The organism is Phyllobacterium bourgognense, assembly GCF_003337575.1.
In the GTDB taxonomy this organism is placed as follows: domain Bacteria; phylum Pseudomonadota; class Alphaproteobacteria; order Rhizobiales; family Rhizobiaceae; genus Phyllobacterium; species Phyllobacterium bourgognense.
Genome location: NZ_QPJM01000013.1, coordinates 57,672 through 112,953, shown reverse-complemented (window position 1 = coordinate 112,953; position 55,282 = coordinate 57,672). Strand labels below are relative to the sequence as shown.

Below are 55,282 nucleotides of genomic sequence, written 5' to 3'. Positions count from 1 at the left end.
TCATTGCGGGGTGCCTCATTCACGGGGCCTATCTCGGCGCCGCCTTCTGGGCCATTCACAATGGATTGCCCGCAGGCATGTCGGCACTCGTCGTCGGACTGCAGCCCTTGATCACAGCGCTGATCGCGGGGTTGGTACTCGGCGAAACCATCCAGCCGCGCCATTGGGCCGGGCTTGCCGTCGGCTGCATCGGCGTCGCCATGGTCCTTTGGCCGAAGCTCGTCATTTCCGCCGGCGGCATCACCCCGGCGACCGTTTCGGCAGCAATCTTTTCAGTTGTCGCCATCAGCATCGGCACCGTCTGGCAGAAACGCTTCGTCGGCACTATCGATCTGAAGGCGGGTACGACGCTGCAATATCTTGGCGCTGCCGTCCTCACCGGCATATTCTCGCTGTCCCTGGAGACCCACACGATAATCTGGTCGGGCGAATTGATATTCGCCATGTTCTGGCTGGTATTCGTCCTGTCGATCGGGGCCGTGCTTCTGCTGATGCTGCTCATCAATCAGGGCGCGGTGTCCAAGGTCGCATCGCTGTTCTATCTCGTCCCGGGTGTCACGGCACTGATGGCCTATGCGCTGTTCGGCGAGACACTGACACCATTTCAGTTGGTGGGAATGGTCATTGCCAGCCTAGGCGTGGCCCTCTCGACAGGTCAGAGACGCGTGGCTTCCTCGATTTCCCAGTAACGGATGATCGCGGCATTGATCTCCGCGCCAATAATGAAGATCGCCGCGACGATATAGAGGAAAACGATCGCCGCCATGATCGATGCGAGGCCCGCATATGTCGACACATAGGTTGCAAAGGTCTCGAGATAGCTTGCAAAGATCGTAGCGCCAACAGTCCAGGCAATTAGCGTCAGCAGGACGCCCGGTAGTATCTCCATGAAGGTCCGATGGCCCGCGGGGAGCCACAGGTGCACGACCAAAAGGCCAATGATGAGCACCGCCGAAGCAATGCAATAACGCCAGAAGCCGATCGTTCCTGACACAAGAACAAGTTCCGGGATATAGATCGTCGCGATACGCATGGCGAGCGGCGCAAGGATCAGCAGGAAGCTGATGGCCATGATACCTATCGTTGCGACAATGACATAGCCGAGGCTTTGCAGCCGGCAATAGACGATCGAACGCGTATCGATCACGCGATAGGCACGGTTGAGGGCCACCCGCAACGCTTCAATGCCGTTTGAGGCAAAATAGGCTGCCGCAATAACGCTGATCGTCAGAAGGCCTCCGCGCTGGATATTGAGAACATTGCGCACCTCCTGGGCAATCGGCTTGGCGATCACCTCCGGCCATGTATCGAAGATCACATGAACAGCAGTATCCGTGAAGGCGCTTGCGCCAAGGAAACTTGCAAGCGAAGTCGCAAAGATCAGAAACGGAAAAAGCGCGAGAATTGCCGAAAGGGCAACGTGGCTTGCGAGCGCCCACCCGTCATCGGTGCTGAAATGCCGCCATGTATCGGCGACAATACGCCAAAGAAAAGATCTTGCCCTACGCATCGATGATTGTTCGCCCCTTCAACTGAGCAGATTGCAAGGCGCCGGCGAATATGTGAAGTCTTTTCATTCAATCACTAAAAACATCCGGTAAACATGGCCCGTTCCAGAACGATTTTGATCACAGGATGTTCCAGCGGGATAGGTGCCCATTGTGCCCGGGCGCTGAAGGCAGATGGTTGGACTGTCTTTGCCACCGCCAGGCAGCCAATGGATATCGAAGCGTTGAAGGCGGATGGCCTGTCTGCCCACTATCTCGACTACCGCGAACCGGACTCCATCGCCGCCCTGGTCAAAGCAGTGCTCGGCGAAACCGGCGGCACGCTGGATGCCCTCTTCAACAATGGTGCCAACGCTTTGCCGGGGGCGGTCGAAGACTTGCCAATCGCCGGACTGCGGGAGCAGTTCGACGTCAATTTCTTCGGCTGGCATGAGCTGACGCAGCACATTGTTCCCGTCATGCGCAAGCAGGGCCATGGCAGGATCGTTCATTGCTCGTCCATCCTTGGCCTCGTACCGATGAAATGGCGCGGCGCCTATGTCGCATCCAAATTCGCGGTCGAAGGGCTGATGCTGGTGCAGCGCATGGAACTGGAAGGCTCCGGCATCCATGTGTCGCTGATCGAACCGGGCCCGATCGCGACAAGGTTGGATTACAATGCGCTCAAGCAGATGGAACGCCATATCGACATTGAAAACTCGGTTCATCGCGAGGTATACCACCGCCGCATGGCGCGCCTGGCGGCCGGCGGCTCCAAGTCGCGTTTCAAGCTCGGTCCGGATGCAGTCTATGACGTTCTGAAGCATGCGCTGGAAAGCCCACGTCCCAAACCCCATTATCTGGTGACACGCCCGGCAAAAATTACAAACTGTGCCCGCAGATTTCTATCCGCACGTGCGCTATATCGCGTGCTTGCGAGCCAGTCGTGACAGGAGCAGACTGCAGACAAGTCTGACGATCAAGGAATAGAGTATGGATGTCATTTTCAAATTTTTGGCGCTCGTGGCAATTGCCGCGGTGACCATCGTCCTCCTCATTGGCCTGCGCAACATGATGAAAGGCGGCGACGCCAACTTCTCCAACAAGATGATGCAGTTGCGCATCTTCCTGCAGTTGATCGCCATCATCCTGATCGTCGGTGCGATCTATTTCCACCGCGCGGCCGGCTAGAGCAATTCCAGGAAAAGTGTGAAGCGGTTTTCCGTCCGGAATTGCGTTAAAAACGAATGATAGACAGGTTGTCTCATGGTCAAGCTCAACAAGATCTACACGCGTACGGGCGACGACGGCACCACCGGCCTCGGCAGTGGCGAACGGCGTCTCAAACATGATCTTCGCGTCGAAGCCTATGGCACCGTGGACGAAGCAAATTCTTGTCTCGGGCTTGCGCGGCTCCATACGGAAAAAGCCTTCCCCGAACTCGACGCCATGCTTATGGGCATACAGAACGACCTCTTCGATCTCGGTGCCGATCTTGCAACGCCCGACAAGGGCCAGACGCTTCCTTACGAACCCTTGCGTATTATCGACAGCCAGGTTCTGCGGCTTGAAGCGGAGATTGACCGGTTGAACGCAAACCTTGCGCCATTGCGCTCCTTTGTGCTGCCGGGCGGCTCGCCCGCATCCGCCGCGCTGCACCTTGCCCGCACCGTGGCGCGCCGCGCCGAGCGGCACATGGTCGAACTCGCGCAGAAGCCTGACGAGACCGTCACACCGGCCGCCCTGAAATACATCAACCGCGTGTCGGATTTTCTCTTCGTCGCGGCCCGCGTGGTCAATGACAATGGCGCGAGGGACGTGTTATGGGTCCCCGGTCATAACCGCTAAATGTCGCAATCGCTGAGGCAGGGAACCGGCGCCGATGTTCATTCCATTGCATGACGCCAACAGTCTCAAATACATCAAGTTGCAATATGTGACGCTGTCGCTGATCGTCATCAACGTGCTTGTCTATCTGGTCATGGCTGTTGACGGCGAGACTGCCCATGTCGCCGCGATCGGCCTCGGTTACATACCTGCCATCATCCATGACATGGCGGTTCTGCCTGCCAGTTATTACTTCGTCCCGCCCGATTTCACCTACATCACCTACGCTTTCCTGCACGCCGACATCTTCCATCTCGGCGGCAATATGCTGTTCCTCTGGGTTTTCGGCGACAATGTCGAAGACGCGCTTGGCCACATCAAGTTTCTGATCTTCTATCTTCTGTGCGCCGCCGCCGGAGCGTTCCTGCATGGCGTGATCCTGCCCGATTCAGAAGCGCCGCTCATCGGCGCTTCTGGCGCCATCGCCGGCATTGTCTCCGCCTATCTGCTGCTGCATCCTCGCGTAAAGGTCTGGGTGCTGGCGTTTGGGCGCATTCCCTTGCGCATCCCGGCAATATATCCACTGGTGCTGTGGGTCGTGACACAATTCGCAATGCTTGTATGGGGCGGGCAGGAACAGGTGTCGTGGCCAGCCCATGTCGGCGGCATCATCGCCGGCGCTGTGCTTATCGTGATCATGAAGCGCCGAAGCGTGCCACTGTTTGACCGGGCTATCGTCTCGCCGCGCGCCGTGGTCGTGGATAAACAATCGGAGCCCGTCTCCCGTGAGGCCGAACCGGTCAAGTGGGGTCGCTGATCGTTTTCATTCAATCGGTTGAACTGACGTAAGCAGATTGACCTTTACGTCGCTCATATTTACGGTCCCGCGCAACTCAGACGCGGCAGTGTCGTTTTTCTCACCTCCATGTCGGCTTCCGGCAAGCGGGTAGCACCACCGGACAGTAAATCTGTCCTTCGTTTATTTGAGAGGGAATCCCTATGAAAGTCCTCGTACCGGTAAAGCGGGTAGTCGATTACAACGTGAAGATCAGGGTTAAAGGCGACGGCTCCGGCGTTGAACTTGCCAATGTGAAGATGTCGATGAACCCGTTCGACGAAATCGCGGTCGAGGAAGCGCTCCGTCTGAAGGAAGCCGGCAAGGTAGAGGAAGTCGTCGTCGTATCGATCGGACCGGCGCAGGCGCAGGAAACCATCCGCACCGCGCTCGCTATGGGTGCCGACCGCGGCATTCTGGTCAAGGTCGACGATATCGTCGAGCCGCTCGCCGTCGCCAAGATCCTGAAAAGCGTCGTCGATGCCGAACAGCCAAAGCTGGTCATCCTCGGCAAGCAGGCTATCGATGACGATGCCAACCAGACCGGTCAGATGCTTGCGGCGCTGCTCGGATGGAGCCAGGGCACCTTCGCCTCGAAGGTCGAGCTCGGTAGCGACAATGCCAAGGTCACCCGCGAAGTCGATGGCGGTCTGCAGACCATCGAAATCACGCTTCCGGCGATCGTCACCACCGACCTGCGCTTGAACCAGCCGCGTTATGCTTCGCTGCCCAACATCATGAAGGCCAAGAAGAAGCCGCTGGATGAAAAGTCCGCTGCCGATTACGGCGTCGATACCAAGCCGCGCCTCAAGGTCATCAAGACCGAAGAGCCGGGCGGCCGCAAGGCGGGCGTCAAGGTCAAGGATGTGGCTGAACTCATCAGCAAGCTGAAGAACGAAGCCGGCGTTCTGATTTAAAGGATAAGGAATTTCACCATGGCTATTCTTCTTTTTGCCGAACACGACAACGAGACCCTTTCCGACCAGACCGCCAAGGCACTGACGGCAGCGCTTGCCATCGGCCCGGACGTGCATGTGCTGGTCGCAGGCAAAGGCGCCAAGGGCGTCGCCGATCAGGCTGCCAAGCTTGCCGGTGTCAAAAAGGTTCTGCTGGCCGACAGTGACGATCTGGCCAACCGCCTCGCCGAGGCAAGTGCAGCGCTCATCGTTTCACTCGCTGGCAATTACGACACGATCATTGCGGCCGCCACCACCAACGGCAAGAACATCCTTCCGCGTGTTGCCGCCCTGCTCGACGTCATGCAGGTCTCGGACATCATCGAAGTGATCTCGGCCGATACCTTCAAGCGCCCGATCTACGCGGGCAACGCCATCCAGACCGTGCAGGCGACCGATGCCAAGAAGGTCATCACGGTCCGCACCGCAACCTTCGCGGCCGCTGGTGAAGGTGGTTCGGCTTCCGTCGAGAATGTCTCGGCTGCAGCCAATCCCGGCCTGTCGAAGTTTGTCGAGGCCAAGCTTTCCGGCGGCGACCGTCCAGAGCTGACTTCGGCGAGGATCATCATTTCCGGTGGCCGTGCCCTCGGCTCGAGCGAGAAGTTCAAGGAAGTCATCCTTCCTGTCGCCGACAAGCTCGGTGCCGCCGTTGGCGCCTCGCGCGCCGCAGTGGATGCCGGTTACGCGCCGAACGACTGGCAGGTTGGCCAGACCGGCAAGGTGGTGGCACCGGATCTCTATATTGCCGTCGGTATTTCCGGCGCGATCCAGCATCTGGCCGGCATGAAGGATTCGAAGGTCATCGTCGCCATCAACAAGGACGAGGAAGCGCCGATCTTCCAGGTCGCTGATTACGGTCTCGTCGGCGATCTCTTCGTCATCCTGCCGGAGCTCGAAAAGGCCCTTTGATTATTTAGTTCGAACTTTAAAATGAAATTGCTTGGCCGGGGTAGACGAACGCTACCCCGGCCATTTAGTTTGTGTGATATATTCATAATAAGACGGGATGGAAACATGGCTGGCACGATCAAGACCGTAGGCATTGTTGGCGCAGGGCAGATGGGTAGCGGCATCGCACATGTCTGCGCTTTGGCTGGATACGATGTTTTGATCCATGACCAGTCGGCCGAACAGATCGAAAAAGCCCTCGCGACCGTTAACGGCAACATGGCCCGCTCTGTTTCCCACGGCAAGCTCGAGGAAGCCGAGCGCGTCAAGGGAATGTCACGTATCCGTCCGGCATTGCGGATGGAGGACCTTTCCGGTGTTGATCTTGCCATTGAGGCAGCAACGGAAGACGAGACCGTAAAACGCAAGATTTTCGCGCAGCTGTGTCCAAACCTCAATCCGGAAGCCATCCTCGCCACCAACACCTCGTCGATATCGATCACACGCCTTGCTGCGACCACTGATCGTCCGGAACGATTCATCGGGATTCACTTCATGAACCCGGTTCCGGTGATGCATCTCGTCGAGCTTATTCGAGGCATTGCAACGGAAAACGTCACGTTCGAAAGTGCCCGCGAATTTGTCGCCAGCCTCGACAAGACCATTACCGTATCGGAGGATTTCCCGGCATTCATCGTCAATCGCATCCTTTTGCCGATGATCAACGAAGCGATCTATGTGCTCTATGAGGGCGTCGGCTCGGTCGATGCCATCGATACCGCGATGAAACTCGGCGCCAATCACCCGATGGGACCGTTGCAGCTGGCCGATTTCATCGGCCTCGATACCTGCCTGTCGATCATGCAGGTGCTGTATGACGGCCTGGCGGATTCCAAATATCGCCCCTGCCCGCTCCTGGTAAAATATGTCGAAGCCGGTTGGCTCGGACGCAAGGCCGGCCGCGGCTTCTATGATTATCGCGGCGAACATCCCGTTCCGACGCGCTGAATGTCCTCCACGCATGACTGTTGAGATTCATGCCATGACGCGACGAAAATGGTGGTTTTCAAGCACCGGAGCGCAGAAAAACGCCATTTGCAAGCCGTCAGAGCGTGGATATCGATGAGCGGCGACGATAGCGCGCCGTACGATCCGGATACGCGGCGCTTGTCCAAAGTACTTGTCGAGATCGGCGCGGATCCGGCGACGAGAATATCGTTCGACGACATTCTCGACGCCTTGTCTGAGCGCAGTTTCGGCGCGCTGATGATCCTTTTTGCGGCGCTCAATCTTGTGCCGCTTCCTCCGGGCACTTCCACGATCTTCGGCATTCCGCTGGTGCTGCTCTCGATCCAGATGCTGCTTGGCTTTGAAAAACCGTGGTTTCCGGCCTTCATGCGGCGCAAATCAATGCAGGTCGAAACGTATCGCCGGTTCATTGCAAGGCTGGAGCCAATGCTCGTTCGCTTTGAAAAGCTGGCACGCCCGCGCTATTGGTTCGTTCCGCAAATGATCGTCGAGCGTGTCGTCAGCATCGTCGCGCTGCTGATGTCGCTGATTGTCATCCTGCCGGTGCCGCTCATCAATCAGCTTCCGGCGCTTAGCATTGTTCTTTTGGCCATCGGCCTTGGCGAACAGGACGGCGTCTGGCTTGGAACAGGCCTTTTGGTGGCAGCGCTTGCCGCAGGCATCGCCATCGGGCTCGGTGCCTCAGTTGGGCTCGCGGCCCTGCATATTTTCGGTTGAACATGACACAAGAGAAAAAGATCACGATCTATGTCGACGCCGATGCCTGCCCGGTCAAGGCGGAAGTTTACCGCGTTGCCGAGCGTTATGGCGTCAAGACCTTCGTCGTCTCCAACTCGATGATGGCAATTCCGCGCGATCCGATGATCGAGCGTGTCATCGTCAGCGATGGTTTCGACGCAGCCGACGACTGGATCGCGGAGCGTGTCTCGCGCGGCGATGTGGTGGTTACGGCGGACATTCCGCTCGCCAGCCGCTGCGTCAAAGCCGGGGCCGACGCCATTTCGCCGACCGGGCGCGCCTTTACCGAAGCCTCCATCGGCAACACACTCGCAACACGCAATCTCATGGACGAACTGCGCTCCGCCGGGCAGATCACCGGCGGTCCGCGGCCATTTTCCCCGAAAGACCGTTCGAGCTTTCTTTCCGCGCTCGACCTCGCTATTGTGCGTTTGAAACGTGCGGGCTTCACCTCCTGACGGGAGTGCGGATGGGAGCTATGCGTTTCTTGGCATTGACGGAACGCGTCGCAGGCTCTACGAGAGCGCAACAAAGCTACATGCGTGCCGCTCGTGCTCCCATTGACGCCGAGCCAACCACACGCCCAAACCAGCACTGAAAGTTCATTGATGACTATTTTTGATTCTATCGCCCCGGCGTTGTCCGGTGCATTGGCAGCCCGTGGCTACGAGACCCTGACGCCGGTGCAGACCGCTGTTCTGGCTCCGGAAGCGACAAGCGCCGACCTTCTGGTCTCCGCCCAGACGGGGTCCGGCAAGACTGTCGCCTTCGGTATCGCCATCGCACCGACCTTGCTTGAAGGCGAAGATCGCTTCACCTCCATCGGCGCACCTTACGCACTGGTCATCGCCCCGACGCGCGAACTGGCATTGCAGGTTCGGCGCGAACTTGAATGGCTCTATGAGCCCACCGGCGCGCGCATCGCTTCCTGCGTTGGTGGCATGGACATGACCAAGGAACGCCGTGCGCTGCAACAGGGCGCGCATATCGTCGTCGGGACACCCGGCCGTTTGCGCGACCATATCACCCGCGGTTCGCTCGACATGAAGGAACTGCGCGCAGTCGTGCTCGATGAAGCCGACGAGATGCTCGATCTCGGTTTCCGCGAAGACCTCGAATTCATTCTCGGCGAAGCGCCGAAAGACCGCCGCACCCTGATGTTCTCGGCTACAGTGCCAAAACCCATCGCTTTGCTCGCCAAGCAGTTCCAGAAAGACGCCCTGCGCATTTCCGCCACGAGCGACCGCGAGCAGCACGCGGATATCGAGTATCACATCATGCCGGTGGCACCGCGTGAGCGCGAAAACGCCATCATCAATTCCCTGCTCTTCTACGATGCGCAAAACACCATTATTTTCGGCTCGACCCGCGAGGCGGTGAAGCACCTGACCAGCCGCCTGTCCAATCGTGGCTTTTCCGTCGTTTCCCTTTCAGGCGAATTGAGCCAGGCCGAACGCACCAACGCCCTGCAGGCGATGCGCGATGGCCGTGCCCGGGTTTGCGTTGCGACCGATGTTGCGGCGCGCGGCATCGATCTGCCCAATCTCGACCTCGTCATCCATGCCGACCTGCCGAACAACTCCGAGACGCTCCTGCATCGCAGCGGCCGCACCGGACGTGCTGGCCGCAAAGGCATCTGCGTCTTGATCGTGCCGGCATCGCGCCGCCGCACCGCCGAGCGCCTGTTGCAGGGCGCCAAGCTGTCGACGACAATGGTGCCACCGCCGGATGCAGACGCCATCAACAAGCGCAACCATGACCGCATTCTCAACGATCCTTCCTTGACGGAAGTCGTGAGCGAGGAAGAGGCCGGCTATGTAGCCGAATTGCTCGGCCTGCATTCAGCCGAACAGATCGCCGCTGCCTGGCTGCGCCAGCAGATGGCAGCGCGCCCTGCCCCGGAAGAACTCTCCAACACGCCGTCGCATGTCCTTGAACCGATCCGCAAAGGCAGCTTCGAGGATCGTCCGGGCCGCGGCGAGCGCACGTCGCGCTCGGATCGTTTCGAACAGTTCGAAAGCGGAGCATGGTTTTCCTTGAGCGTTGGCCGCAAGCAGCGCGCCGAGCCGCGCTGGCTCCTGCCGCTGATTTGCAAGGCCGGCGATATCACCAAGACCGATGTCGGCTCGATCAAGATCCTCGAGACAGAAACCCGCTTCGAGATCACCGCCAGCAAGGCAGATGCGTTCATGGCGCGGATCAAGCAGTATGGCACCGGCGAAAAGGGTGTGAACATCACCCGCAGCGAAGGCGCCGGCCCTTCATCGCCGCGTCGCACTGAGGGCGGCGACTTCAAGCCGAAGAAGCAATTCGGCGAGAAGCGCGAATTCGATGATCGCAAGCCGCGCTCCAACGACGAGAAACCCAGGACCGATTGGGCGGCCAAGCCAGCCAAGGCAAAGCCGGAAGGCTGGACCACAGAAAAGCCAAAGAAGGCCCCAAAGGAACGCAAGCCCGGCGAACTGCATGGCTTCGACAAGTACAAAGCCAAGAAGGCACGGAAAGCCGCGACCAGCGGCGGCGAGTAGTTCAATACATTCGCATAATCTAAAAGAGCTCCATCTCGCGATGGAGCTTTTTTTATGCCTGCAGAGGTGTTCTTCCGCATTTTCCCATCGTCCACCTCTCTGAATTATCTCATCTTCGGCCTCTCCGTCGTCCGTGGCCACTCCCTCTCCGGAATCCATGGCCACTTCCTCTCCGTCATCCTCGGGCTTGACCCGAGGACCCATTGGGAACTTGCAAATTGCAGCGTTGACTTCTTGTTTTAACACGAAGTGTGGGTCCTCTGGTCAAGCCCGAGGATGACGGAGAGGGAGGCGCTTCTACGCCTGCGAATCCCTTGAGGCCCGAACTGGCACGATCCTTGCTGTGATCATTTGATGCGAGCCTGTGCGCATGAGTTTCCTGCAGGGCGTATGAATGTTGCCACCTTATATTTTTGTCATTTCACGGTCGATTATTTTCAAAATACGACCTCCAGTTGAGGGAATTATTTACAATGACGCAATGGTTGAAACCCGGCACGCGCTTGGCGTGCAGACTTGCACAAACAGCGTGCATATCGGCACTGCTGGTTGGCGCTTTATCAGGCTGCAATGAGGATAAGACACCGGCCACCGGCTCGACATTCGATGTGCCGCCGCCGGTAAAGACGACAGTTACCACGGACGGGCCGGTTACAGGCACGGTGACCGTTGGCAGTCCAGCGCAGGAGCCCATAACCACCGGCGGCCTTGCCATTCCACTGCCAACGAAAATCGGGCGCTTTACCGAAATCGCGCCCGATACCGCCGGCGGAGCGACGTTCCGGTCGTCGCCTGAGATGGACTATGATCTCGGCCATCTTGTTGCTTCGGTGGCACATGACCTGACCTCGGCCAGTGATGATCAGGTCATGATCTCCCAGGTTGCCGGCTGGATGCGCTATCCGCAGGACCCGGTCAGCCCACTTGCGTCCAAAGGGCGCTTTCCCGTCATAATCTTCGAACATGGCCAACATTCCTCGTCAGATCCCAGTTACAAGGGTTACGATTATCTCGCTGAGGAACTGGCAAGCCATGGCTATGTCGTTCTTTCAGTCGATGGAAATGCGATCAATGGCAATTTGATGGGAGATCGGGAAGGCCAGGCACGCGCGCAGCTGATCCTCGGTACGCTCGATCGTTTGCAAGAGATCGACAAGAAAGGTCAGGTCAACGAATCCGGTGAAACCGGCCCCCTCAATTTCCTGAAAGGCAAGCTCGATTTCACCCGCGTCGGCATCATGGGCCATTCGCGCGGCGGCCAGGGTGTTTCCAATGCCATAAAATACAATCAGACACGGGTGGGGGTCAGCCCGGGCGATCTGATAAAAGCGTTGGAGGCTGACCCCGATTTCTTCGCGGACGACTATCCGGACCTTGTCGCCGCAGTGACACCCGCACCGACGCAACCGGTCGTCACACCTGCTGTCGCGAAGATCGAGAAAGTCGTACCAGCCCACATCGATGAGGAGAGATTCACACTCGTCTACGAACGAGCTAAAGCAACGCTTACTGGTGCATCATTACCGGACGCCGAGACCCTGAAAACCCTTATGCTCGCCGGTCCAACTCCCTTCAGCACCGTTTTTCCCGAGTTGCTGACCACGATTATACCCGCGACCACAGAAATGGTGGAGAAGGAACCAACGGCCAGCATCGACGAGACACAATTCAAGGTCATCTACGAACGATATAAAGAATCGCCATTTGTTGGCGGATTATTGCCTGACGCCGAGTCCATCAAAACCCTTCTGCTCGCCGGTCATTTCACCTTAAGCGCCGCATTTCCTGATTTTCTCGCAACGGTCGTACCAGCAACCGCACAGCCGGTTGTGAACGATGAAGGTCAGACAAACGATACGAACGACAACAATGAAGAAAACCAGCCGAACGATGGCGCTAAAATGACGTTCGAGGAAGCGGTCACCAAATACAATATCTTCTATGCTGCCGGCCGGGAAACCATTCCTCCTTACGACTTCAAGGGTGCATTCATGCTGGCGCCGATGGACAATAATGGCAATCTCGGCGTGAACAATGTGCCTCTCGCCAACTTGCTGCCCACCTGTGATGGCGATGTTGGTTTTCTCCACGGTGCAAGATCGTACGACCATAACCGTTTCGGCCCTGTAGCCGACACGGCACCGCGCTATCAAATCCAGGTATCTGGCGCCAACCACAATTTCTACAATACGGAATGGAAGGATGATGATATGGATTACAATGACAAAGTGTCCTATTGTGCAGACAATCGGTCGCATCCCATGCGCCTTAACAGGGTCGATCAGCGCCGCGGCGGCAGTTTTCTCATCAATTCCTTCATGCGCTATCATGTCGGCGGCGAACACAAATTTGCTGCCTATTGGAATGGCACAGCCCAATTGCCCAATGCTGCTTGCCCCTCGACAGATGGGCCCTGCGATGAACATATCGTTTTGACTGTGCAAAAGGGCGCGCCCAGCCGCAAGCTCATCGCCCGTTTCGAACGAGATGACAGTGTCAACAGCAATGAGCTTGGCGGCACTATCAGCTTGAACGGATTTACGGCCCTTGCAAGGTGCGAGATGCCAATTGGGAATGATTATTCGATTGGTAGCATTTGCCAGCCTGGCCTGTTGGATGGATTCCAGTATGCAATCAATCCCAATGGTGAATGGAGAAACTACGGCATGCTCTCTATTGCCGACCAGCTTGACCTTGCCTGGTCGAACCCTAACGCTTCGCTCGTCACCGATCTCAAGGGGCTTTCCGCCAAGGGCATGGATTCGCTCACCTTCCGCATCGGCGTCGTGCGCCCGACGGGCCAGGAAGTGCTGGTAACGCTGACCGACGGAGCGGGCAGGACAGCAACCCTGACGGCGAGTGACTTCAGCAATGCCACCTACAATGCGCCAAGACCAAAGGCGGATGACCGGCCACTCAAGGATCATCCGGACGATGAAGTTTTCGCCAACAAAGGTGAGTTGAAGGTCCTCATGAACATGGTTGCCATCCCGCTCAAAGCTTTCGAGGGTGTCGACACGAACAACCTCAAAGAGCTGAAACTCGTCTTCCCGAAGGAAAGCGGCAAGGTGGCGATCACCGATATCGAGCTGCAGAACCTTGACCGGGAGAAACCTTCGCAGAAGCTCGCCAAGCAATAGCGAACCGCTACCATTGCATCTCTCCCCTTCTGTTATCACAGAGGGGGAGGATTTTTCCCGGAACGTGCTCCCAAGGTCCGTCGAGATTCACGCTCTGACGAGCCGAAAACGGTGGTTTTCGAGCACCGGGGCGCAGCGTACTTTAAGGTACGTGAGCACCGGAGCGCAGAAAAACGCCGTTTGCAGGCCGTCAGAGCGTGAATATCGACGGACCCTGGACGCCGAGTTCTTTCAGCCGCTTCACCGCCGTCGGCGGCATGGGCGGCGGATTGTCCGACTTCGCCGCTTCGATCAAGAGCTCGTCGCAGGCGGCTTCCGTGACCTCTTCGAGCTTCTTCAAAAACGCGTCATTGTCGAGACCCGGCTGGATCGGCGGCAGGATACGGCAGCGGATGACGCCGGGATAGCGCATGAACTTGCGGCGCGGCCAATAGAGCCCGGCATTGTGGGCGATCGGAACGACGGGAACACCGAGCTCGCCATAGATATGCGCGACGCCGTATTTGTAATGCGGCGGCGCACCCGGCGCGGTCCGAGTGCCTTCAGGATAGATCATCAGCTGCCGGCCTCCGGCAACGGCTTCACGCGCGCCCCTCACCGCCATTTTCATGGCCGCGGAACGCTTGCCGCGATCGATCGGCACCATTTTCATTTTCTGAATGTACCAGCCGAACAGCGGAATCCAGGTCAGCTCCCGCTTCAGGATATAGACCGGATCGGCGATGTGCGGCAGGAAGGCATAGGTGTCCCAGAAGGACTGGTGCTTCGGCGCACAGATGTATGGACCATCCGGAATATTCTCCAGCCCATCGATGTGGACGTCTGCGCCGACGATCACCTTTTGCAGCCACAGGTTCGATTTCGCCCAGTTTTTCGGAACGCTCCACGCCTGTTTGCGCGGGCTCAAGAAATAATAGGGCGTGAAGATGATCATCCGGATGATCAAATTCAGATAGAAAAGTGTGTTGAAGGCGATTGATCGAATGATCGTCATCTGAGTCTCGGGACGGTTGGCTTAGCGCCTTCGTATACTAATGCCGCGATGCCGTGAACTCTCAAAAAGTCTTCGCGCCAAGCTTGAGCCCGAACAGGCTGTCGGGGAGATGCGAGCGAACTTCAGCACCAAGATATTTCATATATTCGACCAGAAGCACCCGCACCACCAGGCCGCGGGAAATCCAGTCGCCGTCGCGCAGGTTGGTGTTGATGATCGGATAGGGGATGAATTCGATGTCCTGCGAGACGCGGCGGAGTTCCACCATCGTGCGGGGAATATGGTAGTTGTTGGTGACCACGATCACCCGCTTGTACTGATGTGCATGGGCCCACTTGACGCTCTCGGCCGCATTGCCGACCGTGTCCAGTGCCGAACGGTCGATATCGACACAGCATTCGAACAGGCTGGCGTCGCCGCCGGTCACACGCTGCAATTCGCTGCGATTGGTCGTTGGATGCACGCCGCTGATGAAAAGGCGCTCGCCGCGCTTGTTCTTGAGGAGATCGAGCGCCCCTTCGATGCGGGAATAACCGCCGGTCAGAACGATTATCCCATCGGCTGGCCGGCTGAGATCCGGTGCCTCCAGGGTCGTGACACGATCGGCAAAGAGAATGAACCCGCCGATGAACAGGACAAGACCCAGAACGCAGGCGATGAACAGCGGCAGCACGATGCGCCTGCGGATGAACGCGAGCAGCCGTCCGCCGCGCGTAGCGATCTGATCTTGTTGGTTGCCGTCGTTTGCGCCCATGTTGGATTAAAAATGCCTTGTTCGAGGTTTGTTCTTGTTCTGTTTAATAAAGAGTGCCGCGGCTGAGCTTTTGTACAATCCGGATATTAAAATGAATAAAATGGCATCAGGTTTCGTGGCTTTCGCCGCTGCGCCCGTCAACCCGTCTCAAATGCGCTATGACCGTCATTCTTGTTGTTATCATGGTCAGGATGCTGACCGCCAATATGATAAGAACAACGCCCGTATAGCCGCCGGATCCGATGGAAAAATTGCCGAAGAGCGCCGTCGCCTGGTCTGCCTCGGGCGTCGCCAGATTGTGCGACGACCACCAGCCGATACACAGGAAAATGACGATGGCAAGCGCCCCGCCGCAAGCTGCACCCTTGAGCGCCGTCCAGAAGAAATGCCGCTCGAACTGACGCGCAACGAAATTCTGGTCGGCACCGATAAAATGCAGAACCTCTATGATATGTCCGTTGCCGGCCATTGCGCCACGCGTCGCGAAAATAACCGTCAGCACAGTCGCTGCGACGACGAGTGCCAGCACCGCCATACCGATCAGGACCGTCGAACGCGCCATGGAAACGAGCCGGTCCACCCAGTTGCGATGATCGTCGAAACTGGCGCCCGGCACCTCCTTGACCAGCGCGGCGCGAATTGCCGCGAAATCCGGCGGCGAAGCTTCATCGAGCGTGACGATCACCAGCCTCGGCACGGGCAGCTCGTCTATATCGAGACCGCTTCCAAGCCACGGTTCCAGCAGACGCTCCGTCGCGGCACGGTCGATGATGCGGGTCGATTTCACGCCGGCAAAGCCCTGCGCAATGGTGCTGGCCTGGTTGAGCAGCGTCTCCATATCCTGGCCCTCGACCGGACGTATCTGGATGGTGGCCTCGGTCGAAATCTGGCTCTGCCACGTCGTCGCCGTCGACTGGACGAGACTGACGGCGCCAATTGTAAGGCAGGCGAGGAAAGTCATGATGGCGATGACGATCATCAGGGCGTGGCCAACGACATTGCCGGCGGGCACAATCGGCGCCTGTCCGCTTTTGGCCTGAAACCGCTCTATGGCACGGCCAAACAGGTCTAGCGCCAGATATTTGATGCGGGCGGGGTCAATCATAAATGTCGAGCCTCCCCTGATCGAGGATCATGCGCCGCGCATTGATCTGGTCCATCAGCGTCAGATCATGCGTCGCGATGACGACCGCTGTGCCCGAGCGGTTCAGCTCGCCGAAAAGCCGGAGCAGGCGTCTCGCCAGCGGCGGGTCGACATTGCCGGTCGGCTCATCGGCGAGCAGAATTTCCGGTTGATCGATCAAAGCCCGCGCGATTGCCGCACGCTGCTTCTCGCCGCCGGAAAGGACGGGCGGCAGCACGTGCATGCGTTCGCCGAGGCCAACCCAGTCCAGAAGCTCTTCGACTTCGGCGCGATAGGTCGCCTCCTCCTTGCCGCGCACACGCAGCGGCAGCGCCACATTCTGATAGGTGGTCATGTGATCGAGCAGACGGAAATCCTGGAAAACCACTCCGATGCGGCGCCGCAACAGCGGCATTTCCTTCGACGAGATCGTGGCGATATCCTTGCCAAAGACGTTGATCAGGCCGCGCGTCGGCTTCAGCGTCATGAACAACAGCCGCAGCAGTGACGTCTTTCCGGCGCCCGACGGGCCGGTCAGGAACTGGAACGACCGCGGTGAAATATGGAGACTGACATCACGCAGAACCTCCGGGCCCATTCCGTATCGCAAACCGACATTCTCAAAGCGAATCAAGCGTAACTTTCCAATCTCGTGTCCATGCGTGTTCTATTTTGTGCGGACGGATTTGGCCACCCATCAAACGCAGCCGGACATCAGCCAAAACATTAATTTTTGTGGGATAGGCTGTCCCATGATTCGGAAAAAATTGTCTGCAAGAGGGCAGATGATGCCAAAACCGTATTTTGCAAAGATCGATACAATGGAAACCAAAGATAATACGAGTTCGAATGTTGTGCCTTCCGTCGACAAGGGCGGTGCGCAGGATGTCGATTTCGAGACATTGACGCGCGGCCCTGTCGCCAAGGAGGCCGGGGCTGATACATGGCAACGCCTGTTGCCCAGCGATGAAGCGATGACGATACTGCATGTGCGCGAAGGCGCAGAAAGCAGGGGGCCGGGCTTCGGCTATTGGCTTGTGGTCGCCTTGGTTGCCGTCTCGGTCTTCTGGATAACCGGCGGCCATACACTGATGTCCGGAGCGTCACCCGCTGACGATCCGATGCTGACCACTGGTTCGGTCGGGCACACGAGCGAACACGCACGCTAGATTTCCAGGCAATGATCGGGCTATAGCAGTTGCATATGGTCAGAGCCCGTTTGGAAAGTCGCTGCGGCGAGACATATGGCGTGGTTTTCGAGAACCGGAGCGCAGCGTACATTAGGTACGTGAGCACCGGAAGCGCAGAAAATCGCGTCAGATGACCGCCACATTAGACTTTCAAGACGGGCTCTCAATCGGGAAGAACTGCATGCCAAAGGTCGGTGGAAAAAATATCGAAGTCCTTTTCAGCGCCGAGACAATCGCGGAGCGAAACCTCGAACTTGCCAAGGCCATCGTCGCCCGCAATTTCGAAAACTTGCTGGTGATTTCGATCCTCAAGGGATCCTTCATCTTCGCCGCAGACCTCATCCGCGCCATGCATGATGCGGGAGCGGAACCGGATGTGGAGTTCATAACGGTATCGAGTTATGGCAAGGGCACGGAAAGCACAGAAGTGCGCTTGCTCCGCGATATCGACAGCGATGTGCATGGCCGCGACGTGCTTCTGATTGACGATATTCTTGAATCCGGAAAAACGCTGAAGTTCACCCGCGAACTCATGCTGGAGCGCGGCGCACGCAGCGTTTCCATTGCGGTGCTGCTCGACAAGAGCGTCAAGCGCAAGACCGATATCGAAGCCGATTTCAAAGGTTTCGAATGCCCGGATTATTTTGTCGTGGGCTACGGCATGGACGTTGGCCATTCCTTCCGGCAACTGCCCTATGTGGGTGTGGTGGTGGATTAGCTCGACATCCTACCCTCTCCCTTGTGGGGAGGGAGGCTGCGAAGCAGCAGGGAGGGGCTTTTTTAACGGCAGGCAAGACCCCTCCCCGAACCAGCGGTTCGTCCCTCCCTACAAGGGGGAGGGTATGGTGCTAAACCTTATGCGACTGCACTAAAATTCAATCAAACTTCAGCAATCTCTCCAGATAATCTTTTTCCATCTGCGGACTCAGTGCATTGCCGAGGCGCTTGCGGATTTCCTCCAGGATTTCGCGGGCCCGCTGGATATCCAGGTCTTTGGGCACGATATTCTTGGACTCGTCGGGGAAACCTCCCGTGGCGCGCTGGCGTCCCAAAGGATCGAGCCTGCCATTTTGCTGCTGCTGTCCGTTGGGTCCGCCAGTCTGGCCTTCCTGACCCAGGGCCTGCTGCATCTGTTTCATCATGTCCTGCCCGCCGCGGCGCAGGGCGTCGAGTGCATTGCTCTGCCGGTCAACCGCCTGGCCGCCATCGGCTTCGCCCAGTGCCTTCCCCGCCTGGCCCATGGACTTGTTGGCGTCGCCGAAACCTTCACCGGGATTGACGCCGAGCCCCTTCAGATCCTTCATCATCTGTTCGAGATCAGACTGCAGCTTGCCCTGGCCTTCCTGAAGGCCGCGCAGGGCCTTGGCGATATCCTCTTCCGACATCTGGCCTTGCTGACCCTCCTGGCCATTTTGACCCTGCTGGCTTTGGCCCTGGTCCTGCTGCATGCCATTCTGACGCTGTTGCTCAAGCCGGTTCGTCTGGTTCATCATCTCCTGCTGGCGCCGCATCAATTCGCCCAGCTTGTCCATCTGCTGGCGCATCTGACCTTGCTGGCCCTGCTGGTTTTGCTGCTGCTGACCCATCTGCAGATTGTTCATCATGTTTTCGAGTTCGGAAAGCAGCTGCTGCGCCTGATCCTTCGATCCCTGCTTGGCCAGGTCCTCGATGCGGTCGAGCATGCGGTCAATGTCCTCCTGCCGCAGTTCCGTCGCGTTGGGATTTGGCATTTGAGCCATATTCGGGTTTTTCTGGGCTTTCTGGGCAAATTCGCGCAGATACTCGTTCATGGCGCTGCGCAGTTCTTTCATGCGCTTTTCGATTTCTTCCGGGCTTGCACCCTGTTCGATCGCTTGCTTCAGGGCTTCCTGTGCCTGACGCAGACGGCGCTCGGCGTCCGAAAGAGCGCCATCCTCGATACCACGCGCGACTTGCCACATATAGGCGACGACATCGCGCAACTGCTCGTCGCTGCGCGCAAGATTGAGCCGCGAGCGGACACTGCGCAAAGCGAGGTAATGAGATGCATTCTTGATCGTTTCTTCCGGCCAGATGGTGATTGCATCCAGCATATCGAGCACTTGCGGCTTGGCATTGGCGTTGAGCGCCAGCAGGCGACGCTGTTCCACGACAGCCTTGGCCAGCGGGTTGGCGAAGGGCCGTTCGGGCATGACGAACGTCTTGGTCTCGCTTCTGGCTTCCTGTTTCGCGTCATCGGTCGCGACCAAGGTCATACGTACTTCGGAACCGGCCCATGGATGCTCGGTGAGATCCTTGGTGGTCGTGGTCTCCTTGGGTTGATCGCCCCGCCGCGGCAGCGCCAGAGGCAGGTCGGGCGCTTTGTAGAGGGGTCGCGCATCCTTGTCGGCAGGCAATGCCTGCTCGATTTGCGCCACCGCGCCCGATGCACCGTAATCATCCTTGATTTCGTAGGAAACCTCCATCGTGCCATTTGCAGCACTGGAGGGATCCTTGGTGAAGCGGATGGAAGGCGGCTGGTCGGGCGTTACTGAAAACGCCCATTCGGCAAGCGGGTTGCCATCATCCGACAGGCTGACCGTGCTGTTGGCACCTATCGGCAGTTCGAAATTGCGCGGCCGGGCTTTGGTGGTCGCTGGATTGTCTTCCGGCTTGCCTTGTTCTTTCGCCGCAATATCTGTTGCCTCCCCATCCAGCGACGTCTGGGTAACTTTTTCCGATCCGCTGCCGCCGATGATGCGAACGACAAGCGTGCTGTCCTGCGGAATGGTGAACTGTTTTTCTTCCGTATTGGCTGCCGTTGTCAGGAAGAGCGGTGCGCGTCCGGTATAGCGCGGAGGCGTCACCCATGCATCGATGCGAGGCGGAATTGCTTCGCTCTTGCTATGACTGCGGAACGCATCGTTGATGCGGCCGCCAAGTGGCCCACCGGAAAAAGCAAAGGCGACGACGAGAAGCAGACCGACAACCCCGCGCAGCGCCCAGGGATCGCGTTCCGGAATACGGGTTTGCGGCAGGCCACTCTTCAGGTTCTGGATGCGCTCGGCCATGCGCTTGCGGTGTTCGTCCCACAGCGCCTGAGCAAACGGATCAATGGACTTGTTGACGAGTTCTTCCGACTGGATGGTGATCGGCTGGTGATCGAGCGTGTTGACGCTTTCCAGACGCTGGCTGATTTCTGAGTGATCGGGGAGACGGAAGCTCAGCAGGAGATAGAGGCAGAGGGGCAGCGATAGAACAAAAAGCCCCAGCAGTGCCAAGCGTAAAGGATCCGGAATTATCCGGAAAATACCGAACCAGGACAGGCACAGGAAAAGGGCAACTGAAAGCAGCAGCGGCAGTACGAGCGGCCACAGACGTTCGAACACAACGGTCAACCATGTAGACAAACGGAGGCGATCGATACTTTTGAAAATATCGAACCTGTACCTGATCGCGTCCCGTTTGTCGGGTTGTTGATCGGTCATCCGCACTCCATTTCGCCGGCATCGACGGGGCCGGCATCATGGAACAATACCATTCATCATGGCAAAGGCGAGGCCTTGGGGTAAAAATGCGATCATAGTTTTGTGTAGAGGGGGGAGATGCCCCTCCCCGTCGCTTCGCTCCGTCCCTCCCCACAAGGGGGAGGGTCAGGCGCTAGCTCATATATCCCGGAGATTTGCATGAACGTGCATCAAAGGCGCAACGGTCCCGCCCTCCCCCTTGTGGGGAGGGAGGCTGCGAAGCAGCAGGGAGGGGTCTTTCTTAGGACTGCTAGAGCCAGTCTGGCACCGAATCGAGCCCGATCAGTTCGTCATAGGTCGTTCTGGGCCGCACCACATGGAACCGGTCGCCATTGACAAGAACCTCCGGCACCAGCAGACGTGTGTTATAGGTGCCGGCCTGCACGGCGCCGTAAGCGCCTGCCGTTCCAATGGCGATGAGATCGCCGGGAGCCGGACGCGGCAGATCGCGATCGAGGCCAAGATAATCGCCGGTTTCGCAAACGGGACCGACGACATCGCCGCGAATGCGCGGATCGTTGGCCGCAGGTTCCTTGACCGGGCGGATGATATGAAAGGCGTCGTAAAGCGTCGGGCGGATGAGATCGTTCATGGCCGCATCGACGATGATGAAATTCCGCGCGTCGCCTTCCTTGAGGTAAATTACCTCGCTGACCAATATACCGGCATTGCCGACGATGAGACGGCCCGGTTCGAAAATGGTCTTCAGGCCCAGCGGCTTGATATGCTTTTGCACGATTTGCGCATAGGCATCTGGCAGCGGCGGCGGATTATTGTCGAAGTGATAGGGAATGCCCAAGCCACCGCCGAGATCGACATGCTTGATATCGTGGCCGTCCGCCTGGAGCTGCGCCACCAGCTCGGCCAGCAGCCGGAACGCATTGTCGAACGGCTCGAGATCGGTGATCTGGCTGCCGATATGCATGTCGATGCCGGTGACCTTCAGACCGGGCAGCCTGGCGGCATGCGCATAGATCGTGCTGGCCTTCGCAAGCGGAATGCCGAACTTGTTCTCGGACTTGCCCGTGGAAATCTTCTTGTGGGTCTTGGCGTCCACATCCGGGTTTATGCGCAGCGACACCGGTGCAATCTTGCCGGCAGCAACCGCACGTGCGGAAAGAATTTCAAGCTCAGGCTCGGATTCGACGTTGAAACAATGGATGCCGGCGGCCAGCGCATAATCCATTTCGCCGGGCTTCTTGCCGACGCCGGAAAAAACGATCTTGTTGGCCGGGATGCCTGCAGCAAGAGCGCGGCGCATCTCGCCCTCGGAGACCACGTCAGCGCCTGACCCAAGACGCGCCAGTGTCTTCAGGACGGCCTGATTGGAATTGGCCTTGAGCGCGTAAGCGACAAGCGTCTCCATATCGGCGAATGCCGCCGAAAAGACCTTGAAATGCCGTTCTATCGTCGCGGTGGAATAGCAATAGAAAGGCGTTCCGACCGCCTTGGCGATGTCGGGAATGCTGACGCCCTCGGCATGAAGAACGCCGTCTTTGTAGTCGAAATGGTTCACGTACGTGCCTAGATCAACGGGTCAAGGATGAAACGCTTGTCCTGAACGGGCGGTTTTTCCGTCTTCGGCTCGCCGGGCATCGTCGTAACGGAAGCCGGCGGCAGCTCAGGATCGCCCTTTCGGCCACAGGCCGAAACAGCGCTTAAAATTGCAATCGACATCAGTATTGTCGTCAAAAAAGAACGGCTCGTCATAGTTTGATCCCGAATGGCGTTTACTCTGTCTAGCGTATGAGGGCGCTCTTTGCACCCCCATCAGCAGCCAATATTGTTTTAGAGTTTGGCGATACGCTTTTGCCAGAATTTGATCTGGCGGCGCACCTCGCCCGGCGCCGTACCGCCATAGGATTTGCGGCTGCGCACCGATTTGTCGACGGTGAGATAACCGAAGACCGTATCGGTGATGCCGGGATGTATCGCCTGCAGCTCTTCGAGCGACAGCTTGCCGAGCTCGGCTTTCTTCTGTTCGGCAAGTGCCACTGCGCGTCCGGTCACGTGATGCGCTTCGCGGAAAGGCAGGCCCAGTTCACGCACCAGCCAGTCAGCCAGATCGGTCGCAGTGGAATAACCGGAACCGGCCGCTTTTTTCATTGCGGCGCTGTTGATGGTCATGTCGCCAACCATGCCGGTCATCGCGGCAATGCATAATTCCAGCGTTTCGGCCGCATCGAACACAGCTTCCTTGTCCTCCTGCATGTCCTTGGAATAGGTCAGCGGCAGACCTTTCATCACGGTCAGGAGACCAACGAGCGAGCCGGTGATGCGCCCGGTCTTGGCGCGCACCAGTTCGGCAGCGTCGGGGTTCTTCTTCTGCGGCATGATCGATGAGCCGGTGGAGAAACTGTCGGACAGGCGCACGAAACCGAACTGCGGCGTCGACCAGATGACGATCTCTTCGGCGAGGCGGGACAGGTGCGTCGCGGTGATCGCGGCGGTCGAGAGAAATTCCAGCGCATAATCGCGATCTGAAACACTGTCGAGCGAGTTGCGGGTCGGTTCCCGGAAACCCAGCGCCCTGGCTGTCATGTGCCGGTCTATCGGGAAACCAGTCCCGGCCAGCGCCGCAGCGCCGAGCGGCGATTCGTCCATGCGGAAGATGGCATCCCGGACCCGGCTCAAATCGCGGCCGAACATCTCGACATAGGCCATGCAGTGGTGACTGAAGGTGACGGGCTGCGCCGTCTGCAGATGCGTAAAACCCGGCATCAAGGTCGATGCATGCTCTTCGGCACGCTTCAAAAATGCTTCGATGAGCTTCTTCAGCGCAATCGCCGTCCTCTCGAATTCCGCCTTCACCCAGAGGCGGAAATCGACGGCGACCTGATCATTGCGCGAGCGCGCCGTATGCAACCGGCCCGCTGGTGCGCCGATCAGTTCGGCCAGTCTCGACTCGATATTCATGTGTATGTCTTCGAGCTTGCGCGAAAACGTGAACTTTCCCGTCTCTATCTCTGACAATATCGTGTTCAGGCCCTTTGCGATCTTGTCGTGATCGTCCGCCGCTATTATGCCGGTCTTCGCAAGCATGGCAGCATGGGCAAGCGAACCCTGAATGTCCTGGGCGTAGAGTTTCTGGTCGAAGCCGATGGAAGCATTGATTTCTTCCATGATCGCGGCGGGACCCGAGGCAAAACGGCCTCCCCACATTTCATTGCTGTTCTTGTTGTCGGACATGGGTAGCGCCTTGGGTGAGAAGCGAGAAGAGTAAAATGACGGACGGCAACGAAACGCAGAAAACGCCACGCGACAACAGCAGGAAGATCATCCTGTCTGCAGCACTCGCAGGCATTCTTGCCGGTGCGGTTGCGGTATACGTGATGGAACGGCCTTCTGGCAATATTGTCGCCGGTACAAACCCGTCCGCCGATCAATGCGCTTTGAAAACCGCGAATGCCAAGAAGATAGACGGGGCCGCCGTTGGCGCCATCGCCGCCATGCGTGGCGCGGACGCACCTCAATCCATGTCGGCTTTGACTTTCACCGCTCCCGATGGAAAGCCTGCCCGCCTCGGCGATTTCAAGGGCAAGACGCTTCTCGTCAATCTGTGGGCGACGTGGTGCGTGCCGTGCCGCGAGGAAATGCCGGCCCTCGATGCGCTGGAGACGAAGAAGGGCGGCGACAATTTCCAGGTCGTGACCATCAACATCGATACGGGCGACGACGAGAAGCCGAAGGCGTTCCTGAGCGAGATCGGCGTCAAGTCGTTGCAGCTCTATCGCGATCCATCGATGGGCGTATTCAACGATCTGAAGCGCAAGAACCTCGCTTTCGGTCTGCCAGTGACGATGCTTGTCGACAAGGACGGCTGCCAGATTGCGGCGATGAACGGTCCGGCCGATTGGTCCAGTGATGACGCCGCCCGTTTTGTCGATACGGCGACCGGCCTGTAGGCACCGTCTGGACTAGGGTCTGTTCAGATTTTATGTCAGGGCGAGGCGAAAACGGTGGTTTTCGAGCACCGGAGCGCAGCGTACATTTGGTACGTGAGCACCGGAGCACAGAAAAACGCCGTTTGCAGGCCGCCATGGCATGAATCTCAACAGACCCTAGCGGTCAACCGCGGCGACGACCGCCTCCATCCAGTGATCGCGGATCTTCATCTTGTGCATGTGCTCGAGCGTACTGTGCACATAGTCTTCGTTGCGGCCCGATTGACCCACTGAACCGCGCACAGCCGTCGCAGCCTCGCTTACGGACAGCCTGCCCGCATACTGAACATGGCTGCGGTCGACGATATAGGTCAGCGCCTCGACCTTGCGCCCGTCTTCGAGCCGTATGGCCAGCCGCCGTTCGAGATAGACATGCGTGACCAGTTCGCGCGCCCGCAAATAGGCGACGACCTCGTCCTCGAGATCGCCAGGCACGCGAAACGCCATCCCGAGACAGGAACCTCCCCGGTCAAGGCCCAGCACCAGCCCCGGACGTTCGGGCGTACCACGATGCACATAGGAGCGGACACATAGCGCCCTTCGATAGCCATGCAGCCGGGCGTGCAATGTCTCCACATGTGCAAAGCCCGGCTTCCACATCAGAGAGCCATAGCCAAAGACCCAAAAATCGCCCATATCCGTCCTGATAGATTTGTTTGATAGAGATTTGCCTGAAAGACCGTTTGAGAATTCGGCCCGGCGAGTCAACTGGTGTGGTTTTCGAGACCCGGAGCGCAGTGGACATTGAGTCCATGAGCACCGGAAGCACAGAAAATCGCATCAGATGGCCGCCGGATTGGATTGTCAACTGACCGATAGCGAGACCCGCCCCATGCCGTCAAGCACTGCCGAAAAGAGCCGCAAGCCTTGGAGACTGCCAATCATCATCGGCGCACTGATTATCCTTGCCGGCGTGATCTACACCGGCGGCTGGTACTATCTGGCCAATCAATTGGAAAGCCGGGTCGCAACGAATATCGCGGCCTTCAAGCAACAGGGTATCGACGCCACTTGCGAAAATGCCAAAGCGAGCGGCTATCCCTTGCGCGTTGGCCTCGACTGTTCGAACGTCGGCTGGGTCGACCGGGCCAAGAACATATCCATCACCGCCGGCGCCTTTCGTTCCGCCGCACAAATCTACGATCCGCTGAAGATCGTCAGCAGCGTCGAGGGCCCTGCCGCGGTGGATGTGCCCGGCGCTCCGCCTCTCGACGTGAAATGGGAACATCTCGCCACGAGCGTCCGGCTCGACAAACCGCTTCCCAAACAACTGTCTATCGAAGGCAGCAATGTCATGGTCAATGAACGTGGGAACGCGAGCAATCCTGTTCCGTTCGCTGTCATGCAGACCGGGAAACTTGAATTTAATACCGCCCAACCGCAGATGGATATCGCACTATCCTTCGACAAGCTGAAGATCGCCGACAATATCGTCCTCGACAGACCGTTGCCGGAGTTGACGGGAGCTGCAGATGTCCAGCTTGCCAATGGTTTCGCGCTTCTGGCAAAACCCGAGCGTGACCTGTCGGTTCTGCGGGGCCAGACGGGAACGCTGCGCAAAGTCGAACTGTCTTTCGAGGATGGCAGCGGGATTGCGATTTCCGGTCCGTTTTCCGTCGCCGATGACGGGCGCATCAGTGGTGATTTCAAGGTGACGATGCGCAACCCGGAAGGTGTCGCCAAAGTCATGCAGGGCATTTTCCCTGAAGCAGGCAATACGATTTCGACCGTCGTTCAAGCGATGGCGTTCGTTCCGAAAGACGCGAGCGGCGCGCCGACGCTGCCTATCACGGTGAAGAACGGCAAAATGTCGGTTGGCTTTATCGGTATCGGACGGCTGCCTGCGCTGTAAACTTGCACTAGGCCATCGACGAAAGTAGTATTGATAACAGTTATCAAGCCCTGATACGTTTCTTGAGAGCAACAACCATGGCCAGCAGCGTGAACCTCGGAATAAAACTCGAAGCCTATGTGGATGATTTGGTGAAGTCCGGGCGTTATAATTCACGCAGCGAAGTCTTGCGCGAAGGCATAAGATTGGTTGAGGAGCGTGAAAAGCGCCTCGCAGCGCTCGATGCAGCAATTGCTCGGGGGCTTGCGGACGTTGAGGCTGGCCGGGTTAAGCCTCTACGTGAAGTCGCCGATCGCCTGAAAGCAAAATACCAAAGTATGGTGGAAGATCATTCGTGATTGTCATCATCACGGACGAAGCGGAGGTCGATCTTGAGGAAATTGGCGACTATATAGCGCGCAACAGTCCGCGCCGGGCAGTCAGTTTCGTGGATGAACTAGTTGATCGATGCGAGCGTCTTGCCAGCATGCACAACAGTTTCCCGTTTGTATCAGGACACGAGCATACTGGCGTCCGGCGTCGGCCGTACGGCGAGTACCTTATCTTCTATCGTTTCGACGAGGCTGGCGTCAAAGTTTTGCGCATTCTCAACGGCGCCCGAGATCACGAATCCATCGTTTTTCCTGAACCATGACGATTACTTTGACGGCTGCCCTGCCTTTTGCCGTCCAAAGTCCGGCGCATCCACTTCCTGACCGGCATCGATGATGCCGCGACGGACGGCGCGAGTCCGCGTGAACAGGTCGAAAAGCGCATCGCCATCGCCCCAGCGAACCGATCGTTGCAACGAGGCGAGGTCCTCGGAAAACCGCGACAGCATTTCAAGGATTGCGTCCTTGTTGTGCAGGCAGACATCGCGCCACATGGTGGGATCAGATGCCGCCAGACGCGTAAAATCGCGAAAGCCCGAGGCCGAATATTTGATGACTTCGGAGTTCGTCACTTCTTCCAGATCGCTCGCCGTGCCAACGATATTGTAGGCAATCAGGTGCGGCAGGTGAGAAACGATGGCCAGCACACGGTCGTGATGCAAAGGGTCCATCGTGTCGAGCCGCGAACCGCAGGCTTCCCAGAACCCCGTCAGCTTCGCGATAGCGTCCGGGTCCGTGCCATCGAGGGGCGTGAGAATGCACCAGCGGTTGATGAACAGATCGGCAAACCCGGCATCGGGACCGGAATATTCCGTTCCTGCCAGCGGATGCCCCGGAATGAAATGCACATTCGCGGGGAGTTCCGGCTGCATCTGCGCAATAACCGATCCCTTGGTCGAACCGACATCGGTGACGATCGCCCCGGGCTTCAGCGAAGCGGCGATCTGCCGGGCAATTTCGCCTGACGAACCCACAGGTACCGAAACGATAACGAGATCGGCGTTCTTCACCGCCTCGGCACTGTCAAGTGTATAGCGATCGCCGAGGCCGAGCTCTTTTGCCCGAGCCAGTGTGGCTTCGCTGCGGGTGGAAATGACGATCTTGTCGGCAAGGCCCTCGCGCTTGATGACGCGCGCCAGCGACGAACCGATAAGGCCGATACCGATCAGTGCGATTGTATCAAAATGAACTTTGGACATTTTCTGACCTGCTGATTCACTTAATGCTGTGTCGGAGATTCGTGTCAGGACGCGGCGAAAATGGTGGTTTTCGAGCACCGGAGCGCAGCGTACTTTAGGGTACGTGAGCACCGGAGCACAGAAAAACGCCATTTGCAGCCCGTCATGGCGCGAATCTCAACGAAGGAATTCGGAGAGTGCGGCGACCACGCCACGATTGGCTTCTTCGGATCCAATGGAAAGGCGCAACGCGTTCGGAAATCCGTATCCCGTGACGCGGCGCAAAATATAGCCTTTGCTCGTAAGGTAAGCGTCTGCCTTCTCTGCCGATTTCGCCGGATCTTCGGGAAAGTGCACGAGAAGGAAATTTCCGACCGACGGCGTGACCCGAAGCCCAAGCCCGGTCAATTGTTCGGTGAGCCAGACACGCCAGGTCTCGTTAAACGCGGCAGCCTCCGCGACATGCGCGCGGTCGCGGACAGCGGCACTGCCGGCAAGAATGGCCGCCGAGTTCATGTTGAAGGGGCCGCGAATGCGATTGACCGCATCGATGACGTGGACGGGTGCGAACATCCAGCCGATGCGAAGCGCCGCCAGCCCGTAAATCTTGGAAAAGGTCCGGGTCATCACGACATTCTCGAAGGATGACACGAGTTCGACACCCGCTTCGTAGTCATTACGGCGCACATATTCTGCGTAGGCAGCATCAATTACCAGCAGTACATGCTTCGGCAGGCCGTCATGCAGACGGCGTACTTCTTCGAAAGGCAAGTACGTCCCGGTCGGATTGTTTGGGTTGGCAAGGAAAATTATCTTCGTGCGCGGCGTGACCGCGCTCAGGATAGAATCAACCTCGGCCCGTTCGCTATTTTCGCTTGCAACAACCGGCGTCGCGCCTGCAGCCATGATGTAGTTTCTGTAGACCAGAAAGCCATGTTCGGTGTAGATCGCCTCGTCGCCTGGCGAAAGATAGGTCTGGCAGAGCAGGCCAAGCAGTTCGTCGGAGCCATTGCCGCAAAGAATGTTCTCGGCATTTAGACGGTGCACATCGGCGATCGCCTTTTTCAGTTCCGTTGCCTGTCCATCCGGATAGATCGCAAGCTTCCCCGCCGCCTCGCGAAAGGCATCTATAGCGTGCTTGCTGGCGCCGAGCGGCGTTTCATTGGCCGACAGTTTGTGGACCTTCGCGACGCCCGGAGCATGTTCCTTGCCGGGGACATAGGCTGCCACGTCAAGTATACCGGCTTTCGGAGTTGGGCGCATGTCTTGTCGTGTCATAATTCTTCGGGTCCGTAACGGGCAAAAGCACCGTGCGGACATAGCTGCATGGAGCCCGGATGTCGAGAACAACTTGACTTTGCGCGAACTGCGACCATACCTACGCGCGATCACGCCCTCAATTGCGCAAACATGACGAAAATCAGCCGACCAACCGCTAAAAAAGCTCAGCAAAGCCAGGAAGCGACAAATCCCCACAGCCCGGTGATGGATTTTGACGCCGGCAAACCATTGCACCTCGATAGCGGTGTGTCGCTTTCGCCATTTCGTATCGCGTATCAGTCCTATGGCGAACTCAACGCCGACAAGTCGAACGCAATCCTCGTCTGCCATGCGCTGACCGGCGATCAGCATGTCGCCAATGTCCATCCCGTAACCGGCAAGCCCGGCTGGTGGGAGTTGCTCATCGGTCCGGGCAAGCCGATCGATACGGATCGCTACTTCGTGCTCTGTTCCAATGTTCTGGGCGGTTGTCTTGGTTCGACAGGCCCGGCATCGATCAATCCTGAAACCGGCAAGGCCTATGCGCTGGACCTTCCGATCATCACGATCGCCGACATGGTGCGGGCGCAGGCGATGCTCATCGAGCATTTGGGCATCAAACAGCTTTTTGCCGTGATCGGCGGATCCATGGGCGGCATGCAGGTGCTGGAATGGGCGTCCAGCCATTCCGACAAGGTATTTGCGGCCGTGGCGATCGCGACCGGTGCCCGCCACTCGTCGCAGAATATCGCCTTCCATGAAGTGGGCCGGCAGGCGGTCATGGCTGATCCCGACTGGAAGGAAGGTCGCTATCTCGAAGCTGGCACCGTTCCACGCAAAGGTCTCTCGGTCGCCCGCATGGCGGCGCATATCACCTATCTGTCCGAGACCGCCTTGCACAACAAGTTCGGACGCAATCTTCAGGATCGGCAGAAACTGACCTTCGGATTCGACGCGGATTTCCAGATTGAAAGTTATCTGCGCCATCAGGGCACGACGTTCGTCGAGCGCTTCGACCCGAATTCCTATCTCTACATGACCCGGGCGATGGATTATTTCGACCTCGCCGCGGAACATGGCGGCCGGCTTGCCGATGCCTTCGCTGGATCGAAAACCCGGTTCTGCATTGTTTCATTCACCAGCGACTGGCTATTCCCGACCAGCGAAAGCCGGATGGTCGCCCATGCTCTGAATGCGGCTGGCGCGTCGGTGTCCTTCGTCGAGATCGAGTCGGATCGAGGCCACGACTCGTTCCTGCTCGATGAGCCCGAGATGTTTTCGACGATCACCGGATTCATCCGGTCGGCTGCTCGAGCCAAGGGGCTTTTGCCGTCATGAGTGTGAACGTCCATCCCCGCGTCGATTTTGCCGTCATCGCCTCGCTGGTCAAACCCGGCTCGCGCGTGCTCGACGTCGGCTGCGGCGATGGCGAACTGCTGGAGCTTTTGCAGAACACCAAGGATGTGGATGGGCGGGGCGTCGAGCTCTCGCAAAAGGGCGTCAACGAATCGGTGGCGCGCGGCCTGTCGGTCATCCAGGGCGATGCCGACAGCGATCTCAAATATTATCCGGATGGCGGTTTCGATTATGTGATCCTGTCGCAGACCTTGCAGGCGACCCGCAACCCGAAGAATGTCCTCACCGAACTTCTGCGCATTGGCGAAAAGGCCATCGTATCATTTCCCAATTTCGGGCATTGGCGGGTACGGACCTCCCTCGCGATCAACGGTCGCATGCCGGTCACCAAAGACCTGCCCTATAGCTGGTACGACACGCCGAATATCCACTTCTGCACCATCAATGATTTTGTCGACATGACCAAGGAAGTCGGCGCGGTGGTCGAGTCCGCCGTCGCGCTGAATGCCTTGGGAGAGCGCCTCGGATTCAACATGCCATGGGGATTCTGGAACCTCTTCGGCCAGCAGGCTGTGTTTTTGCTCAAACGCTAGCGAAGCCGGCATAGGATTTGCGCAAGAATCCTCGAATCCTATGCAAAGAGTCGTGATTCCGGTGCAAGACTCCTCGATTCTGGCGCAAGAATTTCAACCGATACGGGTAATTTGGTTGTGCTGACGCGAACTGGCGCTTGCCGTGCCTTGTGGTGAGAGGACCGGTACGAAGACACGCCGCGACGCACGCTTGGCAACGGGCAGTCCTTGATAGATGCGTTTTTGCGCCTCAACGATCAGTACACCCGAGAACATTGGCCAAAAACGACGGCCTACCCGTTCAAACAAAGAAGAAGGCCGCATCATCGCTTTTCGCGATGACGGCGGGAAGAACAGAGCTTCGCCCCACGGTCCGGGCGTAAAGTTTGCCTCCCTCAGGAGACGCGTCAGCTGACCTCGGCTATAGGGCCGGCCGCTGCCAAACGGCGTATGTTCGAACCTCGCCCATAGCCCGCGCCGGTTCGGAACGACGATGACCAGCCGGCCGTTCGGCGCCAGAACACGCCACATTTCCTTCAGTGTTTCGCGTGGATCTTCCGCATGTTCCAGCGCATGTACCATCAGTATTCTGTCCACTGCGGAGTCGGGCAGAGGCAAATCCTCCTCAAATATCAATGCTGTAGCGGATGGTTCGACAGGCGGCCAGCTGGCCGCGCCCTGCCCGGCCGGCATGAAGGCGAACGTGCGTTCTGTGTCGCCGCGGAACCGGTCGAGGTAAGGTACGGCGTAGCCGAGACCAACCAGCCGCTCGCCTGGCAGCTTCGGCCAGATCGGTACCAAGGCCATCGTAATGTGGCGCTCGGTCAGATGGCCGAGAGTTGAAGCGTAAAATGAGCGAAGATCGATGATGTCGAGATGCATGGCCGCAACGTAACATGGAAGATGAGAACATCAAGAAACGACATGGGTTGCAGGCTTGGCTGAACCGGGATTATCTTGCCAAGCAAAGAATGAAGAGAACGACCATGCCCCAATTGCAGATAGAACAATTCACCGCCCGCAGCGATAATTTCGGCGTACTGATCCATGATCCTGAAACCGGCCTGACGGCGTCCATCGATGCTCCCGAGGAACAGCCGATTCTTGACGCGCTCAAGCGCCGCGGCTGGAAACTGACCCATATTTTCACCACGCATCACCATACCGATCACGTGGAAGCCAATCTGGCGCTCAAGAAACGATTTGGCGTGGAAATCGTTGGCCCTGAGGACGAAAAGTCGAAAATACCCGGAATTGACCGCGGCGTCCGTCACGGCGAACGGTTCAAGTTCGGCAATTTCGAGGTGGAGGTCATCTCGACGCCAGGCCACACCGCAGGCGAAATCTCCTTTCATATCCCTGCCGCCAAGGTTGCTTTTACCGGCGACACCCTGTTTTCGCTCGGCTGCGGGCGGCTTTTCGAAGGAACGCCCGCAACTATGTTCAAGTCGCTGCAGCGGTTGATCGGACTGCCGGGTGAAACGGAAATCTATTGCGGCCACGAATATACCGAGAGCAATGCCCGTTTTGCCCTGACTATCGACCCGGAAAACTCGGCGCTCAAGGAGCGTGCCAAGGAAATCAAGACTTTGCGGCAGGCAGACTTGCCGACCTTGCCAACAACGCTCATGCGCGAGATGGCGACCAACCCGTTTCTTCGCTGGCATGATCCGGCGGTCCGCAAAAACCTCAAGATGGAAAGCGCGACAGATGAGGCGGTTTTCGCTGAAATCCGCAAGCGCAAGGACAATTTCTGATGGTGTTGACAGCAGACGAGATTCGCGGGCACCTCGGGCTTCAACCGCATCCGGAAGGCGGCTTCTATGTCCAGACTTTCCGCGACAATCAGGGTGAATGGCCAGAAGGCGGGCGCGGACACTCGACGGCCATCTACTTTCTGCTTGAGGAGGGCCAAATCTCGGCTTGGCACCGCGTCAAGGATGCTGCCGAAGTCTGGCACTGGTATGGTGGTGCACCATTGCTTTTGACCGTCGCAACAGAGGATTCACCGCACGAAACCCATACGCTTGGACTTGACCTTGCCAATGGGCAGCGCCCGCAAGCCATTGTTCCGGCAGGACAATGGCAAATGGCCAAGAGCCTCGGCGCTTGGACACTTGTCGGGTGCACGGTAGCACCGGGATTTGATTTCGCTCAGTTCGAAATGGCGGAGCCCGGCTGGGAGCCCTGACGGCGCTTGAAGAGCATGTCCTTTGCTGCGATAACCGCGCCCAGTGTGATCAAGAGGCAGGCGAGCATCACGCGTCCCGTTGGCTCCGTCACCCCGGCGATGATCAATACAAGCGTTGAAAGCAGCGGCGCGGCATAGCTCGACGCACCGAGCACCTGGATATTCCCATGCTTTACGCCATAGTCCCAGACATAGAAAGCCGCACCAACCGGGAATAGCCCAAGCCCAAGGACGGCGAGCCACTGGACGAGTCCATCCGGCCACACCGTCTGCTCAAGGAGCAGGTGCGAAATCAACGAGAGGATCGACGTTGCGATGCAGAAACCCGTCACAGCATCCGTTGGCACGTTGGAAAAGCGTCGCGACAACAGCGAATAGGCGGCCCATGTCAGTGCGCAGAGGCCTGCCATGGCGTACCCAAAAGCGAATTGCGGATCGAAGCCGAGGCCGCCACCTTTGGTTATGATAAGCACCGTTCCAGCTAAGCCCAACAACGTGCCCAGAATATGAAACCAGCGTAGCTTTTCACCAGGCATCAGGGCGGATCCAACAACGATGAAAAGCGGCCAGAGATAGGCGATAAGGCTGGCGTCGACAGCTGGAGCGTTACGCAGTGCCGTAAAATAGAGGAAGTGATAGCCAAAGAGCCCGACAACGCCGAGCAGCCAGACCTTTGCGGGCTGGCGCAGGTGCCGCGCAGCGCCCGGTCGCCACCGCCAAGAGATCAACCCGAGGCACGCACCGATAGCGAATGTCATCGCTGTCAACTGAAATGGCGGAACCTTACCCGACACATCGGTGAAAAGGGCGAGCATCGCCCACATGATGACCGCAAAAAAACCAACAAATGTCGCCAAAAAGCACCCCGGATTCGAAGTACGGCTGCCAAGCCGCGTCTATTGCGTCTTTTCGAAACGGGTTGCGTAAACAGTTACCGTGCCGATCTGCGTGCCGATCTTTGCCTGCACCGGTGAATAGATAGCGGACTTGCCGAGCGATGCAAAGGTGAGACTGATCTTGCTCGAGTTCTTCAGATATTCGATAGCTTTTCGCCCTGACTGATAGCCGGCGACCGGGACGAATTTGGCCGAACAAGTGATGGCATCGCCCCTGAAACCCTGGGTCGCAAAGGGCTGGGCCCGGCCCGATGGAGAAAGTTTCAAATCCACGCGCGTCTGGCCATCAAAGAGATGCAACGTCTGCTTGCAGACCTGATCAAGGCTGCTTGCTGCTACCATCACACCGGAAATCGGATCAGCAACAGATTGCAGGTCGGCAGGTTTCAGATCCACCCAGTTCTTCTTCTTTTTAATCGGCGGATCGTTGGTGGTATTCGTTACATTGCCGTTGGTAAAGGCGATCGATGTGCTCTTGTTTCGGTTACCATGCCGGTATTTGACAACATAGGAATTCGGTACAGGCCCGGTCTCGGCGAACTGTCCGGTAACGTCCAGCTTGCCGTTGGTGTCATCGAAGAGGCTGCCCAGCCCCGAGCTGGCAAGAGACCCGACAACTTTGTAAGCGCGATTGTCTGTGACGCTGGTTGAAAAACTCGCCTTGGCAATCGACAATCCGAAGAGTGAAACGCGGTAATCTGTCTGATAGGACTGAGCGCCGTGTGCCGGATGCGCGCCCATCAGCGTTAGTGCAGCGAGCGGCACCAGCATTCGTATTCGGCTGGCATACTGCCTGTGGGCTTCCATTCTAGTCATTCTTGTCCAAAGCATCCCTGCAGTGATTGTTCCAGCGTATAAAGCGGGCGAAGTTGTGATAAACATTACAACGCTGGCCTGTATTGTATATAAGCGGCGCCAAACATGGCATAAGTGCACTTGACGCGCGCGGCCCATATCACTATAGAAACGCGACTTCCCAATAGGCCGCCAATCCGATAAGCGAGCCGCTGCACGGCGACGTGCGATGGTAGCAGGAAATATTCGGACAAAGGCGAATGAAAAATTTGAAGGTGAGACCAGATGTCCCGCACATGTGAATTGACCGCTAAGTCGGTACAGTATGGTAACAATGTGAGCCACGCGAACAACAGAACGCGCCGCCGCTTCTTGCCGAATCTTTGCCACGTAACGCTGATTTCCGAAGCCCTCGGTCAGAGCTATCGCCTGCGCGTTTCGGCCCATGCCCTGCGCAGCGTGGAGCATCGCGGTGGTCTGGATGCATTCCTGGTCAAGGCTGACGAGAAGGAGCTGTCGCAACGCGCCCGTCTCCTGAAGCGTCAGATTGCCAAGAAGCTTCTTGAAGCTCCGGTCGCTGCTTAATCAGCAATCGCTTCCATTTTCTAGTCGTCGAGGCCAGCAAATGCTGGCCTTATTGCTGGTTCCATTACCCAGGATAAAAAAATGCCGCTGCAACGCGCCTATACCTTTTCGGACTTTATGCTCCCCGTTTTAGCTATGTGCGCGGTCGTTGCCGCGTCCAATATCCTTGTTCAGTATCCTTTTGATCATTTTGGATTGGGAGAAATCCTGACCTATGGCGCCTTTACCTACCCGATAGCCTTTCTGGTCAACGATCTTGCAAATCGCACATTCGGCCCGGCCTTTGCCCGGAAGGTCGTCTATGTGGGGTTTGCGATTGCCGTCGTCCTTTCGGTCTGGCTGGCAACGCCGCGCATCGCTATCGCATCCGGCACGGCATTCCTGACAGCCCAGCTTCTGGACATCACCGTATTCAACAGGTTGCGGCAGCTGACGTGGTGGAAGGCGCCTTTTGCCTCTGCCATCTTCGGTTCGCTGTTAGATACATTGCTGTTCTTCTCGATTGCCTTCGCTGCCAACTTTGCCTGGATAGACACCGCGACAGGCCACGCCGATTCATCACTTACCATGCTGGTGCCCTTCCTTGGCAGGGAAATCCCATTGTGGATGTCGTTGGGTTTTGGCGATCTGATGGTCAAAATGCTCATGGCTGTCGTGATGTTGGTGCCTTACGGAGCGATCCTTGCAATATTCGCCCCCGCTATCTACTCGGCAAACCGGAATTCCAGATAAAGACTCCGTTGCAGGATGGAATGATTATCATCCGATACGAGCGATAGCCGGGTAGAACCGTCTGCCGTCTGCCAGACATCCAGCCCTTCCATATTGTCTATCTGGTTGCGCATGTCCGCCTGCAGGATGAATTCGCCGTCGACCGTAGCGCCAGGTTTGATACTTGCCACGGATATCCTTCGTATTCTCAGGACCACGCCGCTGGCCATGCTGAAGCGGCGCTCAAGCAGCAACAAATCACCATCGGGCAGGAAATCGCCATCGCTGATGTCGAAATCATCGCGGCGTTTGACAAAGAAAATGCCCTTCTGCGGCCCTTCAAGAACTGCGGCAAACATATCGCCAGCCTTGTTGATGCTTTTTTCAGTTACCGCAATCCGCGCCCCGTGCAATGGGCCGGAGGCTGGCGAATAGGCTATCGTCTCTATGCCGCGGTTGTTGCGCAGCTCTTCCCTCGGTATCGGCAGAGGAACATCCTTTGGCATCGAGGCAAAGTTTTCAAGGTCCAGCGCATATTCTGCAATCCGGTGTATCCGCTCGAATGAGACGGTGACGGTATTGCCGGAAACGCTCATTCCTTCGGCGTCGGAGTTCCACTTGCCCTCGACAGGAAGACCTTCCTCGCTCTGGATCGGTGCCAAGCGAAAATTGCTGATCGACGCGGGTCTGCCCTCTTCATCGCGCTGCATCGTACCCGCATAAAAGAAGCCTGTATCGGTGATGCCGATAAACTTCTTTCCTGAATCCAGATAGCGAAACGCGGAAAGGCCGCCAAAGTCGGAACTCGCAGAGGTCATTTCCAGACCGCCAACAAATTCAAGATCTCCGAACCGCTTCTCGGACGACCCGATGCGAAAATTGGAGATGATACGGGATCGAATGACAGCAGGGTCAATGACCGCGCTCTCTTCTGCTGAAACCGCCATTACGATCAGGATCGCGAGGCAAAGCAATACGCGCCGAAAAGCCAGCGCAGTTCGGTTCATGTTATCGCCGCGCTAACTTTTTTGCGCTCTGTGGCTCCGGCTCTTCAAATAGTGAAGCCAACTGCTCCGTCATGGCGCCGGCGAGTTCCTCTGCATCTACGATAGTAACAGCGCGGCGATAGTACCTCGTCACATCATGACCGATACCGATGGCGATCAGCTCAACCGGCGAACGTGTTTCGATCTCCTCGATCACCGCGCGCAAGTGCCGCTCGAGATAGTTGCCCGGATTGACCGAAAGGGTGGAATCATCAACCGGAGCACCATCCGAGATCATCATCAGGATGCGGCGCTGCTCAGGACGGCCCAACAAGCGTTGGTGTGCCCATATAAGCGCCTCACCGTCGATATTCTCCTTCAGGAGCCCTTCACGCATCATCAATCCCAAATTGCGCCGTGCGCGCCGCCACGGGGCGTCAGCGCGCTTGTAGACGATGTGGCGCAGGTCATTGAGACGTCCGGGATTGGCGGGCTTGCCACGTTCCAGCCAGGCTTCACGCGCCTGACCGCCCTTCCAGGCCTTGGTGGTGAAGCCGAGGATTTCCACCTTCACGCCGCAACGCTCCAGCGTCCTTGCCAGAATGTCCGCGCACGTCGCGGCAACTGTAATCGGCCGTCCGCGCATGGAACCGGAATTGTCGATGAGCAACGTCACCACCGTATCGCGGAAATCCGTGTCGCGTTCCTGCTTGTAGGAAAGTGGTTGCGTTGGATCGATTACAATCCGCACAAGACGGGCACTATCGAGGTAACCCTCCTCCAGATCGAAGTCCCATGAGCGGTTTTGTTGCGCCATCAGACGGCGTTGCAACTTGTTTGCCAAGCGTCCAACCACGGCTGAGAGATTGGCGAGTTGCTTATCGAGGAAGGCCCGCAGACGCTCCAGCTCGGCCTCGTCGCAAAGCTCTTCCGCATCGGTCGTCTCATCGAATTCCTGCGTGAAAATCTTGTAGCCGCTCTCACTGCCGAGGTTGGAGAACGGCTGGTTGGGGCGCCGCGCCTCGCCCGGTATCTCGGCATCCGCGTCCGAATCCTCGTCCATATCGTCAGACGAAGCGTCGGCGGCTTCGGTCTCGCCGGACTGGCTGTCGTCGCTGGATGTTTCGGACTCATCATTCTCGGACGAATCGCTGCCCTCGTTCTCATCCGAACCGCCTTCGTTGTTTTCTTCCGGTTCTGGCGAGTCTTCGTTATTGTCCTGGCTGTCGTCTTCCTGGCTCTCCTGCGCCAGCTCTTCCGCCATCTCCATGGAAGCCAGCATCTCGCGTACGACGCGAGCGAAAGCGTTCTGATCGTTGATCTTGGCGCCGAGATGATCGAGGTCCGCCGCGGCCTTCTCCTCGATCCAGTCACGCCATAGGTCAAGCACGTTGCCAGCTGATTCGGGAGCTTTGCGACCAGTAAGCTTTTCACGGACCAAAAGCGCCACGGCTTCTTCCAGCGGCGCTTCGGCTTTATCTGTTATTGCAGGAAAATTGGCCCGGGCATATTTGTCCGAGAGCATGGAAGTCAGATTCTCGGCGACCCCGTCCATACGCAGCGCGCCGATAGCCTCTACACGCGCCTGTTCGACCGCGTCGAAGATCGCCCTCGCCTGCTTGCCTTCGGGCGCCAGCGTCGCGTGAATGCGGTCATTGTGACAGGCTTTGCGCAACGCCATCGAGTCGCCAAGGCCGCGCGTGACGGCAACATCATTGGCAGTTGGGCGCTTGGGTAGATCAGGAAGCCGGGCACGATGACCGGTCAGGGCCGGTTTGTCATTACCAAATCCAACTTCCATTTCATGGTCGCCGGCAATCGCACGCATGCATCCCGTAAGCGCGCGCTTGAAAGGCTCGGAATCAACCGGACCTTTCGGATTCGCACGTGAATTGTCTCCGGGACCTGCCATCTTTATGTGACGCTTAGCCTATGACCACGTTGGCCGTGGACTCAGGCAATTCCTTGCCAAACGCCCGCTGATAGAACTCGGCGACCAGTGGACGCTCGAGTTCGTCGCACTTGTTCAGGAAGGTCAAACGGAAAGCAAAACCTACATCCTTGAAGATATCGGCATTTTCCGCCCATGTGATCACGGTACGGGGACTCATGACAGTCGAGAGATCGCCATTGATGAATGCTGCGCGCGTCATGTCAGCAACGCGCACCATCTTGGAGACGATCTCCTTGCCTTCCTTGTTCTGATAATGCTTGGCCTTGGCGGCAACGATAGCCGCCTCATTGTCGTGCGGCAGATAGTTGAGGGTCGTCACAATGGACCAGCGGTCCATCTGCGCCTGATTGATCTGCTGCGTGCCATGATAAAGACCCGTCGTATCACCAAGACCAACCGTATTGGCGGTGGCAAACAGACGAAAAGCGGGATGCGGGCGGATAACGCGACTTTGATCGAGCAGCGTCAGACGACCCGACGATTCGAGCACGCGCTGGATCACGAACATAACGTCCGGACGTCCCGCATCGTACTCGTCGAATACAAGCGCGACATTGTGCTGATAAGCCCAGGGCAGAATGCCGTCGCGGAATTCCGTGATCTGCATACCTTCCTTGACGACGATCGCATCCTTGCCAACAAGGTCGATACGGCTGACGTGGCTATCCAGATTGACACGCACGCATGGCCAGTTCAGGCGCGCGGCGACCTGCTCGATATGGGTCGATTTACCGGTACCATGGTACCCGGACACCATAACACGGCGGTTGAAGGCAAAACCCGCGAGAATGGCCAGCGTGGTCTGCTTGTCGAATAGATAGTCCGTGTCGATTTCCGGCACATAAGCGTCACCTGCCTTATAGGCAGGAACCATCATATCGGTCTCAAAACCAAACAATTTTGCAGCAGAAACCGTTGTATCCGGCAAATTCGCAATATCGCGATCAACCTTATTCATCATGCCTCCAGCGCGACTGCACGCGCAGACGCATAAAGATAGTTTGGAACCTCGCTGTGAAGTCCCGAATTCGGCTCAATCGTGGGTTAGCAGAAACCAGCCGCTTTGAGCAATTGATAGGCTTGGATTACGTCACGGAAACGATCCTCGGAAGCCCTGTCACCGCCATTAGCATCGGGATGATGGATCTTCACAAGTTCTTTATAGCGCGACTTTATGTCTTCGCCAGTGGCTTTTGCGCCAAGCCCGAGCGTATCCAGTGCTTTTGACTCCAATGGCTTGAGCTTGCGGATATGCACCCGCGCCTCATTGAAAACGCTGTTGGGGTCACGGAATCGGTTCTGATATGCCGCACGACCCGAACGCAACTTCGAAAAATCCGGTGACGTCTTGGCGCTGGCGCTCGCTTGAGCACGCGTACTGGCGCTTGCGCCCGCTCCGCTTCCAGGTAATCCCGCAACGGTCCAGGTCGGGCGGTCGCCCGTCAAAGCTTCCTTCTGGTATCTGGCTACCTCGGCATCCGAGAGGCCAGAGAAATAATTATAGCCCTTGTTGTACTCGCGCACATGGTCGATGCAGAAATGGAAGAACTCGCCTTCCTTCTCACGCCCCACAGGAGCACGATGTGGTCCAGGCTTGTCGCAACCGTCCCATTGGCAGACAGGTGTGCGCGATTTCTCCTCGTCCACCTTTTTCGGGCGGATGCGGATGCTGTCAAAATATTTCGAACTTGAGGTCATCGAATCAGAATCATCAACGGATCGGTTAGTGGAACAAGAATTGACATTTACCCATGGATAGACCTAACGCCTGAAATGGCGGTAAATTTGTGATCATGAATGGATTTGCCAAGTGAAACTACCATATGGGCGCAGGAGAACGAAATGTCCACTCAGTCAGTGATCGAAAGCAAACTGATGCAGGTTTTTCATCCTGTTTCGTTGACAGTCATCAATGAAAGCCATCTGCACGCCGGCCACCATCATTCTGACAGCGAACATCATGGCACATTTGACGGTTCAGGCGAAACGCATTTTCGTGTGCGGATTGTCGCGGAGGCATTCGCCGGCATGTCGCGTGTTGCGCGCCATCGCGCCATCAATGAAGTGCTACAGGACGAACTGAATGGCAGCGTCCACGCGCTGGCGCTTGAACCCGCGGCACCGGGTGAGGCGACGCGGCGATAGAACCTTGTGACCTGCAAAATGCCTTGCAAATTATAGAAACGAGCCTATCTTACATACGTCTTACTTTGGAGTGTCTCGATGCCTAAAACGGTGAAGCTTACAACCGTCGTTTCTACAAAGGGTCAAATTGTTCTACCCGCGACTATTCGCAAGCAACATCATTGGGACCCTGGCACCCGCCTGATTGTTGAGGAAACTGACGAAGGGGTACTCTTAAAGGAACAACCGCTCTTCGAGAGCTCTATGATCAGTGATGTATTTGGCATGCTGAAGTACACTGATGAGCCAAAAACCCTGGAAGAAATGGATGCAGCCATAGCCGCCCAGGCCAGGCTCAGACATGCTGGCAGTTGACACCAACGTTATGGTCCGGTTTCTGACCGGAGATCACCCCCAACAATCAGTCGCGTCCCGCAAACTGATCGAACATGAGAAAGTATGGATCTCCACGACAGTTCTTCTCGAAACCGGGTGGGTTTTGAAAGGCGCATATGGCTTTGACACCCTAACGATTATCCAAGCCCTGCGTAAATTTGCCGGACTTGCAAATGTTTCACTCGAAAACCCCGCCATGGCTGCTCAGGCTCTGGGTTTGTCGGAGTCAGGCATGGACTATGCGGATGCGTTTCATCTAGCGTCAGCAAGCCTCACATGTGAGACTATGATCAGCTTCGATGCCTCTTTGCGAAAAACGGCCAAGCGACTAGGAGCGCTCAGCGTGCGCGCACCCAGCTGATTTGGTTGCCGTGATGAAGGCTAAATGGCACTAGTTTAACTTTGCCTGTCATCATCCTCGATGGGGCGAATACGCAGCCGTGTAATACGGTTCTTCTCACGCTTCAAAATTGTGAAACGCTTGCCATGGAAGGTGAAGGCTTGTTTTTCCTTCGGAATGCTCTGTGTTTCATGGATCACGAGACCGGCAATGGTCGTCGCTTCTGCGTCCGGCAAGTGCCAGTCCAAGGCCCGGTTAAGGTCACGTATTGGGACAGAGCCATCAACCAGCACTGAACCGTCCGGTTGAGGACGGCAACCCTGCACATCAATGTCATGTTCATCGGCGATATCGCCCACGATCTCTTCGAGAATGTCTTCAAGAGTGATCAATCCTTGCACATCGCCATATTCATCGACCACGATGGCAATATGCGCTTTGCGTCTCAGAAATGCATTAAGCTGATCCTGAAGGCTTGTCGTGTCCGGAACGAACCACGGCTTCGTTGCCACCTTCATGATGTTGATCTTGGAAAAGTCCCGATTTGCGTCACGGATCGCCCGCACCAGATCCTTGGCATGAACAACGCCGACAATGTTATCATTCGCGCCCTTCCAGACTGGAATGCGGGTATGATGGCTCGCCAGAATTTCCGTAATGATGGTCTCGATAGGATCGTCTGCGTTGACCGAATCCATGTCGGTCCGATGGATCATAACGTCATAGACTTCGAGTTCACGCAGGTCGAGAAGTCCGCCGATCTGGTCCCGGTCACCTTTAACGACAGAGCCTTCCTTGTGCAATAGATCGACAGTGCCGCGCAGTTCTTCCTGGGCTGACAACATTGAAGTGCCTGCCGCAAGGTTAATGCCGAACACCGCAAGAATCTGGCGAACAATCCAATTGACGAGATCAGAAAGGGGGCCGAACAGAAAGACGACTATCTGGGCAAACCGGACAAGAGCGAGCGAATTTCGATCGGGACTCGAAATCGCCCAGGATTTGGGCAAAACCTCCGCGAAAATGACAAGTAGCACTGTCATTATCGCTGTCGCGTAAGCAACGCCAGCTTGGCCAAACAATGTCAGCAGCATACTAGTCGTCAACGAAGACGCTAGAATATTGATGAGGTTGTTGCCGATGAGCATGACACCAATGAGCCGGTCCCGCTTTACTATCAGATTCTCCACCACGGCCGCGCGTTCGTCGCCGCGGTTCGACAAGCGATGCATACGTGCACGAGAAACTGCGGTCAGAGCAGTCTCAGATCCTGAAAACAAGGCAGACATCAGGATCAAAAGGAATATGATTCCGCAAAAGACCCAGATTTCCAGTGTCATATCGGGTGTTTCTCCTGCAAAAAGCTTAGCACGGCAGATGGAGGCACATCTTTTGCGACAAATGATTGGCCAATGCCGCGAGTCAAAATGAATGTGAGCGCTCCGCGCGCTACTTTTTTATCTTGCGCAATATAGTCCATCAGTTTTCCCGCGGAAGGTAGTTGGCCGGGGATATCGCCCATGGAAACCGGGAGCCCCACTTGGCGCAGATGCGCTTCGACGCGAGCCGCATCGTCCGGACTCGCCAGATTCATTTTTGCCGAAAACTGGTGCGCGAGCACCATCCCGATGGCGACGCCTTCGCCGTGCACTAACCGCCCGGAATCGTAGTGCGTCGCCGTTTCCAATGCATGGCCAAACGTATGGCCAAGATTGAGTAGGGCACGATCACCCGTTTCGCGTTCATCTCTGGCGACTACATCGGCTTTGGATTGGCATGAAACGGCAATGGCTTCAGTCCGTTCTGGTCCGCCGTCGAAAATCCCGCGCCAATTCTTTTCCAGCCAGGCAAAAAAATCTGGCCGGTCGATCAACCCATATTTTGCTACTTCAGCGTAGCCAGCACGGAACTCGCGCGGCGTTAATGTGTCCAGCACATCCGTATCGGCCAGAACGAGTTGTGGCTGATAGAAAACGCCAACAAGGTTCTTGCCGTGCGCTGTGTTGATACCCGTCTTGCCGCCGACGGACGAATCCACTTGCGCCAGCAACGATGTGGGCATCTGGATGAATCCCATGCCGCGGCGGGCAATGCCGGCCGCAAAACCGGCAAGGTCGCCAATGACACCGCCACCAAAAGCAATCACGATATCGCCGCGTTCAAGACGCGCGGAAAGGATTGCATTGGTTACGGTTTCGAGTGTTGTAAAACCTTTGGATCTCTCCCCGGGTGCAACCAAGATCGGCGTAGAATCTATCCTGGCAGCCGTCAGGCTGCGCGTGAGCCGATCGAGATGCAGGCCCGCGACGGTCTCGTCGCTTACAATGGCAACACGCACCGATTTTGCCCGCTTTGCAATCTCGTATCCGGCCTGATCGATCAATCCAGCTCCGATGAGAATATCATAGGAACGATCCCCGAGATTGACCGGTACGGTGGTAATCGCAATCGCGTCGGTCATTTACCGGATTCCTCATTGCTGCGGGATGCAATACCATCAAGATGGCCAGCAATTGCCTGCATTGCTTCGAAGGCAATGATTTCCTTCTTTTCCTCGCGGGAGTTCACCACCAGATCTGCGAGCGAATAAATCGGATGGCGCTCGGTCATAAGCCGTTCCATCACACATCGGGGATTACCGTTTTTCAAAAGCGGCCGGTTCTGTTTGCGCGCAACACGCGCCATCAGCACATCAAGTTCGGCTTTCAACCAGAGTGAAATACCCTCCGAAGCAATAGCTTTTCGCGTAAGTTCATTCATATAAGCACCGCCACCGGTCGCCAGCACGATCGGTCCATTTTCAAGCATGCGCGCAATAACACGCCGCTCGAGGTCCCGAAATTCGGCTTCTCCATAGGCTTCGAAAAGTTCTGGAATAGTCATGGTCGAGACCTTTTCGATCTCGTTGTCTGCATCGAAGAATGGCAGATCGACCAGTGCCGCCAGTTTTTTGCCGACTGTGGATTTGCCCGCGCCCATCAGTCCGATAAGCACGATGGACCTGTGTCCGAGGCGCTCTCTGATGGATTTAGCAAGCTCCGCGATCTCGGCTGCCCCAACTATGTCTTCAGTCATATTCATAATTGCGTTTCGACAGGAAAACCGTGCTGTCGTCAAGCAAACTATGGCGTTAGAAGACTCAAGCTTCATCAAATCATAAGGGTTTGAGCTGCAGGATTATGGAACCAAGCAGCCGATCCGACAAAGGCGATTCAAACAGAAAATGCCGACGCTTACACGATTGATCATCGTTCTCGCGATTCTCGCGGGGCTCGTCTATGCCGGCATGGTTGGATTGGTGACTTTCGTGCATCCGACGCAGACGGAAATGACCATTCGTATTCCCTCTGAAAAACTCAATCCGAAACCTGATACCCCGAAATAAACCGATGCGAGCAGCAGCAGCCATAGAGACCTTCATTGAAATGATGAGCGCCGAACGTGGCGCCGCACAAAACACATTGGATTCGTATCGCCGGGATCTGGAAGATGCTGCAGGGTTCAGCGTTGCAACAGGTATCCAATTGACCTTTGCGGAGCCCGGAACAATACGGTCTTATCTCGACGACATCGCCGGACGGGGTTACGCAGCCACGTCTCAAGCGCGGCGGCTTTCGGCCCTGCGCCAGTTCTTTCGCTTTCTTTACATGGAGAATATTCGCACCGACGATCCGACCAGCACGCTGGACACGCCGAAAAAGGACCGCTCCCTGCCAAAAATCCTTAGCGAGTCGGATGTGGAAAAACTGCTTTCCCGCGCTGAGGAAGAAACCCTTGATGCAAAATCATCTGGCGCCGTTCATCTCCAGGCGCTGCGACTGCATGCGTTGCTCGAAATTCTTTATGCGACAGGCCTGCGAGTTTCCGAACTTGTTGGCCTTCCGGTAGCGGTCGCACGCTCCGACAATCGCTTCCTCATGGTTCGCGGCAAAGGTTCGAAAGATCGTGTCGTCCCCTTATCTGGCAAGGCGCGCGATGCGATGGCAAAGTATTTGGCCGTGCGCGACGCATTGCCCAATCTCTCCACCAGTATCTGGCTGTTCCCGGCCATATCCGAAAGCGGCTTTCTGGCACGACAGGTGTTCGCACGGGAACTGAAAGGGCTTGCTGCGCGAGCGGGCCTCAAAACATCGGCGATATCGCCCCATGTTTTGCGTCATGCCTTTGCCAGCCATCTCTTGCAAAACGGGGCGGACCTGCGCGCTGTGCAACAATTGCTCGGCCATTCGGATATTTCGACGACCCAAATTTACACACATGTGATGGAAGAGCGGCTGCATCAGCTTGTCACGGAGCATCACCCTCTGGCAGACTAGCTGCTGGCCCATCGATGGAGCGGGCCAGCAAACTGGCGGAACTGCCATGTGGCGGCTGTTAAGGAGATTGTTTTACGGGCCAGAGCAATCGTCTGTCGAACCCGACAGCGAAGTGATCCACTTTGACGAAATGGGATTTAGCCGCTCCAGCCATTTGACCCGTACGATGAATTGGCGGCAGAGCTGGCGCTGGGATGAAGTAACCGCGTTTGGATTTGACTTCTCGCCTTCGATGTTTCCTGATCCCTGGTTCGGCGATGTCATGGAAGGCCGCTGGTTCTTTGCTGTAACCGGCGAAAGCGGTCCAGAACAGATCTATTTCGACCAGACTTGGCTCGACATCGATCACCTACCACCAGTTCTCCTGCGAAATATGCCGGGGCTGGATTTAAAGGAAGTGCGACGGGGGCTGATCGCAGCAGCTGGCGGCTTTCACAACTACGCAGGTGAAGGCAGATGGATCGGCTGGCAGCGCACCAAGCTCCCAAAACGCGCGAGGCGCTCAAACTCCGCCAAGCCGGCGAAACGCAAGAGTCCCGCCAAATAAACCACCATTCCTTTGCCGCAATTTCCCCTATAACGTGCGCCGCCAGCGCATGATCTCAGCCTAGCTTCCTTGACATGCGCCTCGGCAACAGCCAGTTAGGTCGTGAAAAATCCACCGTTTTGCAGGCAGACCCCTCGTCCATGTACAACTACCTTGACTTTGAAAAGCCGGTTGCTGATCTCGACGGCAAGATTCTCGAGTTAAAAAAGCTTGCCGAGGAAGGCGATGCTCTCGACACCAACGAAGAGATCATCCGGTTGGAGAAAAGGTCCGCCGAGGCATTGCGCGATCTTTACCGCAAGCTCACCCCCTGGCAGAAGGCGCAGATTGCGCGTCATCCGGATCGCCCTCACTGTGTGGATTATATCTCAAAGCTCTTCACCGATTTCACGCCACTTGCAGGTGACCGCAACTATGCGGACGATGATGCTGTCCAAGCCGGTCTCGCACGCTTCAATGGGCAAGCCGTCGCCGTTATCGGACAGGAAAAGGGCAACGACACCAAGACACGCCTCAAACACAATTTCGGCATGGCCATGCCCGAAGGCTACCGCAAGGCCGTGCGCATCATGGATCTTGCTGACCGTTTCAACTTGCCGGTGATTACGCTGGTTGATACAGCGGGCGCCTTTCCGGGGATCGCGGCGGAAGAGCGCGGACAAGCAGAGGCCATCGCCCGTTCGACTGCCGCTTGTCTCAATCTGAAAGTGCCGATCGTCTCGGTTATCATCGGAGAAGGCGGGTCCGGCGGAGCCATCGCGATTGCCACGGCCAACCGTGTCTACATGCTCGAACATTCGATCTACTCGGTGATTTCACCGGAGGGTGCAGCGTCCATTCTCTGGCATGATTCCACCCGGGCCAAAGATGCCGCAACTTCGATGCGTATCACCGCGCAGGATCTTTACGAGTTGAAGATCATAGATGGCATCATTCCCGAACCAATGGGCGGCGCGCACCGCGGCAAGGATGCAGCGATCGAAGCAACGGGCAACATTATCAACGTCGCTCTCAAATCCATGGGCAATATGGATCGTGACATGTTGCGACAGGACCGGCGCGATAAATATCTGGCCATCGGCCGTAGTCTTTAGCCTCCAAAGGAACCGCAGCCGACAATCCATATGAAAATAGTTGAGGTTTTTTGAGCGAAGCAGCTTGCAATTCATAGCTCAACCGATTACCAACCGCGCTGCGCAGACTAACGCGCATTTGTGGCACGCGCCCGTAGCTCAGCTGGATAGAGCACCAGACTACGAATCTGGGGGTCAGAGGTTCGAATCCTTTCGGGCGCGCCATTTCTGGACAGTCTTCTCGATCCGATAGCTCTTGATAGTTTCCGTGGAACATTTCACGCCGCATCAAGTTATCTCCTCGCTGCTTGTCGGGAGGAGGACATCATGTTTGGCAAATTGTTTACGCAGATCGCCAATCACGTTGCGCTCGCAGCTGGCAAACCTCTAACCTTCGTTTTGTGTTGTCTGATCGTAATTACTTGGGCCGTCACAGGTCCTATTTTCGGCTTTTCCGACACATGGCAGCTGATCATCAATACCGGCACAACCATCATCACCTTCCTGATGGTCTTTCTCATCCAGAACACGCAAAATCGCGATAGCGTAGCCATCCAGGCGAAACTCGATGAGCTGGTTCGTGTTGGCAAAGCCAGGAATGCCTTTATTGGTATCGAGCACCTGCCGGAAGAAGAAGTGGAACAATTTCGCGAGCGATGCGAAGCGGCGGCAAAAAAGGCCGACAAGTTGTTGGCGGAACGGAAGACAGACAAATCAACCCAGCCGCGCCGACCATCCAAAACGCCAAAATCTAAAGCAAGAGCACAAGCCTGATTTCAACCGGAGAAAGCTTCCCGTTTTCTCATCAGCTCTCACGGTCAACCCCTCATTTCGTTGCAGAGCAGCTATGCAAACTTGTCACTGCAAGTTTGGCAGGCTGTCTACTATATGAGCAGCATGATCGAAAAATGATCAAACAAACAAGAACTTACAAGGTGAGTGAAATGAACCTGATCCGCTCTTACAATAACTGGCGCCGCTATCGTGACACTGTCACGGAATTGAACCGCCTGTCCGCACGTGAACTGAACGACCTTGGTATCTCCCGCGGCGATATCTCTTTCGTCGCCAGGAAGGCCGCTTCGGCTCAGTGAGTAAATTCGATTAACCTCCGGGACGTTCTCCTCCCAAGTCACGGATGGTCTAGAGATCAGTCTCCTCCCAGCTGATCTTTACAAGTAGCACCCACCGCTCCCGCGGTGGGTGTTGTTTTTTAGAGATGTTCTCTAGGTGTTGCATCCCTGCTTTCTACCCCGTAACAGTCGAATATTGACAGGCTGGGAGATACTCATGACAGGCGGCATTCACCACATCACCCTGATCACGCGGAAGGTTCAGGCAAACGTTGATTTTTATGCCGGTTTCCTCGGTCTGCGCCTCGTCAAGCGCACGGGCGGTTATGAAGACGCAACCCAACTCCATCTCCTTTATGGGGACGCATCAGGCAATCCTGGCTCTCTGATTACCTTTCTCGTGTGGGAAGATGGTTCGCCCGGCCGCGTTGGTTACGGGCAGCCAAGCGAAATCTCGCTCGCTATTGCCCCTAATAGCATCGGCTTCTGGCTGACACGCGCCCTGCAATTCAACATTGCTACCTCAGGGCCAGCACAGGAATTCGGCGAACCGGTGCTGCGTTTACATGATCCCGACGGCGTGATCGTGAAGCTCGTGGGAACTCATGCCGTAAAGGGCGGCGATCTTTGGGTCGGTGGCGACATTCCTGCATCTGATACGATCAAACGCATCTGCGGCGCGACAATACTGACCGAAAAGCCGCAGGAAACGTGCACATTCCTTGCAGATTATTTTTCTTACATTTCAGGCGAGAAAACCGAAACGATCACAAGAATGGTTTCAACCTCCGGCGATTGTATCGACGTTCGCGACGCAACGGGCTTCTGGAGCTCGGCGCCCGGAACAGGCACCATAGACCATATCGCTTTTCGCGCTGCGGACATTCCCATTGTAACGGGAACGTATGATCGCTTGGTAGCAAGCGGAATGACCGCAACGGCAATGCATGACCGGAAATATTTCCATTCGATCTACGTGCGCGAGCCTGGTGGCAGCCTGCTCGAAATGGCTACCGACGGCCCCGGCATGCTGATCGATGAAACACTAGAGAAGCTTGGCACCGAACTGTTCATACCACCGCATTTCGCTGAGGAAGCTGAAAACCTGAAAGTCATGCTGCCGCAATTTGGCTTGCCGAAAGACGCGCGCTTCATCTATCGCGAGTTTCCGTTCATTCACCGGGTCTACATCCCGGAGACCACCACTGGACAAAAGCTGATCCTCCTGCATGGATCGGGAGGCAATGAGACCAGTCTTATGCCGTTTGCCTCGAAGGTTGCCCCGCACGCCACCTTGATTGGTTTGCGCGGACGCAGCACGGAAGAGGGTTCGGCCCGCTGGTTCCGGCGCTTTGGACCACTGAGCTTTGATCAAAAGGACATTCGATCGGAGGCCGAAGCACTTGCCGCGTTTATAGAGGGCGCAGTTGAAGCCTACAACCTGGATCTCCAACGGACTACTTTTCTCGGCTATTCCAATGGCGCGAACATTATCGCGGCAATGATGCAACTGCATCCGGGCATTGTCCGCAATGCAGTTTTGTTGCGTGCAACAAAAGTGCTGGAAGAGACGCCCAAGGCTGATCTTCGTGAGGTGAAAGTTCTTGCAATTACCGGTGACCACGATCTGTTTGGAGCGCATGCGCTCGCGTTGGAGGCGGAACTGCGGGGCGCCGGAGCCGATATTACCGTGAAAGCAGTGTCCGCTGATCATGAAATCGGACCGCACGACATTGACGCCGTCCAGCAATGGCTGACCGCATAGAAGAACAGGCCGAAGTTTCTCCGGCCTGTTCAATTTCGTTACAACAGAGGCTTGAGCCCGGCTTCGATTGAAGCGCGCTTACCTTCAAGGAACGGCGGCAACGACAGGCCCTCACCGAGAGTCTCCAAAGGCTCATCGACCGTGAAGCCCGGACCATCTGTGGCGATTTCGAACAGAATGCCGTTCGGTTCGCGGAAATACAGCGAACGGAAGTAATAGCGCTCTACCTCGCCGCTCGAAGGCATCCGGAATTCGCTCAGACGTTCGGTCCATTCATGCAATTGCTGCACGTCCGGCGCGCGAAATGCGACGTGATGCACAGCACCGGCACCCTGCCTAGCAGCCGGGAGGTCCGGTTGCACGGCCACATGCAATTCAGCAGCAGGGCCGCCCTCGCCCATTGCAAATACATGAACATGCCCGGCACCATCTGGAGATGGGTAAGTGTTGACCTTGCGCATATTCATCACATGAAGAAGGATCGCTTCCGTGTTGGTAATATCGGGTACGCTGAGGGTGATTGGACCGAGCCCGCGGATCTGATGCTCAGCCGGAACAGGGCTTCTGTCCCACGGGTGCGATGCTCCAGCGGCGCCATCATCGATGAGCCGGAACCGTTGTCCTTCGCCATCTTCAAAATCGAGCGAGTCGTAGCCACCGATTTCACCAATATCACCGGACTTTACGCCGAGTTCGGTAAAGCGAGCTTTCCACCATACCAGACTTGCTGTGCTGCCCACACGCAAACCCGTACGCGAAATGCTGTGAGTACCACGGCTTTCGGGTCCAACCGGCCAGTCGAAGAAGGTAAGATCGGTGCCGGGCGTTGCCTCTCCATCTGCATAGAAGAGGTGATAGGCGCTTGTGTCGTCTTGATTGACGGTTTTCTTAACCAGTCGCAGACCGAGCGTTTGCGTATAGAATCGCAGATTTTCGGGCGCATTTGCCGTTATCGCAGTCAAATGATGAATGCCTGTCAGTTGTAAGGTCATTGCAGCCTCCTGAGTTTGTTCGGGCATAATTGCCGTTGGTGTACATATCTGCGTTGTCTGGCGGACGATAAAGAGTGGTTCTCTGCAACTTATGTTCGACCAAAACGAACGAAGGAGGGGCACGGGTGTTTCAAACCGGCCTAACGTCCACTATAACCAAACAATGAAATGGCGTTTCGACGATCTTCTCACTTTTCTCGACGTAATGGAAACCGGCAGCGTCACAGGAACTGCCGCGCGCCTCAACCTTTCGAAATCAGTGGTGAGCAAGCGCATTTCCGATCTTGAAGGTGCATTAGGCATAGACCTGTTCCAACGTTCGCCGCGCAAGTTGGTCGCATCCGACCACGCCCGCGACTTTGTCGAGCGTATCAGGCCCTTGGTTCGGGAGATCATTGAAGCCGCCGATACCGTTGGTGAGCGCCATAGCGCCATTAGGGGCAATTTGAGGATTGCCGCTCCGATGTCATTCGGCACTCTTTATCTTGGACGAATGATTGCCGACTTCGCCAGGCAATATCCTGATCTGGAAGTCGCGGTAGAACTTGAAGACCGCATGGTCGATCTGGTGCGTGGCGGCTATGATGTCGGCATACGCATCGGCATCCTCAAGGATTCAAGCCTCATTGCCCGCAAGCTTTGCACTGACGCCAGGATTATTTGCTGCAGCCCGGCTTTTGCCGCAGTCAATGGCTTGCCAACGCGACTCGAAGAACTGAGCTCTTTCGCCTGCATCGACTACTCAAACGTCAATACCAGCCAGTTATGGCAATTCGAAAACCCGGCTTCTCCTAACGACCCAATCTCGGTGACCATGCATGGCCGTATCGTCGCCAATAATGGCGAGGCTATGCGTGATATGGCGATTGCCGGTCTGGGTCTGGTCCTGCTTCCCATGTTCATTGCCGCGGACGCCTTGCGAGCGGGTGTTCTCATTCCGGCGCTGCCTGATGTGACGCCCGTTCCCTACAAAATATATGCGGTGTATCCGCCTACACGACATGTCTCGGCCAAGGTTCGAGCGTTTGTAGACCACCTTGTGCGCCATATCGGCGACCCGCCCATCTGGCAAATGAGGGATCCTTTCCATGCTGAACGGCCCTAATTGAAGCCCACACTCTGCGAATCACTTGGTGCGGTTTGCGAGCCTCTTCCGAGCGTAATCTTGAATTTCATGGCCAGTTTTGCAAAAAACCCTGTAAACACTGGGTATAAACCCGCTTTTTGGGCGTTCTTACTGATGACAGAGCGGGAATCGCGTGCCATACAGACGCCTCCGATCAACGAATATACTGAGGAAACCGCCAAAATGAATACGTCCGATCTCATTGAAAAGCTCGTCGCTGATCAGGGTCTTACAAAAGTTCAGTCCAAGGCGATTGTTGATAGCGTTCTTAAGGGTATCACTGATTCCGTCGTAGCCGGCGATGAAGTTTCGCTGCCAGGCTTTGGCAAGTTCAAGGTCCAGTCGCGCGCCGCTCGCGAAGGCCGTAACCCTGCTACGGGCGCAACGATCAAAATCGCAGCGTCCAAGAAAGTTGCTTTCCAGCCTGCAAAGGCCCTGAAGGACGCGCTGAACGGCTAATTCGTTCGTCGCAAATTTCAAAAAAGGCGGTGCAGGTGCGCCGCCTTTTTTGTTCGACTCCGGCCAAGGCTTCGTAACGGAATTTGGGAGCAGTGGGCTTTGCCATAAATCCGCCCTGCATTCGTTGCAGGTGACGTTTGTGCAATAGAGCAATTTTGCGCAAGTGAAGTAAGGCTTTATCAACTATACCAGATGCATTTATGATGTGGCGGACCAGAGATCCGCGCGTTTCAGGGGCCCTCGCGATACAATTAGTAAACTGGTAGCAGCTGCAGTAATGAAGACACTGGCAAATATCCTTGCGGCATTCATGCTGACCCTCTTTGTAGCGGGTTGCCAAAACTCGTCGATCGATGACCTGGCTCCTAATGGTGCCGGGACGCAGTTGCCGGAGAAGCTCGTCCAGAGCATGAAGGCGAAGGGCATGAGCCTTACATCGCCCGTCATGTTCCGCATATTCAAGGAAGAGAACGTACTTGAAGTGTGGAAACGCAAGGACAATGGCCGTTACGACATGGTCACGAATTACCAGATTTGCAAATGGTCGGGGAAACTTGGCCCCAAGTTCATTGAGGGTGACCGTCAGGCACCAGAGGGATTCTACGCAGTTCGCCCAGCCCAGATGAATCCGAAATCGAGCTATTATCTCTCATTCAACACGGGCTTTCCTAATGCATTGGACCGCGCCCTTGGCCGTACCGGTGCCAATTTGATGGTCCATGGCGCATGCTCGTCATCAGGTTGCTACTCAATGACCGATGCACAGGTCGCGCAGATTTATGCTTTCGCTCGGGATGCGTTTAAGGGCGGTCAGGAATCCATCCAGCTTCAGGCCTATCCTTTCCGCATGACCGCAGCCAATATGGCGCGCTACAAGGATGATCCGAATTACGCCTTCTGGAAGAACCTGAAAGAAGGTTACGATCACTTCGAAATCACCAAGGTGCCGCCGAAAGTGGATGTCTGCGAGAAGAAATATGTCTTCAATCACACGTCCGATCCGAATGCACCGATTGCGGCGACAGCAACGTGTCCGCCTTCCGATCAGCCAGAATCGCTGAAAATGGCATATCAGTCGTACCAAACCAGCTACGAGACCGCATTCTCTACAATGGTCGGCAAAGGGAAAATCACACCGCCTAGCCGCTCCATCCAGGGCATTGCAGAAGCCAAGATCATTGCCGACTGGAGCGCTCGCCGTGCTCGGGGTGAGCGCGTGACGCAAGAACCGCCGTCACTTTCGCCGCAGGACAAGGACGCGGCAACGAAGCCACAGGTCATGGTTCGCCTGGCTTCTGCCGTTGCAGCGGACAAGGCAAGGGAGGAGCGCGACGCTTCTAAAAGAACGCGTATGGGAAAGAGCATGGCCTCGGCTGCAGCAGCACCCATCACCCTCGCACGGCCATCAGTGCCGTCAAGCCCGGCAGCCACCCAACAATCTACGCC

60 protein-coding genes and 1 tRNA gene (2 of these 61 only partly in view) are annotated in these 55,282 nt (G+C 56.7%); 38 read left to right on the top strand and 23 right to left on the bottom strand.

Features of this window, described 5'->3' with window-relative positions; translation table 11 throughout:
• Positions 1-689, top strand: the 3' portion of a protein-coding gene (locus C7476_RS20110) for a DMT family transporter (protein ID WP_114431646.1). 196 nt of this gene lie to the left of the window's left edge; only the last 689 of its 885 coding nucleotides appear in the window; its start codon lies beyond the left edge, outside the window; its stop codon occupies positions 687-689.
• Here C7476_RS20110 and C7476_RS20105 read toward each other — a convergent pair.
• The gene (locus tag C7476_RS20105; protein ID WP_114431645.1) at positions 656-1,510 is read right to left on the bottom strand and encodes a YihY/virulence factor BrkB family protein; all 855 of its coding nucleotides are present in this window, start codon (positions 1,508-1,510) and stop codon (positions 656-658) included. The two genes, C7476_RS20110 and C7476_RS20105, sit on opposite strands and share 34 nt — an antisense overlap.
• Before the next feature lie 93 nt (positions 1,511-1,603).
• On the opposite strand from C7476_RS20105, the gene C7476_RS20100 reads away from it, so the two are divergent.
• From C7476_RS20100 to C7476_RS20045, 11 genes are all read left to right on the top strand, one after another.
• Entirely contained in the window at positions 1,604-2,437 is an 834-nt protein-coding gene (locus tag C7476_RS20100) for an SDR family oxidoreductase (protein ID WP_114431644.1), read from the top strand.
• A 43-nt stretch (positions 2,438-2,480) separates the two neighbouring features.
• A complete protein-coding gene (locus tag C7476_RS20095) occupies positions 2,481-2,678 on the top strand; it encodes a twin transmembrane helix small protein (RefSeq protein ID WP_114431643.1) in 198 nt (65 codons plus the stop codon).
• Positions 2,679-2,753: 75 nt separating this feature from the next.
• A complete protein-coding gene (locus C7476_RS20090; RefSeq protein ID WP_114431642.1) occupies positions 2,754-3,335 on the top strand; it encodes a cob(I)yrinic acid a,c-diamide adenosyltransferase in 582 nt (193 codons plus the stop codon).
• Positions 3,336-3,369: 34 nt separating this feature from the next.
• Complete coding sequence (locus C7476_RS20085; protein ID WP_114431641.1) at positions 3,370-4,131, top strand: rhomboid family intramembrane serine protease; 762 nt, start codon at positions 3,370-3,372, stop codon at positions 4,129-4,131.
• Between the two features lie 182 nt (positions 4,132-4,313).
• Entirely contained in the window at positions 4,314-5,066 is a 753-nt protein-coding gene (locus C7476_RS20080; RefSeq protein ID WP_114431640.1) for an electron transfer flavoprotein subunit beta/FixA family protein, read from the top strand.
• An 18-nt stretch (positions 5,067-5,084) separates the two neighbouring features.
• Complete coding sequence (locus tag C7476_RS20075; RefSeq protein ID WP_114431639.1) at positions 5,085-6,014, top strand: electron transfer flavoprotein subunit alpha/FixB family protein; 930 nt, start codon at positions 5,085-5,087, stop codon at positions 6,012-6,014.
• A 105-nt stretch (positions 6,015-6,119) separates the two neighbouring features.
• Entirely contained in the window at positions 6,120-7,001 is an 882-nt protein-coding gene (locus tag C7476_RS20070) for a 3-hydroxybutyryl-CoA dehydrogenase (RefSeq protein WP_114431638.1), read from the top strand.
• Positions 7,002-7,115: 114 nt separating this feature from the next.
• A complete protein-coding gene (locus C7476_RS20065) occupies positions 7,116-7,739 on the top strand; it encodes an exopolysaccharide biosynthesis protein (RefSeq protein ID WP_181872530.1) in 624 nt (207 codons plus the stop codon).
• Between the two features lie 2 nt (positions 7,740-7,741).
• A complete protein-coding gene (locus C7476_RS20060; protein ID WP_114431636.1) occupies positions 7,742-8,218 on the top strand; it encodes a YaiI/YqxD family protein in 477 nt (158 codons plus the stop codon).
• A 150-nt stretch (positions 8,219-8,368) separates the two neighbouring features.
• The gene (locus C7476_RS20055) at positions 8,369-10,288 is read left to right on the top strand and encodes a DEAD/DEAH box helicase (protein ID WP_114431635.1); all 1,920 of its coding nucleotides are present in this window, start codon (positions 8,369-8,371) and stop codon (positions 10,286-10,288) included.
• A 473-nt stretch (positions 10,289-10,761) separates the two neighbouring features.
• Positions 10,762-13,428 carry an alpha/beta hydrolase family protein gene (locus C7476_RS20045; protein ID WP_114431633.1) on the top strand — a complete coding sequence of 889 codons (2,667 nt, stop codon included), beginning with the start codon at positions 10,762-10,764 and terminating at the stop codon, positions 13,426-13,428.
• A 190-nt stretch (positions 13,429-13,618) separates the two neighbouring features.
• On the opposite strand, the gene C7476_RS20040 is transcribed toward C7476_RS20045, so the two are convergent.
• The 4 genes from C7476_RS20040 to ftsE form a co-directional block, all read right to left on the bottom strand.
• A complete protein-coding gene (locus C7476_RS20040) occupies positions 13,619-14,422 on the bottom strand; it encodes a lysophospholipid acyltransferase family protein (RefSeq protein WP_114431632.1) in 804 nt (267 codons plus the stop codon).
• A gap of 61 nt (positions 14,423-14,483) precedes the next feature.
• Positions 14,484-15,176, bottom strand: coding sequence for a YdcF family protein (locus tag C7476_RS20035; RefSeq protein ID WP_245426431.1), 693 nt, complete (start codon positions 15,174-15,176; stop codon positions 14,484-14,486).
• 106 nt (positions 15,177-15,282) lie between these two features.
• Positions 15,283-16,281 carry a cell division protein FtsX gene (locus C7476_RS20030; RefSeq protein ID WP_114431631.1) on the bottom strand — a complete coding sequence of 333 codons (999 nt, stop codon included), beginning with the start codon at positions 16,279-16,281 and terminating at the stop codon, positions 15,283-15,285.
• Positions 16,274-16,897, bottom strand: a complete 624-nt coding sequence (ftsE, locus tag C7476_RS20025) for a cell division ATP-binding protein FtsE (protein WP_245426436.1) — start codon at positions 16,895-16,897, stop codon at positions 16,274-16,276. Before ftsE ends, C7476_RS20030 begins: the two co-directional genes overlap by 8 nt.
• A gap of 187 nt (positions 16,898-17,084) precedes the next feature.
• On the opposite strand from ftsE, the gene C7476_RS20020 reads away from it, so the two are divergent.
• A complete protein-coding gene (locus C7476_RS20020; RefSeq protein WP_114431630.1) occupies positions 17,085-17,468 on the top strand; it encodes a hypothetical protein in 384 nt (127 codons plus the stop codon).
• 202 nt (positions 17,469-17,670) lie between these two features.
• The gene (hpt, locus tag C7476_RS20015) at positions 17,671-18,207 is read left to right on the top strand and encodes a hypoxanthine phosphoribosyltransferase (protein WP_114431629.1); all 537 of its coding nucleotides are present in this window, start codon (positions 17,671-17,673) and stop codon (positions 18,205-18,207) included.
• A gap of 157 nt (positions 18,208-18,364) precedes the next feature.
• Here the strand turns inward: hpt and C7476_RS20010 are convergent, their stop codons facing one another.
• The 4 genes from C7476_RS20010 to argH all read right to left on the bottom strand — a co-directional run bounded on the left by C7476_RS20010 (position 18,365) and on the right by argH (position 24,163).
• Positions 18,365-20,935, bottom strand: coding sequence for a TIGR02302 family protein (locus tag C7476_RS20010; protein WP_114431628.1), 2,571 nt, complete (start codon positions 20,933-20,935; stop codon positions 18,365-18,367).
• Between the two features lie 289 nt (positions 20,936-21,224).
• Complete coding sequence (lysA, locus tag C7476_RS20005) at positions 21,225-22,490, bottom strand: diaminopimelate decarboxylase (RefSeq protein WP_114431627.1); 1,266 nt, start codon at positions 22,488-22,490, stop codon at positions 21,225-21,227.
• Between the two features lie 8 nt (positions 22,491-22,498).
• Positions 22,499-22,684: an LPS translocon maturation chaperone LptM gene (lptM, locus tag C7476_RS20000; RefSeq protein ID WP_112523509.1), complete on the bottom strand. Its 186-nt coding sequence runs from the start codon at positions 22,682-22,684 to the stop codon at positions 22,499-22,501.
• A 78-nt stretch (positions 22,685-22,762) separates the two neighbouring features.
• A complete protein-coding gene (argH, locus tag C7476_RS19995; RefSeq protein ID WP_114431626.1) occupies positions 22,763-24,163 on the bottom strand; it encodes an argininosuccinate lyase in 1,401 nt (466 codons plus the stop codon).
• A 35-nt stretch (positions 24,164-24,198) separates the two neighbouring features.
• Between argH and tlpA the strand changes: the two genes are divergently transcribed.
• Complete coding sequence (tlpA, locus tag C7476_RS19990) at positions 24,199-24,879, top strand: thiol:disulfide interchange protein TlpA (protein ID WP_114431625.1); 681 nt, start codon at positions 24,199-24,201, stop codon at positions 24,877-24,879.
• 156 nt (positions 24,880-25,035) lie between these two features.
• Here the strand turns inward: tlpA and C7476_RS19985 are convergent, their stop codons facing one another.
• Entirely contained in the window at positions 25,036-25,554 is a 519-nt protein-coding gene (locus C7476_RS19985) for a gamma-glutamylcyclotransferase (RefSeq protein ID WP_114431624.1), read from the bottom strand.
• Positions 25,555-25,750: 196 nt separating this feature from the next.
• Here C7476_RS19985 and C7476_RS19980 point away from each other — a divergent pair, with 196 nt between their 5' ends.
• The 3 genes from C7476_RS19980 to C7476_RS19970 all read left to right on the top strand — a co-directional run bounded on the left by C7476_RS19980 (position 25,751) and on the right by C7476_RS19970 (position 27,404).
• A complete protein-coding gene (locus C7476_RS19980; protein WP_181872529.1) occupies positions 25,751-26,770 on the top strand; it encodes a DUF2125 domain-containing protein in 1,020 nt (339 codons plus the stop codon).
• Positions 26,771-26,847: 77 nt separating this feature from the next.
• Positions 26,848-27,108 (top strand): type II toxin-antitoxin system ParD family antitoxin, encoded by a 261-nt coding sequence (locus C7476_RS19975; RefSeq protein WP_114431622.1) that lies wholly within the window; start codon positions 26,848-26,850, stop codon positions 27,106-27,108.
• Positions 27,105-27,404, top strand: coding sequence for a type II toxin-antitoxin system RelE/ParE family toxin (locus C7476_RS19970; protein ID WP_114431621.1), 300 nt, complete (start codon positions 27,105-27,107; stop codon positions 27,402-27,404). The genes C7476_RS19975 and C7476_RS19970 overlap by 4 nt, the downstream gene beginning before the upstream one ends.
• Before the next feature lie 3 nt (positions 27,405-27,407).
• Here the strand turns inward: C7476_RS19970 and C7476_RS19965 are convergent, their stop codons facing one another.
• Together C7476_RS19965 and hisC are read right to left on the bottom strand one after the other, a co-directional pair.
• The gene (locus tag C7476_RS19965) at positions 27,408-28,340 is read right to left on the bottom strand and encodes a prephenate/arogenate dehydrogenase family protein (RefSeq protein WP_114431620.1); all 933 of its coding nucleotides are present in this window, start codon (positions 28,338-28,340) and stop codon (positions 27,408-27,410) included.
• A gap of 156 nt (positions 28,341-28,496) precedes the next feature.
• On the bottom strand, positions 28,497-29,597 hold the full coding sequence (hisC, locus tag C7476_RS19960) for a histidinol-phosphate transaminase (RefSeq protein WP_114431619.1): 1,101 nt from the start codon (positions 29,595-29,597) through the stop codon (positions 28,497-28,499).
• 132 nt (positions 29,598-29,729) lie between these two features.
• On the opposite strand from hisC, the gene metX reads away from it, so the two are divergent.
• Complete coding sequence (gene metX, locus C7476_RS19955; RefSeq protein ID WP_114431618.1) at positions 29,730-30,917, top strand: homoserine O-acetyltransferase MetX; 1,188 nt, start codon at positions 29,730-29,732, stop codon at positions 30,915-30,917.
• Positions 30,914-31,528 carry a methionine biosynthesis protein MetW gene (gene metW, locus C7476_RS19950; RefSeq protein ID WP_114431617.1) on the top strand — a complete coding sequence of 205 codons (615 nt, stop codon included), beginning with the start codon at positions 30,914-30,916 and terminating at the stop codon, positions 31,526-31,528. The genes metX and metW overlap by 4 nt, the downstream gene beginning before the upstream one ends.
• A gap of 93 nt (positions 31,529-31,621) precedes the next feature.
• On the opposite strand, the gene C7476_RS19945 is transcribed toward metW, so the two are convergent.
• Entirely contained in the window at positions 31,622-32,389 is a 768-nt protein-coding gene (locus C7476_RS19945; RefSeq protein WP_114431616.1) for a class I SAM-dependent methyltransferase, read from the bottom strand.
• 104 nt (positions 32,390-32,493) lie between these two features.
• On the opposite strand from C7476_RS19945, the gene gloB reads away from it, so the two are divergent.
• Positions 32,494-33,264, top strand: a complete 771-nt coding sequence (gene gloB, locus C7476_RS19940; RefSeq protein ID WP_114431683.1) for a hydroxyacylglutathione hydrolase — start codon at positions 32,494-32,496, stop codon at positions 33,262-33,264.
• Positions 33,264-33,698 (top strand): cupin domain-containing protein, encoded by a 435-nt coding sequence (locus C7476_RS19935; protein ID WP_425374012.1) that lies wholly within the window; start codon positions 33,264-33,266, stop codon positions 33,696-33,698. Before gloB ends, C7476_RS19935 begins: the two co-directional genes overlap by 1 nt.
• Here C7476_RS19935 and yddG read toward each other — a convergent pair.
• Positions 33,662-34,522 carry an aromatic amino acid exporter YddG gene (yddG, locus tag C7476_RS19930; protein WP_245426435.1) on the bottom strand — a complete coding sequence of 287 codons (861 nt, stop codon included), beginning with the start codon at positions 34,520-34,522 and terminating at the stop codon, positions 33,662-33,664. The two genes, C7476_RS19935 and yddG, sit on opposite strands and share 37 nt — an antisense overlap.
• A 72-nt stretch (positions 34,523-34,594) precedes the next feature.
• Positions 34,595-35,410 carry a DUF3108 domain-containing protein gene (locus tag C7476_RS19925; RefSeq protein WP_245426430.1) on the bottom strand — a complete coding sequence of 272 codons (816 nt, stop codon included), beginning with the start codon at positions 35,408-35,410 and terminating at the stop codon, positions 34,595-34,597.
• Positions 35,411-35,674: 264 nt separating this feature from the next.
• On the opposite strand from C7476_RS19925, the gene rpmB reads away from it, so the two are divergent.
• Both rpmB and C7476_RS19915 read left to right on the top strand, forming a co-directional pair.
• A complete protein-coding gene (gene rpmB / locus C7476_RS19920) occupies positions 35,675-35,974 on the top strand; it encodes a 50S ribosomal protein L28 (RefSeq protein WP_112523551.1) in 300 nt (99 codons plus the stop codon).
• 81 nt (positions 35,975-36,055) lie between these two features.
• Positions 36,056-36,706 (top strand): queuosine precursor transporter, encoded by a 651-nt coding sequence (locus C7476_RS19915; RefSeq protein ID WP_114431613.1) that lies wholly within the window; start codon positions 36,056-36,058, stop codon positions 36,704-36,706.
• Here C7476_RS19915 and C7476_RS19910 read toward each other — a convergent pair.
• From C7476_RS19910 to C7476_RS19895, 4 genes are all read right to left on the bottom strand, one after another.
• Positions 36,679-37,692: an esterase-like activity of phytase family protein gene (locus C7476_RS19910; RefSeq protein ID WP_114431612.1), complete on the bottom strand. Its 1,014-nt coding sequence runs from the start codon at positions 37,690-37,692 to the stop codon at positions 36,679-36,681. The genes C7476_RS19915 and C7476_RS19910 overlap by 28 nt on opposite strands.
• Before the next feature lies 1 nt (position 37,693).
• On the bottom strand, positions 37,694-39,583 hold the full coding sequence (gene cobT, locus C7476_RS19905; protein ID WP_114431611.1) for a cobaltochelatase subunit CobT: 1,890 nt from the start codon (positions 39,581-39,583) through the stop codon (positions 37,694-37,696).
• Between the two features lie 13 nt (positions 39,584-39,596).
• Positions 39,597-40,583 (bottom strand): cobaltochelatase subunit CobS, encoded by a 987-nt coding sequence (cobS, locus tag C7476_RS19900; protein WP_112523562.1) that lies wholly within the window; start codon positions 40,581-40,583, stop codon positions 39,597-39,599.
• Positions 40,584-40,669: 86 nt separating this feature from the next.
• Positions 40,670-41,323 (bottom strand): J domain-containing protein, encoded by a 654-nt coding sequence (locus tag C7476_RS19895; protein ID WP_112523565.1) that lies wholly within the window; start codon positions 41,321-41,323, stop codon positions 40,670-40,672.
• Positions 41,324-41,467: 144 nt separating this feature from the next.
• Here C7476_RS19895 and C7476_RS19890 point away from each other — a divergent pair, with 144 nt between their 5' ends.
• The 3 genes from C7476_RS19890 (at position 41,468) to C7476_RS19880 (ending at position 42,506) form a co-directional block, all read left to right on the top strand.
• Positions 41,468-41,770 carry a BolA family protein gene (locus C7476_RS19890; protein ID WP_114431610.1) on the top strand — a complete coding sequence of 101 codons (303 nt, stop codon included), beginning with the start codon at positions 41,468-41,470 and terminating at the stop codon, positions 41,768-41,770.
• 78 nt (positions 41,771-41,848) lie between these two features.
• Entirely contained in the window at positions 41,849-42,124 is a 276-nt protein-coding gene (locus C7476_RS19885) for an AbrB/MazE/SpoVT family DNA-binding domain-containing protein (protein ID WP_114431609.1), read from the top strand.
• The gene (locus C7476_RS19880) at positions 42,111-42,506 is read left to right on the top strand and encodes a type II toxin-antitoxin system VapC family toxin (RefSeq protein ID WP_114431608.1); all 396 of its coding nucleotides are present in this window, start codon (positions 42,111-42,113) and stop codon (positions 42,504-42,506) included. Before C7476_RS19885 ends, C7476_RS19880 begins: the two co-directional genes overlap by 14 nt.
• 35 nt (positions 42,507-42,541) lie before the next feature.
• Here the strand turns inward: C7476_RS19880 and C7476_RS19875 are convergent, their stop codons facing one another.
• Genes C7476_RS19875 through C7476_RS19865 form a run of 3 tightly spaced genes read right to left on the bottom strand, consistent with a single transcriptional unit; the run spans position 42,542 to position 45,560 of the window.
• Entirely contained in the window at positions 42,542-43,825 is a 1,284-nt protein-coding gene (locus C7476_RS19875; RefSeq protein WP_114431607.1) for an HlyC/CorC family transporter, read from the bottom strand.
• Positions 43,822-44,946, bottom strand: a complete 1,125-nt coding sequence (aroB, locus tag C7476_RS19870; RefSeq protein WP_114431606.1) for a 3-dehydroquinate synthase — start codon at positions 44,944-44,946, stop codon at positions 43,822-43,824. Before aroB ends, C7476_RS19875 begins: the two co-directional genes overlap by 4 nt.
• A complete protein-coding gene (locus tag C7476_RS19865) occupies positions 44,943-45,560 on the bottom strand; it encodes a shikimate kinase (protein WP_245426429.1) in 618 nt (205 codons plus the stop codon). Before C7476_RS19865 ends, aroB begins: the two co-directional genes overlap by 4 nt.
• A 148-nt stretch (positions 45,561-45,708) precedes the next feature.
• Between C7476_RS19865 and C7476_RS19860 the strand changes: the two genes are divergently transcribed.
• The 8 genes from C7476_RS19860 to C7476_RS19825 all read left to right on the top strand — a co-directional run bounded on the left by C7476_RS19860 (position 45,709) and on the right by C7476_RS19825 (position 51,259).
• Positions 45,709-45,870 carry a histidine kinase gene (locus tag C7476_RS19860; RefSeq protein WP_114431604.1) on the top strand — a complete coding sequence of 54 codons (162 nt, stop codon included), beginning with the start codon at positions 45,709-45,711 and terminating at the stop codon, positions 45,868-45,870.
• Between the two features lie 4 nt (positions 45,871-45,874).
• Positions 45,875-46,801 (top strand): site-specific tyrosine recombinase XerD, encoded by a 927-nt coding sequence (xerD, locus tag C7476_RS19855; protein WP_114431603.1) that lies wholly within the window; start codon positions 45,875-45,877, stop codon positions 46,799-46,801.
• Positions 46,802-46,847: 46 nt separating this feature from the next.
• The gene (locus C7476_RS19850; protein ID WP_147274690.1) at positions 46,848-47,348 is read left to right on the top strand and encodes a hypothetical protein; all 501 of its coding nucleotides are present in this window, start codon (positions 46,848-46,850) and stop codon (positions 47,346-47,348) included.
• 140 nt (positions 47,349-47,488) lie between these two features.
• Positions 47,489-48,442, top strand: coding sequence for an acetyl-CoA carboxylase carboxyltransferase subunit alpha (locus C7476_RS19845; protein WP_112523587.1), 954 nt, complete (start codon positions 47,489-47,491; stop codon positions 48,440-48,442).
• A gap of 127 nt (positions 48,443-48,569) precedes the next feature.
• Positions 48,570-48,646: transfer RNA gene (locus C7476_RS19840), tRNA-Arg, on the top strand.
• A gap of 102 nt (positions 48,647-48,748) precedes the next feature.
• Positions 48,749-49,195 (top strand): low affinity iron permease family protein, encoded by a 447-nt coding sequence (locus C7476_RS19835; protein ID WP_114431601.1) that lies wholly within the window; start codon positions 48,749-48,751, stop codon positions 49,193-49,195.
• A gap of 170 nt (positions 49,196-49,365) precedes the next feature.
• On the top strand, positions 49,366-49,515 hold the full coding sequence (locus tag C7476_RS19830; protein WP_112524174.1) for a DUF1127 domain-containing protein: 150 nt from the start codon (positions 49,366-49,368) through the stop codon (positions 49,513-49,515).
• Positions 49,516-49,711: 196 nt separating this feature from the next.
• Positions 49,712-51,259: a VOC family protein gene (locus tag C7476_RS19825; protein ID WP_114431600.1), complete on the top strand. Its 1,548-nt coding sequence runs from the start codon at positions 49,712-49,714 to the stop codon at positions 51,257-51,259.
• A gap of 38 nt (positions 51,260-51,297) precedes the next feature.
• On the opposite strand, the gene C7476_RS19820 is transcribed toward C7476_RS19825, so the two are convergent.
• Complete coding sequence (locus C7476_RS19820) at positions 51,298-52,251, bottom strand: ring-cleaving dioxygenase (RefSeq protein WP_114431599.1); 954 nt, start codon at positions 52,249-52,251, stop codon at positions 51,298-51,300.
• Between the two features lie 163 nt (positions 52,252-52,414).
• Here C7476_RS19820 and C7476_RS19815 point away from each other — a divergent pair, with 163 nt between their 5' ends.
• The 3 genes from C7476_RS19815 to C7476_RS19805 form a co-directional block, all read left to right on the top strand.
• Complete coding sequence (locus tag C7476_RS19815; protein ID WP_114431598.1) at positions 52,415-53,356, top strand: LysR family transcriptional regulator; 942 nt, start codon at positions 52,415-52,417, stop codon at positions 53,354-53,356.
• 204 nt (positions 53,357-53,560) lie between these two features.
• Positions 53,561-53,836 carry an HU family DNA-binding protein gene (locus tag C7476_RS19810; protein ID WP_099997835.1) on the top strand — a complete coding sequence of 92 codons (276 nt, stop codon included), beginning with the start codon at positions 53,561-53,563 and terminating at the stop codon, positions 53,834-53,836.
• 277 nt (positions 53,837-54,113) lie between these two features.
• Positions 54,114-55,282, top strand: the 5' portion of a protein-coding gene (locus tag C7476_RS19805) for a L,D-transpeptidase family protein (RefSeq protein ID WP_114431597.1). 103 nt of this gene lie beyond the right edge of the window; only the first 1,169 of its 1,272 coding nucleotides appear in the window; the start codon lies at positions 54,114-54,116; its stop codon lies beyond the right edge, outside the window.

What these genes read in the sequence shown, in the direction of transcription:
- C7476_RS20105 (WP_114431645.1), bottom strand. Translation starts at nt 1,510, where the DNA reads ATGCGTAGGGCAAGATCTTTTCTTTGGCGTATTGTCGCCGATACATGG.
- C7476_RS20100 (WP_114431644.1), top strand. Translation starts at nt 1,604, where the DNA reads ATGGCCCGTTCCAGAACGATTTTGATCACAGGATGTTCCAGCGGGATA.
- C7476_RS20095 (WP_114431643.1), top strand. Translation starts at nt 2,481, where the DNA reads ATGGATGTCATTTTCAAATTTTTGGCGCTCGTGGCAATTGCCGCGGTG.
- C7476_RS20090 (WP_114431642.1), top strand. Translation starts at nt 2,754, where the DNA reads ATGGTCAAGCTCAACAAGATCTACACGCGTACGGGCGACGACGGCACC.
- C7476_RS20085 (WP_114431641.1), top strand. Translation starts at nt 3,370, where the DNA reads ATGTTCATTCCATTGCATGACGCCAACAGTCTCAAATACATCAAGTTG.
- C7476_RS20080 (WP_114431640.1), top strand. Translation starts at nt 4,314, where the DNA reads ATGAAAGTCCTCGTACCGGTAAAGCGGGTAGTCGATTACAACGTGAAG.
- C7476_RS20075 (WP_114431639.1), top strand. Translation starts at nt 5,085, where the DNA reads ATGGCTATTCTTCTTTTTGCCGAACACGACAACGAGACCCTTTCCGAC.
- C7476_RS20070 (WP_114431638.1), top strand. Translation starts at nt 6,120, where the DNA reads ATGGCTGGCACGATCAAGACCGTAGGCATTGTTGGCGCAGGGCAGATG.
- C7476_RS20065 (WP_181872530.1), top strand. Translation starts at nt 7,116, where the DNA reads ATGAGCGGCGACGATAGCGCGCCGTACGATCCGGATACGCGGCGCTTG.
- C7476_RS20060 (WP_114431636.1), top strand. Translation starts at nt 7,742, where the DNA reads ATGACACAAGAGAAAAAGATCACGATCTATGTCGACGCCGATGCCTGC.
- C7476_RS20055 (WP_114431635.1), top strand. Translation starts at nt 8,369, where the DNA reads ATGACTATTTTTGATTCTATCGCCCCGGCGTTGTCCGGTGCATTGGCA.
- C7476_RS20045 (WP_114431633.1), top strand. Translation starts at nt 10,762, where the DNA reads ATGACGCAATGGTTGAAACCCGGCACGCGCTTGGCGTGCAGACTTGCA.
- C7476_RS20040 (WP_114431632.1), bottom strand. Translation starts at nt 14,422, where the DNA reads ATGACGATCATTCGATCAATCGCCTTCAACACACTTTTCTATCTGAAT.
- C7476_RS20035 (WP_245426431.1), bottom strand. Translation starts at nt 15,176, where the DNA reads ATGGGCGCAAACGACGGCAACCAACAAGATCAGATCGCTACGCGCGGC.
- C7476_RS20030 (WP_114431631.1), bottom strand. Translation starts at nt 16,281, where the DNA reads ATGATTGACCCCGCCCGCATCAAATATCTGGCGCTAGACCTGTTTGGC.
- ftsE (WP_245426436.1), bottom strand. Translation starts at nt 16,897, where the DNA reads ATGGGCCCGGAGGTTCTGCGTGATGTCAGTCTCCATATTTCACCGCGG.
- C7476_RS20020 (WP_114431630.1), top strand. Translation starts at nt 17,085, where the DNA reads ATGATGCCAAAACCGTATTTTGCAAAGATCGATACAATGGAAACCAAA.
- hpt (WP_114431629.1), top strand. Translation starts at nt 17,671, where the DNA reads ATGCCAAAGGTCGGTGGAAAAAATATCGAAGTCCTTTTCAGCGCCGAG.
- C7476_RS20010 (WP_114431628.1), bottom strand. Translation starts at nt 20,935, where the DNA reads ATGACCGATCAACAACCCGACAAACGGGACGCGATCAGGTACAGGTTC.
- lptM (WP_112523509.1), bottom strand. Translation starts at nt 22,684, where the DNA reads ATGACGAGCCGTTCTTTTTTGACGACAATACTGATGTCGATTGCAATT.
- argH (WP_114431626.1), bottom strand. Translation starts at nt 24,163, where the DNA reads ATGTCCGACAACAAGAACAGCAATGAAATGTGGGGAGGCCGTTTTGCC.
- tlpA (WP_114431625.1), top strand. Translation starts at nt 24,199, where the DNA reads ATGACGGACGGCAACGAAACGCAGAAAACGCCACGCGACAACAGCAGG.
- C7476_RS19985 (WP_114431624.1), bottom strand. Translation starts at nt 25,554, where the DNA reads ATGGGCGATTTTTGGGTCTTTGGCTATGGCTCTCTGATGTGGAAGCCG.
- C7476_RS19980 (WP_181872529.1), top strand. Translation starts at nt 25,751, where the DNA reads ATGCCGTCAAGCACTGCCGAAAAGAGCCGCAAGCCTTGGAGACTGCCA.
- C7476_RS19975 (WP_114431622.1), top strand. Translation starts at nt 26,848, where the DNA reads ATGGCCAGCAGCGTGAACCTCGGAATAAAACTCGAAGCCTATGTGGAT.
- C7476_RS19965 (WP_114431620.1), bottom strand. Translation starts at nt 28,340, where the DNA reads ATGTCCAAAGTTCATTTTGATACAATCGCACTGATCGGTATCGGCCTT.
- hisC (WP_114431619.1), bottom strand. Translation starts at nt 29,597, where the DNA reads ATGACACGACAAGACATGCGCCCAACTCCGAAAGCCGGTATACTTGAC.
- metX (WP_114431618.1), top strand. Translation starts at nt 29,730, where the DNA reads ATGACGAAAATCAGCCGACCAACCGCTAAAAAAGCTCAGCAAAGCCAG.
- metW (WP_114431617.1), top strand. Translation starts at nt 30,914, where the DNA reads ATGAGTGTGAACGTCCATCCCCGCGTCGATTTTGCCGTCATCGCCTCG.
- C7476_RS19945 (WP_114431616.1), bottom strand. Translation starts at nt 32,389, where the DNA reads ATGCATCTCGACATCATCGATCTTCGCTCATTTTACGCTTCAACTCTC.
- gloB (WP_114431683.1), top strand. Translation starts at nt 32,494, where the DNA reads ATGCCCCAATTGCAGATAGAACAATTCACCGCCCGCAGCGATAATTTC.
- C7476_RS19935 (WP_425374012.1), top strand. Translation starts at nt 33,264, where the DNA reads ATGGTGTTGACAGCAGACGAGATTCGCGGGCACCTCGGGCTTCAACCG.
- yddG (WP_245426435.1), bottom strand. Translation starts at nt 34,522, where the DNA reads ATGTGGGCGATGCTCGCCCTTTTCACCGATGTGTCGGGTAAGGTTCCG.
- C7476_RS19925 (WP_245426430.1), bottom strand. Translation starts at nt 35,410, where the DNA reads ATGACTAGAATGGAAGCCCACAGGCAGTATGCCAGCCGAATACGAATG.
- rpmB (WP_112523551.1), top strand. Translation starts at nt 35,675, where the DNA reads ATGTCCCGCACATGTGAATTGACCGCTAAGTCGGTACAGTATGGTAAC.
- C7476_RS19915 (WP_114431613.1), top strand. Translation starts at nt 36,056, where the DNA reads ATGCCGCTGCAACGCGCCTATACCTTTTCGGACTTTATGCTCCCCGTT.
- C7476_RS19910 (WP_114431612.1), bottom strand. Translation starts at nt 37,692, where the DNA reads ATGAACCGAACTGCGCTGGCTTTTCGGCGCGTATTGCTTTGCCTCGCG.
- cobT (WP_114431611.1), bottom strand. Translation starts at nt 39,583, where the DNA reads ATGGCAGGTCCCGGAGACAATTCACGTGCGAATCCGAAAGGTCCGGTT.
- cobS (WP_112523562.1), bottom strand. Translation starts at nt 40,583, where the DNA reads ATGAATAAGGTTGATCGCGATATTGCGAATTTGCCGGATACAACGGTT.
- C7476_RS19895 (WP_112523565.1), bottom strand. Translation starts at nt 41,323, where the DNA reads ATGACCTCAAGTTCGAAATATTTTGACAGCATCCGCATCCGCCCGAAA.
- C7476_RS19890 (WP_114431610.1), top strand. Translation starts at nt 41,468, where the DNA reads ATGTCCACTCAGTCAGTGATCGAAAGCAAACTGATGCAGGTTTTTCAT.
- C7476_RS19885 (WP_114431609.1), top strand. Translation starts at nt 41,849, where the DNA reads ATGCCTAAAACGGTGAAGCTTACAACCGTCGTTTCTACAAAGGGTCAA.
- C7476_RS19880 (WP_114431608.1), top strand. Translation starts at nt 42,111, where the DNA reads ATGCTGGCAGTTGACACCAACGTTATGGTCCGGTTTCTGACCGGAGAT.
- C7476_RS19875 (WP_114431607.1), bottom strand. Translation starts at nt 43,825, where the DNA reads ATGACACTGGAAATCTGGGTCTTTTGCGGAATCATATTCCTTTTGATC.
- aroB (WP_114431606.1), bottom strand. Translation starts at nt 44,946, where the DNA reads ATGACCGACGCGATTGCGATTACCACCGTACCGGTCAATCTCGGGGAT.
- C7476_RS19865 (WP_245426429.1), bottom strand. Translation starts at nt 45,560, where the DNA reads ATGACTGAAGACATAGTTGGGGCAGCCGAGATCGCGGAGCTTGCTAAA.
- C7476_RS19860 (WP_114431604.1), top strand. Translation starts at nt 45,709, where the DNA reads ATGCCGACGCTTACACGATTGATCATCGTTCTCGCGATTCTCGCGGGG.
- xerD (WP_114431603.1), top strand. Translation starts at nt 45,875, where the DNA reads ATGCGAGCAGCAGCAGCCATAGAGACCTTCATTGAAATGATGAGCGCC.
- C7476_RS19850 (WP_147274690.1), top strand. Translation starts at nt 46,848, where the DNA reads ATGTGGCGGCTGTTAAGGAGATTGTTTTACGGGCCAGAGCAATCGTCT.
- C7476_RS19845 (WP_112523587.1), top strand. Translation starts at nt 47,489, where the DNA reads ATGTACAACTACCTTGACTTTGAAAAGCCGGTTGCTGATCTCGACGGC.
- C7476_RS19835 (WP_114431601.1), top strand. Translation starts at nt 48,749, where the DNA reads ATGTTTGGCAAATTGTTTACGCAGATCGCCAATCACGTTGCGCTCGCA.
- C7476_RS19830 (WP_112524174.1), top strand. Translation starts at nt 49,366, where the DNA reads ATGAACCTGATCCGCTCTTACAATAACTGGCGCCGCTATCGTGACACT.
- C7476_RS19825 (WP_114431600.1), top strand. Translation starts at nt 49,712, where the DNA reads ATGACAGGCGGCATTCACCACATCACCCTGATCACGCGGAAGGTTCAG.
- C7476_RS19820 (WP_114431599.1), bottom strand. Translation starts at nt 52,251, where the DNA reads ATGACCTTACAACTGACAGGCATTCATCATTTGACTGCGATAACGGCA.
- C7476_RS19815 (WP_114431598.1), top strand. Translation starts at nt 52,415, where the DNA reads ATGAAATGGCGTTTCGACGATCTTCTCACTTTTCTCGACGTAATGGAA.
- C7476_RS19810 (WP_099997835.1), top strand. Translation starts at nt 53,561, where the DNA reads ATGAATACGTCCGATCTCATTGAAAAGCTCGTCGCTGATCAGGGTCTT.